The following is a 57,525-nucleotide window of genomic DNA, read 5'->3' as shown; positions in this document are numbered from 1 at the left end:
GCAATAGTGCTTTCGCTGTAGACCACGCGGTCCACATCCACCGGCTGCTGGCCCTTCCAGTTGGGTCCGGCGACCATGTAGTGCCCGCCATTGTTGCCGGTGCTGCGGGTGCCCAGGTAGGCGAAGTTCTGGGTATAGAGGTCGATCAACTGTACGGAGTAGTAACGGTTGTCCTCGATTTTCGGTAGGGTCAGCACCACCGGTTCACGGCGCAGGTCCAGCCAGACAAAGGAGTAGGGCGTGTCCGAATTGGGGGTGACGAAGGCCGTGTCCCTGGGCGTGAAGACCTTGGCGGTGTTGCCGATTTTATTGAAGGGTGCCTTGAAGTTGGCGCCGCCCTTGTCCACCGCCTGGGTGTAGAGGGTCTTGTACATTTCCACCACCGGGAAGCCATACAGGTACGCTTCCTTGGCAATGGCCCGAGCTTCGTTGGGGGAGGCGGTGAAGTCCGCCCAGGCGCCGCTACTCAGCAGTATCGAGAGGCTGGCCAGCAGCAGGCGCGTCGGTTTTCCAATCATGTTGGTGCGTCCTTCCTTCAAAACGTCAGGGAACAGGGGTGATGTCGTCGAGCTTCCAGCGCTTGTCGAAGTACGCCTCGGTAGGGCCGTACAAGCGGAAATAGCTGAACCAGTGTTTGCCCGGCAGAGTTTGCACCCAGTTGTTCTCGAAATCTTTTGGCGCGGTGGGGCCAAAGTACAAATCCACCGAGCCGTCGGGATTTTTCTTCAGGTCCTGGCGTGAGGACAGGTCGGCTTTGCGTTGCGGGTTGTCAATCAGGCAACGGCTGTCGATGTCGTACACGGTCATCGACCAGAACTGCTTGGCCGGTGGGTTGGCGTCCACATGCAGCTTGTAGTTTTTGGCACCGTCCAGCCATTGGCCCTTCTGGTCGGTGTAGGCACCCAGGTAGGTCTGGCCCAGGCCAGGGGTCTTCGAGACCATGCCCTTGGTGTTGGTCACGGCTTCATAGAACCAGGCCGTGCGTTCCCACAATTGGTCGTAAAAGGCCACGCGCTGGGATGGCTCGGCGATGTTCAGCACCATGTCCCATTGGCGATCAGGCCAGTACTGGGCCTGGGGGAAACGCTTGGCGAAGGTGTTGGCCTTGGCAATCAGCTCGCCCACCTGCGCACCTTGTTCCAAGGCCTGGCGCTGGTGTTCGTTGGGGTTGAACGGCTTGCCTTTCTCGATACCCAGGCTTGCGAGCATGGCCATATAGAAACGGTCGCGCTCGTTGACGGGCTCTTTCTGGATGATCCCGTGCAGACGCTCCCAGTACGCCATGCCGCGCGGTTGGGTGCCGGACCAGGGCTTGCCACCGGGTGAGAGCAGGCGGGTTTTGCCGGCGGCGGCGCGCTGGGCGTAGGGGTACATGTTGAACTGCTCGACCAGAGCCTTGCCTTTGGCTGGATCGGCGTCGAGGACGCGAAAACCCACCAACACGTTCATGGTTTCAGACCTGGCCAGGTAATACTTTCCCGCATCAGCCGGTGGTTCGTGACCCGGTGGCAGGACCAGGTACTTGCCGCCCCTGCCTTGGTCCGGGCCGGTCTGGCCCATGTCGATGATTGCCCGTTGCCAGAAGTCGCCAATGCCGCCGGCGGTGGGGCCCGGGGGTAACTCGATCACCAGCGGGCCAGTCTCGTTGAGGTCGACAAACCCCAGGATATACGGGGTGGTGGCATTGGCGGTGATCACCCCGAGCTTGTCTTCGTAGGTATTGAGCACCATCAGGTCGCCACTGCGCGCGCCGAGCTTGGTGCTGAACTCGTCCTGCCATTGGGCGTAGGACACCAGCGGCAGGGCCCAGAGAAAACTCTGGGTGGCCTGTTGGAAATCCAGCTCGCCATACAGCTTGGCGATTTCGCTGTGGGCGGGTAATTGCCCCTCCATGGTGATCGGGCCGATGCGGGTCTCGAGGGTTTGGGCATGTACGCCCACGCCGCAACTGGCGCTGAGCGCCAGTAGGGTGAAGCCTGCATTGCGAATCAAGACCTGCATAAATTTCCTTATTTCCCGAATGTCACATTGATCCCGGCGAACAGGGTGAATTGCGGCAAGCCGTCGCCTTTGCGCGCGACTGTCCACTGCGGCTCGACGTAGGCGTTGAGGATATTGCTGCCGGCTTTCCAGGCCTTGCCCCCACCAAAGCCGATGGGGATGTAGTGGGTGTCATTCTTCAGGTCGAAGGTCCAGGTGCCGGTGGAGCGCAGGTACCAGCCCTTGGGCAGGTTATGGATGATGAAGGGCTGGAAGGTCGCGCTTTCCACGTGGACCCGGTCGTGGTCGCCGGCGAACGAGCTTTGATACTGCACCAGCGCGCCCAGCAGGCCACGGGGCGAGGCGTCGATGGCCACGGCCGCCAGGCCCGCCTGCCATTTGCCGGTGCCCAGTTCGTCGTGTTCGGCGGTGGGGGCGGTGAGCTGTGGGCCGATGCCCAACTGCACGCCCTCGGTCTTGAGCAGGAAGATATCGAACAGGTTCAGGTCGCCGATACCGGTGCTGTAGCCGCTATGGGGATCGGGCCGGGTACTCAGGGGCAGGGTGGCGCGCAGCAACTGGGGGACGCCGATAAAGTCCGACGGGGCAATGGGCAGCGTGCCGCGCAGCAATACGTCATTGGTATGGGCGTTGGTGTCGTACAGCCTGGGCGTGTAGTAGTCCTGCAGGTTAGCGCCTGGTGCCAGGTTGAGCGGGTTATTGCTCTTGTTGGCGGTCTCGGCGTTATCGGCCTGGGCAGAAAACGGGGACAACAGTAAGGCGGCCAACATAAATGCTGGAAGTCGCGGTGGTGTGAACATGATGATTCCCCAGTTCCTTGGTCACTGACCCAATAGCGCTTCGTATGGGCTGCCGGTGGTCCTTATTCGGAAACTATGTAGGACATGTCGTTTGACGCTAGCAGCTAAATTCAGACTCGCTAGTCATTCGAATGAATTAGTGACTTTGTGTGTGGGCAATCACGGTTTTTTGCGGGGATATAGTTCTAGCAGAGCCAGTGCGCGGGGCAGGCTTGCCAGCGATGGCGCCCGACAGGGCGCTGAGTAGTGTCAGGTGGCCCAGGCCATTCTTAACGTCCATCGCTGGCACGCCAGTTCCTACAAAGGGGTAGCTAACATGCCTTTGACTTTATCGCGCAGTTGATCGATGGAGAACGGCTTGGCAATCATCTGCACGCCCGGGGGCAACTCGATGTTTTCGGCATAGCCGCTGGCAAGCAAGATGGGCAGGGCCGGGCGCAATGTGCGGGTCTGTTGCGCCAGTTCCTTGCCAGTTATGCCCGGCAAGCCAAAGTCGGTCATCATCAGGTCGATCACATTGGCGCCATCTTCTATAAGTCCCAGCGCCGTTTCGCCGTCTTCAGCCTCAAGCACCTTGAACTCCAGTTCTTCGAGTACATCGACGATCAGCATGCGCACGATGGCGTCGTCTTCGACTACAAGGATGGTAGAGGCAGCGGTCATAGTGAGGGTTCCCAGATGGTTGAGGTGCAGGTCTTGAACAGTTGAACGACCATCTTCTAATGAGTCGCGGCGATCCCGGCAAGTTCCCCAAACGGGGCGTGCATTGTGCCGATAATCAGGCTTGATGTCCTGGGTGTGTCGTTGAAATACGGCATAAACATAGCCGTCGTCGTCGAGTTTGGGGCAAACTTCCGGTTTTTCCGCACTTGGCCAAGGCACGCCCATGACTCCCGCTTCGTCAGTCGATGAAAACAGCTTCCGCAAACTCCTGAGCCGCAACGTGGCATTGCCACTGGGTGTGGGGGTTCTCAGTGCGGTGTTCTTTGTGTGCCTGATCACTTATCTGTTGTCGGTGATCCAGTGGGTTGAGCACACGGACCGGGTGATCAACAACCTCAATGAAACCGCCAAACTGACGGTCGACCAGGAAACCGGCATGCGCGGTTTCCTGATTACCGGCGACGAGCATTTCCTCGACCCCTACGAAGTGGCCAAGCCCCGGATCATTTCCGACCTGCGCAATCTGCAGGTCCTGGTCGCCGATAACCCCCAGCAAGTGGACCGACTCAAGCGCCTGGAGTCGCTGCAACTGGAGTGGAACAACTACGCCCAGACGATGATTGAGATGCAACGGCAAGAGGGCGATTACCGCGGCGCGGTGAAGGCCGGGCGTGGCAAGCGCCTGACCGACGAAATTCGCAAGGAGTACGAGGCCGCGATTGCCATGGAGCAGCAGTTCCGCCTTGATCGCAACGCAGAAGTGACCCGCACCACGGTGTTTAGCGTGGTGATCTACTTGCTGTTCGTGCTGGGCCTGAGCGGCTTTTTGGCGTATGTCGGGAGGAAGAATCTATTAGCCCTTTCAGACAGTTACAGCGCCAACCTGGCCTCGCAACTGAAGATTGCCAAACGCCTGGAACAGCAAGCGTGGCTGCGCAATGGCCAGACTGAACTGGCTGAACAGGTGCTGGGCCAACTGACGTTGAACCTGCTGGGGCGCAATATTCTGCAATTCTGCGCCCAATACATGGGCTCGGTGGTGGCTGCACTGTATGTGCGGGAGGAACACGGCGGCCTCAAGCGCGTGGCTGCGTATGGCTTCTCGCGGGAGCAGGAGCAGCAGGAGCAGGCGATTTACCGTGACGAGGGCATTGTCGGCCAGGCCGCCCAGCAACACCGTTTGATTCGCCTGGACGATGTGTCGGTGGACTACTTCAAGGTCAGCTCCGGCCTGGGTGATGGTGCACCGCGCAGCGTGCTGGTGGTGCCGACCAGCGATGATGATCGGGTCAACGGGGTCATCGAACTGGGCTTCCTGCGTCCTCTGGAAGAGCGCGATGTGGAGCTGCTGGAGCTGATCGCCGGCAATATCGGCACTTCTATCGAAGCGGCGCGCTACCGCCAGCGTTTGCAGGAAGTGCTGGCCGAGACCCAGCAGCTCAATGAAGAGCTGCAAGTGCAGCAGGAAGAACTCAAGACCGCCAACGAGGAGCTGGAAGAGCAGTCGCGCATCCTCAAGGAGTCCCAGGCCCACCTGGAGACCCAGCAGGCCGAGTTGGAGCAGACCAACGAGCAATTGGCCGAGCAGAGCCAGATCCTCGCCGACCAGCGCGATGCCATGGACCGCAAGAACATCGAGCTCAATCGCGTGCAGGTCGAGTTGGAGGATCGTGCCGATGAGTTGGAGCGCTCCAGCAAGTACAAGTCCGAGTTCCTCGCCAACATGTCCCACGAGTTGCGCACGCCCCTCAACAGCTCGCTGATCCTGGCCAAGCTGCTGGCAGAGAACTCCGATGAAAACCTCAGCGCCGAACAGGTCAAGTTTGCCGAGTCGATCTACTCGGCAGGCAACGATCTGCTCAACCTGATCAATGACATCCTGGACATTGCCAAGGTCGAGGCCGGCAAGCTCGATATGCGTCCCGAGAACACCAGTGTGGCGCGCCTGGCAGAGGGCATGCGCGGCATGTTCGAGCCGTTGGCCAGCGACCGCAAGCTGGGCTTCCAGATAGAGGTGCAGGCCGGTGCGCCGCTGATGTTGTTCACCGACCGCCAGCGTCTGGAGCAGATCCTCAAGAACCTGCTGTCCAATGCCGTCAAGTTCACCGAGAAAGGCCAGGTCAGCCTGACTATTTCCCGCCAGCCGGGGGAGGGCATTGCCTTTACCGTGCGTGACTCGGGGATCGGTATTGCCCCGGACCAGCAGCAAAGCATCTTCGAAGCCTTCCGCCAGGCCGATGGCACCACCAACCGCCGTTACGGCGGTACCGGTCTGGGGCTGTCCATTTCCCGCGACCTGGCCACCCTGCTGGGGGGCTATATCAATGTCACCAGTGAGCCGGGCCAGGGCAGTATCTTTACCCTGGTGCTGCCGGAACAGTACGTTGAACGCGATGAAGACGCGCCCGCCATCGAGCGCCCGCAGGCCGCGATGATTGCCCCGGCACCCGTAGCGCCCATCAAGGTGTCGCCGTTGCCCATGGCCGACGAAGCGTTGATACCGCGCTTTGCCGACGACCGCGAGCAAGCCCCGTTCACCACCCGCTGCATCCTGGTGGTGGAAGACGAGCCAAACTTTGCGCGGATCCTCTTCGATCTGGCCCACGAACTGGGCTATCACTGCCTGGTGGCCCATGGCGCGGACGAGGGCTACACCTTGGCCGAACAGTATCTGCCGGACGCGATCCTGCTGGATATGCGCCTGCCGGATCACTCCGGGCTCACCGTGCTGCAGCGCCTCAAGGAGCACGCCGAGACCCGGCATATCCCGGTGCATGTGATTTCTGTCGAAGACCGCGTCGAAGCCGCCATGCACATGGGCGCCATCGGTTATGCCGTCAAGCCCACCACCCGCGAAGAGCTCAAGGACGTGTTTGCGCGCCTGGAGGCCAAGCTGACGCAGAAGGTCAAGCGCATCCTGCTGGTGGAAGACGATGACTTGCAGCGCGACAGCATTGCCCGCCTGATCGGCGACGAAGACATCGAAATCACTGCCGTCGGTTTCGCCCAGGAGGCCCTGGACCTGCTGCGCAGCACGGTATACGACTGCATGATCATCGATCTCAAGCTGCCGGACATGCTCGGCAACGAGTTGCTCAAGCGCATGGCCACCGAGGATATCTGTTCGTTCCCGCCAGTGATTGTCTACACCGGGCGCAACCTCACCCGGGATGAAGAGGCGGAACTGCGTAAGTATTCGCGCTCGATCATCATCAAAGGTGCCCGCTCACCTGAACGGTTGCTGGACGAAGTGACACTCTTTTTGCACAAAGTCGAATCCCAGTTGTCCCAGGAACGGCAGAAGATGCTCAAGACCGCCCGCAGCCGCGACAAGGTCTTCGAAGGGCGTAAGGTGTTGCTGGTGGATGACGATGTACGCAACATCTTTGCCCTTACCAGTGCCCTGGAGCACAAGGGGGCGGTTGTGGTGATTGGCCGTAACGGCCGTGAAGCCATCGAGCGACTCAATGAAGTCGAGGACATCGACCTGGTACTGATGGACGTGATGATGCCGGAGATGGATGGCTACGAGGCCACTGCGTTGATCCGCCAGGATCCGCGCTGGCGCAAGCTGCCGATCATTGCGGTGACGGCCAAGGCCATGAAGGACGACCAGGAGCGCTGTCTTGCGGCCGGGTCCAACGATTATCTGGCCAAGCCCATTGACCTGGATCGGTTGTTTTCGCTGATCCGTGTTTGGCTGCCGAAGATGGAACGCATTTAAGTGGATCGAAGTACTGATATTGAACTGCGCTTGTTGATCGAGGCGATCTACCTCAAGTACAGCTATGACTTTCGTGATTACTCCGGGGCTTCGGTCAAGCGGCGTGTGGCGCATGCGTTGCGCCAGTTCGACTGCAAGACGATCTCGGCCTTGCAGGAGCGGGTGCTGCACGATCCCACGGCGTTCATGCAATTGCTGCAGTTCCTGACCATCCCGGTCAGCGAGATGTTTCGCGACCCCTCGCACTTTCTGGCGATACGCCAGGAAGTGGTGCCCCTGCTCAAGACCTACCCATCGATCAAGATCTGGATCGCCGGGTGCAGCACTGGGGAGGAGGTGTATTCCATGGCCATCCTCCTGCGCGAGGAGGGTTTGCTCGAACGCACGATCATCTATGCCACGGATATCAACCCCAACTCCCTGGAAAAGGCCAAGCAAGGGATCTTTTCCCTGGAGAGCGTGCGTGCCTACACCCACAATTACCAGCAGGCCGGTGGCACTCAATCGTTTGCCGACTACTACACGGCGGCCTACGATTACGCGATCTTTGACAAGACGCTGCGGGAAAACGTGACGTTTGCCGACCATAGCCTGGCGACCGACAGTGTGTTCTCCGAAACACAATTGATTTCATGTCGTAACGTTCTGATTTATTTCAATAAAAAGTTGCAGGACCGGGCGTTTGGATTGTTTCATGAGTCGCTGTGCCATCGCGGCTTCCTGGTGCTGGGCAGCAAGGAAACCCTGGATTTTTCCGCCTACAGCAAGCAGTTCGAACCCTTGGTCAAGCAAGAACGGATCTACCGCAAATCATGAATGAAGCTGCTGCCAGCCCGGCGTCTGTGTCGGGCGTCCAAGCCATTGTCGTCGGCGCATCCGCGGGTGGGGTCGAGGCGTTATTGAGCATTTTTGCTGTCTTGGCGCCAGGGTTCAGCCTGCCGATCATCGCTGTGCTGCACCTGCCGGATGAGCGCCGCAGCCAGTTGGCCGAAGTGTTTGACCGGCGCCTGCACATACCGGTGGTAGAGGCGCGGGACAAGGAAATGATCCAGCCCGGCACCCTGTATTTTGCCGGGCCTGGCTATCATTTGTCGGTGGAGCATGACCGCAGCCTGTCCTTGAGCCAGGAGGATCGCGTCCATCACTCGCGCCCGGCCATTGATTTTCTGTTTGAATCGGCTGCTGACGCCTATGGCCCGAATTTGCTGGCGATCCTGTTGACCGGCGCCAACCAGGATGGCGGGCGCGGCTTGGCCCAGGTCAAGCAGCTGGGCGGCATCACGGTTGTCCAGGACCCTTTGGAGGCGCGGGTGGACGTGATGCCCAAGGCGGCCCTGGCGCTGCATACACCTGACTATATTCTCACCTTGAGCCGCATTGGCGATTTGCTGGCTTCCCTGGAATCTTCCCCATGTTAACTACTGTCCAGGCCAAACTGCTGATCGTCGACGATCTGCCGGAAAACCTGCTGGCCCTTGAAGCGCTGATCAAGCGCGAGGACCGCCAGGTCTACAAGGCCTTGAGTGCCGACGAGGCCTTGTCGCTGCTGCTTGAGCACGAGTTCGCCATGGCTATTCTCGATGTGCAGATGCCCGGTATGAACGGCTTCGAGCTGGCCGAGATGATGCGCGGCACGGAAAAAACCAAGAACATTCCCATTGTGTTTGTCAGCGCCGCCGGGCGTGAGCTCAACTACGCCTTCAAGGGCTACGAGAGCGGCGCAGTGGATTTCCTGCACAAGCCGCTGGATATTCACGCGGTCAAGAGCAAGGTCAACGTGTTCGTCGAACTGTATCGCCAGAGCAAGGCCATGAAGCTGCAGGTCGAAGCCCTGGAGCACAGCCGCCGCGAACAGGAAGCCCTGCTGACGCGCTTGCAGGCCACCCAGGAGCAATTGGAGCAGGCGGTGCGGATGCGCGATGACTTCATGTCTATCGTGGCCCACGAAGTGCGTACGCCCCTCAATGGCCTGATTCTGGAAACCCAACTGCGCAAGATGCATCTGGCGCGCAACAACGCCAGTGCGTTCACCCTGGACAAGATGCATGCCATGGTCGACCGCGACGAACGGCAGATCCAGAGCCTGATCCGCCTGATCGAAGACATGCTCGATGTTTCGCGCATTCGCACCGGCAAGTTGTCGATTCGCCCGGCGCGGTTTGACCTGACGCAACTGGTGCGCAACCTCCTGGAAAACTTCGCCCCACAGGTGGCAGCGGCCGACTCTTCGATCCAACTGCACGCCGAGCAACCGGTGGAGGGCCACTGGGACGAGTTCAGGATCGAACAGGTGGTGTCCAACCTGCTGACCAACGCCTTGCGCTACGGGGCCAAGAGCCCGGTGGATGTGCGGGTGTACGCCGAGCATGGCGAGGCGCGGGTGGAGGTGCGCGATCGTGGAATCGGCATCAGTGAGGACAACCAGAAGCGCATTTTCCAGCAGTTCGAGCGCGTCACCGACAAACATGCCGTGGCCGGGCTGGGCCTGGGGCTGTTTATTTCCGAGCAGATTGTCGCCGCCCATGGCGGTACTATTGAGGTCGAAAGCCGGATAGGCGAGGGTGCCTTGTTCCGGGTGTGCCTGCCGATGGGGCTGGAGGCATGAAATCATTCAGCAATCCAACGCAACCTCTGCGTGACCCCATGGTCGTAACTGCAGCAACTGACCGAGCAAAGGCTTCCCATGAGTGAAGATGCACAAGATGTCGTACTGATCGTTGAAGACGACGAATCAATTATGTTTGTGCTGGGTGAATACCTGGCAGGCCTGGGGTATCGGGTTTTAAAGGCGATTGATGGCGAACAGGCCTTCGAAATCCTTGCCAGCAAACCCCACCTGGACCTGATGGTCACCGATTACCGGCTGCCTGGGGGCATTTCCGGGGTGCAAATCGCCGAGCCCGCGATCAAGTTGCGACCGGAACTCAAGGTGATCTTCATCAGTGGCTATCCCCAGGAAATTCTCGACTGCAACAGCCCGATCACGCGCAATGCGCCGATCCTGGCCAAGCCGTTCGATCTGGATACGTTGCACGAACATATCCAGCGTTTGTTGGCCTGAAAGGCGTTACAGAGTCGAAACCTGACACTTCGTTATGTGTGTACCGAGCCGGCGCAGTCAGGTGGCGCGAATCATCTCCCGCACCGTCTGCGTCAGTAATTCGAAGGTGAACGGCTTGGTAATCATCTGCATACCCGGGTCGAGAAACCCACCGCGTACCGCGGCATGTTCGGCATAGCCGGTGATAAACAGAACTTTGAGCCCTGGCCGCAGTTGGCGGCCAATTTCCGCTAATTGCCGACCGTTCATACCGGGCAGTCCAACGTCACTTATCAACAGATCAATCCGCTGCTCAGACTCGATGATCGGCAACGCGCTGTTGGCATCACCCGCTTCGACAAAGGCATAGCCCAATTCGCTCAATACCGCGCTGACCAGTACCCGCACGGCCGGATCGTCCTCGACAATCAATACGGTTTCACCGGCGTTGGCAAATGGCAGCTGCGGCGGGTTGAGGGGTTCCTCAGCGATTATTTCACCCGCAAAGCGTGGCAGGAACAGGCTGACCGTGGTGCCCTGGCCAACCACGCTGTGAATGGTCACATGGCCGTGGGATTGGCGGGCGAAGCCATAGATCATCGACAGGCCCAGCCCCGTACCCTGGCCGATGGGTTTGGTGGTGAAGAAAGGGTCGAAGGCGCGGCTGACAACCGTGTCGGGCATGCCACAACCGGTGTCGCTGACGCTCAACTCGACATAATCGCCGGGATTGAGGGTGCCGTAGGCTGCGGTGAATACGCTGTCGAGATGGCGGTTGCTGGTTTCCACCACCAACTGCCCGCCGTTGGGCATGGCGTCGCGTGCATTGAGCGCCAGGTTGAGCAGGGCACTTTCCAACTGATTGGGGTCGGCTTCGGCGATCCACAGCTTTTCCTCGACCCGAACATCCAGGGCGATGCTCTCGTTGAGACTGCGCCGTAGCAACTCGCTCATGGACGTCACCAGGTGGTTGATCTCCACAGGTTTGGAGTCCAGCGACTGGCGACGGGAAAACGCCAGCAGGCGGTGGGTCAGGCCGGCGGCGCGGTTGGCCGAGGTGACGCCCAGGTCGATCAGGCTGTCGAGGTCTTCGGTGCGGCCCCGGGCAACCCGCCTTCGCAGTAACTCCAGGCTGCCGATGATCCCGGTGAGCATGTTGTTGAAGTCGTGGGCGATACCTCCCGTCAACTGACCGACGGCTTCCATTTTCTGCGCCTGCCGCAGTGCTTCTTCGTTGGCGCGCAACTGCGCCGTACGTTCCTCGACCTGTTGCTCCAGGGTTTCCAGGGTGCTTTGCAGGCGCTGTTCACTCAGGCTGAGGTCGATCATTCGGTCGCGGGCCTCGTACTGGCGCCGGCGGCCGCGCAAGGCAGTGGTGACCAGGCTGATCAAGGTGACCGGGTGGAATGGGCGCTCCAGCAAGGTGATGTTGCCTAGCAGTGCGCTCAGGTGTGAGGACGCGTTCTGTTCGCTACCGCCGTGGTGGGTGAGCAGCACGATCGGCAAGTCGGACCAGGCGGGCTGCTGTTGCAGGTAAGTCAGCAACGGTTCGAGATCGGCGCCGCGCAAGGCTTCTGCAGCAATAATCAGCAGGCCGGCACCGTCCTCCAGGGACTCGCACAGCAAAGGCAGGCTGCTCGCAGTCACGGCGCCAAATCCCGCCTCGTTGAGCATCATTGTTGCCAGCGAGCTGTCGCGCCCCAGGGGCGCCAGAATAATTGCACGCTCGAATGTCTCGGCCCGCGCCGTCACGAACTCTCATCCTTGAGCAGCGGCTTGCCGGCACCCATGTACGTGGGCACGCCGCGCAACACGCCCTGGAACGCCTCGAGGGGTTCGCCGATGGTCATCCCGGTGCCGCTGATGCGGTACTCACGGATGGTCGACTCATGCCTGCCGGTGCGTTTCTTGATGATCGAAATGGCACGGCGCACCTTGCCCAAGGCTTCGAAGTAACGCAGCAGAATAACCGTGTCGGCCAGGTAGGTAATGTCCACTGGCGCCTGCATATCACCCACCAGGCCGTGTTGGGCTACCGTCATAAAAGTCGCCGCGCCGCGTCGGTTGAGGTACAGCAACAGTTCGTGCATGTGCAGCACCAGGGCGTTTTCTTCAGGCATCGCCGCCTGATAGCCGTTGATACTGTCGATGACCACGGTCTTGATCTGGCGTTCGTCGACGCAGCGCCGTACGCGATGGGAGAACTCTCCGGGTGACAGTTCGGCGGCGTCCACCTGTTCGATCAGCAGGTTGCCGGTGGCTTGCAGCGCCTCCAGGTCGATCCCCATGTTTTTCATGCGCTCAAACAACAGGCCCAGCTCTTCATCGAAGATAAACAGTGCGGCCTTTTCCCCGCGGGCCACCGCCGAGGCAGCAAAAATCATCGAAATCAACGATTTGCCCGTACCGGCAGGGCCAAGGATCAGCGTGCTGGAGCCGGTCTCGATACCGCCGCCGAGCAGGGCATCCATCTCGCTTATGCCGCTGGTCAAGGTCTGGCGGTTGTAGCCGCCGCGATGCTCGGCGGCCACCAGGCGGGGGAATACATGCACACCGTCGCCCATGATGGTGAAGTCGTGGAAGCCGCCCCGGTATTTCTGCCCGCGGTACTTCACCACGCGCACCCGGCGACGTTCGGCGCCGTAGTTGGGGGTCAGTTCTTCCAGGCGAATCACCCCGTGGGCCACGCTGTGTACGGTTTTGTCCAGGGCTTCGGTGGTCAGGTCATCGAGCAGCAAGACCGTGGCTTCATAGCGCACAAAGTAATGTTTGATGGCCAGGATCTGGCGGCGGTAACGCAACGAGCTTTGCGCCAGCAAGCGGATTTCCGAAAGGCTGTCGAGCACCACACGGGTCGGCTTGACGCGCTCCACGGCTTCGAAAATCTGCCGGGTGGCTTCGCCCAGCTCCAGATCCGAGGAGTACAGCAGGCTTTGCTGATGTTCGGCGTTCAGCAGGCTTTCGGGGGGTGTCAGTTCAAAAATATGGATGTTGTCGTCCAAGTCCCAGCCATGGGATGCCGCGCCCTGGCGTAATTCGCGCTCGGTTTCAGACAGGGTGATATACAGCGAGCGTTCGCCATTTTTTGCCCCCGCCTGAAGGAAATGCAGGGCCACCGTAGTCTTGCCCGTACCTGGCTCGCCTTCGAGCAGGAACAGGTGGCTGCGTGACAGGCCACCGTCAAGAATGTCATCAAGACCTTCGATACCGGTCGCCGCCTTTGCTGTGAACAGCTCTTTGGATGTAGACAAGAAGTGCCCTCGGATCACTTATCAAGTAGAGGGCGCGTGCCTGAGCAAACGCGCCATATTTACTTGACCGTGGTGCCGATTGGCGGTTCAACGTTTTGTTAAATATGTCGGGTGCCGGCAACGGGCACCGTCCTCACAGGCCCTGTTGCAGGGCTGGATCATCAGGGTTTTGCTGCTCCAGCTGCGCCAGCAGTACTTGAACGTTCTGCAGTTGGCCGCTTTCTTTCCAGTAGTTGACCAGCAATACCCGCGCCTTGCGGTTGGCCGGGTGGCGCTGGATGATTTCTTCCAGCTGGCGCTGCGCGGCCTCCAGTTCGTCCTGGTCGTGCAGGGTGGTTGCCAGGTCGTAGCGGTAATCCTGATTGTCTGGCTCAAGCTCCACCGCCTTGGACAGCCCGAGCAGGGCGTACGCGCGTTCGCCATGGTGCAGCAACCACATGCCCAGGGCGTGCTGCAGGTAGGCCGAATCGGGATGAGCCTGCAACTGCGTGGCCAGAACCTGGCGGGAATCATCGACCTTGCCCTGTTTATCCAGCAGTTCGATGCGTGCAACCACCGCCGGCAGGTTATCCGGGTCCAGGCGCAATGCCTGTTCCAGGGCATGTTGCGCTTCGGGCAGCAGGGCGCTGTGGATGTACAGGCGTGCCAGCTGAATCCAGCCTTCGGCGCTTTCGGGCTGGGCCTTGAGGTACTTTGCATACTCATCCAGCACTTGCTGCAAGGGGCCGAAATACAGGCCCAGGGTGTCGGGTGACAGGCCCAGCAAGGCGTTGGCAGCGGCAAACCGCACGCTTTGTTGTTCATCCTCGAGCAACGGCCCGAGCAACAGGGTGCGCTGCCCGCTGGGCACCAAGCCGACGATGCTGGCAATGGCTGCCTGGCGCACCAGGGGGGATTCGTGGCTCAGGTCCTTGTCCGCCAGTTTCAATGCCTGGGGGCTTGGATAGTTGTGCAATTCGTTGTGCAGGGCGGCGCGGCGCACGTCCGACAGATCTGGCCGGCCCAATTGCTGATACAGCACCCGTGCGGCGCCGGGTTCGCCGTTATGCGCCTGTTTCAGGGCCTTGGAGTATCCGTGGGCAATGGCCGGCGGTACGGACACGCTGGGCGTGCGGGTGAAATACCAGAACAGCAGTGCGACAAACAACAGGGCGCTCAGGCCGATGATCGAGTAACGGCGTGACTTTGACATGCAGGCGTCCGAAAGCTGGGCAGCTAGTGCAAAGTGGTCAGCTTCGGTCAGACACCGACGAGTGTCAAACCTGGCTCACGTCAGCACATAGTCCACGGGCTCCAAGGGCGGCGGTAGGGTGGTTTCGCCCAGGGCGGCGAGGATCTCGCGTTCCAGGGCGCGCACGATGGCATTGCACGGCAGGTCGTTCTCGTCGAAGCCGAAGGGGTCCTCCAGATCGTCACCGATTTCGTCCAGGCCAAAGAAGGTGTAGCTGACGATGGCGGTGAAAATCGGCGTCAGCCAGCCCAGGGGCTCGGCCATGGCAAATGGCAGCAGGATGCAGAACAGATAGATGGTGCGGTGCAGCAGCAGGGTGTAGGGGAAGGGCAGCGGCGTGCTTTTGATCCGTTCGCAAGCGGCCTGTACCTGGCTGAGCCCCACCAGGCGGGTTTCCAGTTGGGTGTAGCGCCAATCGCTGATCCGTCCCTGTTGCGCGGCGTCCGAGCATTGGGCGCCGAGGGTTTGCAGGATGCGATCAGGCAGGTTCGGGTGGTGGGACTCCACGCTGGTCCAAGGCTTTATGGCATGGGACTCGTCTTCCAGGCGCAGGCGCGCGACCAGGCCGTGGGCAAAGCCGCAAAGGCCGCGCAACAGGCTTTCGCGCTCGCCGGGCCGGGTAAAAACCTGGCTTTCGCGGATCAGCGAGCGAATCTCAATGACCATCTGCCCCAATTGCTTGCGGCCCTCCCACCAGCGGTCGTAGCAGGCGTTGTTGCGAAAGCTCATGAAGATCGACAGCGACAGCCCCAGCAGGGTGAACGGGGTCGCGTTGACCTTGGAAAAATAGGCTGGGTGCAGGGTTTCCACCAGGACGATCACCGAGGCCAGCAGCGTGACCAGCAGGCTGCGCAGGGCAATACGCTTGGCAATCGAACCCTTGAGGGAGAACAGGATGCCGAACAGGTTGGGTTTGGGGCGGACAATCATCGAGGGCTTCTTCGGTGGCGCAGGCCCTCAGATTAGAAGCTGGCGGGCAGGGCGTCCAATCGCTTGCGTTGACTGGCTGATTGTCGGGCTCTATGGGCATTGGCATCTAAACAACTGAACACCCCCTGTGGCGAGCGGGCAAGCCCGCTCGCCACAGGCAGCAGCTCAACACGTCGCATCATTGGCCAAACCAGTCAGCCACATTGAAAGCTTTGACCATTGTCCGTGCGCCGCTCTGGCGCCACTATTTGCGCAGCGTCACCCCGCAAAAGCACGCCCCCCAAAAACAACAAAAGACACAGGGATTTGCCACGATGCGCGATTATTTGACTGCGACTACCGAGTTCAACTACCAGCAAACCGTCGAGGCCGCACTGGCCGGCCACTTGCAAGGGCTCAATGCCTGCGTTGAATGCTGCGACCGGCATGCACTGCCGGGGCGGATTGCCTTGTTCTGGGAGGGCAAGGATGGCCGCAGCGCCACCTCGACCTTCATTGAGTTGCAGGATCAGGCGGCGCGTTTCGCCAATTTCCTCCTGGCCCAGGGCGTCAAGCGTGGCGACAAGGTCGCTGGCCTGCTGCCGCGCACCGCCGAACTGCTGGTGACGGTGCTGGCCACCTGGCGCATCGGGGCGGTCTATCAACCCTTGTTCACCGCGTTCGGCCCCAAGGCCATCGAACACCGCCTGAACAGCTCCGGCGCGGCGCTGGTGGTGACCGACGCGGTCAACCGCAGCAAACTGGCGGAAGTTGCCGATTGCCCGACCATCGTCACGGTGGCCGGCGCCAAGGGCGAAGGCATTGTGCGCGGTGATTTCAGCTTCTGGGCCGAGTTGCCCAACTATTCCAATGTCTGCGAACCGGTATTGCTGGGCGCCGATGATCCGTTCCTGCTGATGTTCACCTCTGGCACCACAGGCCCGTCAAAGGCCCTGGCCGTACCGCTCAAGGCCCTGGTCGCGTTCCAGAGCTACACCCGCGATGCCGTGGACCTGCGCCCTGAAGATGCGTTCTGGAACGTCGCCGATCCGGGCTGGGCCTACGGTATCTACTTTGGCGTGACCGGACCGTTGTCCATGGGCCATCCGATCACCTTCTACGATGGCCCGTTCACCCTGGAAAGCACCTGCCGGGTCATCAATAAGTACGGGATCACCAACCTCACGGGTTCGCCTACGGCCTACCGCCTGCTGATTGCCGGTGGCGAGCAGTTCGCGCGCTCGATCAAGGGCCGGCTGCGCATCGTCAGCAGCGCCGGCGAGCCGCTCAACCCGGAAGTGATCCGTTGGTTTGCCGACAACCTGGGTGTGACTATCCACGACCACTACGGCCAGACCGAGCTGGGCATGGTGCTGTGCAATCACCATGGCCTGGAGCACCCGGTGCATGTCGGGTCTGCTGGTTTTGCCTCGCCGGGGCACCGCATCGTGGTGCTGGATGACAACCACCAGGAATTGCCCGCCGGCCAGCCTGGGATCCTCGCCATCGACCGCGAGCAGTCGCCGATGTGCTGGTTCGCCGGCTACGACGGGGTCAAGACCAAGGCTTTCGTTGGCAAGTATTACTTGAGCGGCGACACCGTGGAGCTCAATCCCGATGGCAGCATCAGTTTTGTTGGGCGCAGTGATGATGTGATCACCACCTCCGGCTACCGCGTGGGTCCATTCGACGTGGAAAGCGCCTTGGTTGAGCACCCGGCGGTGATCGAAGCGGCCGTGGTCGGCAAACCGGACGCGGAGCGCACCGAGCTGGTCAAGGCCTTTGTGGTGATCAACAGCCAGTACCGCGCCGATGCCGCGCTGGCCGAGGAGCTGCGCCAGCACGTGCGCAAGCGCCTGGCGGCCCACGCCTACCCGCGGGAAATCGAATTTGTCAGCGACTTGCCCAAGACCCCGAGCGGCAAGCTGCAACGGTTTATTTTGCGTAACCAGGAAATCGCCAAGGTCCAGGCAGCGACCACGGCTTGATCCCTCTTCAAGGAAACAATGATGCAGATCGAGAACAAGGTATTTATGGTCAGCGGCGGCGCTTCGGGGCTCGGCGCGGCCACCGCCGAAATGTTGGTGGCGGCGGGTGCCAAGGTGATGCTGGTGGACCTGAATGCCGATGCCGTGGCGGCCCAGGCGGTTAAGTTGGGCGCACAGGCGCGCAGTGTGGTGGCGGATATCAGCCAGGAAGCGGCTGCCGAAGCGGCAGTACAGGCGACCGTCGCGGCATTTGGCGCCCTGCATGGGCTGGTCAACTGCGCAGGCGTGGTGCGTGGCGAGAAAATCCTCGGCAAGAACGGGCCCCATGCCTTGGCAAGCTTTGCCCAGGTGATCAACGTCAACCTGATCGGCAGCTTCAACCTGCTGCGCCTGGCGGCGGCCGCTATCGCTGAATCCGAGGCCGATGCCGACGGTGAGCGTGGCGTGATCATCAACACCGCGTCAGTGGCCGCTTTTGACGGCCAGGTCGGCCAGGCCGCCTACGCGGCATCCAAGGGCGCGATTGCCAGCCTGACCCTGCCGGCTGCGCGCGAACTGGCGCGCTTCGGTATCCGCGTGATGACCATCGCCCCAGGCATCTTTGAAACACCGATGATGGCCGGCATGACCCCGCAAGTACGCGACTCCCTGGCGGCCGGCGTGCCGTTCCCGCCACGCCTGGGCAAGCCGGTCGAGTACGCTGCGCTGGCGCGGCATATCATTGAAAACAGCATGCTCAATGGCGAGGTGATCCGTCTTGACGGCGCCTTGCGCATGGCGGCCAAGTAAGGAGGTTTTTGCATGACTCAGCTTCACGATCCGATTGTTATTGTCAGCGCCGTACGCACGCCCATGGGCGCGTTCCAGGGCGACCTCAAGGGTTTGACCGCGCCGCAATTGGGCGCCGCGGCGATTCGTGCCGCCGTCGAGCGAGCAGGTATCGCCCACGACGCAGTAGACGAAGTGTTGTTCGGTTGCGTACTGCCCGCAGGTCTCGGCCAGGCCCCGGCACGCCAGGCCGCCCTGGGCGCTGGCCTGGACAAGTCGACGCGTTGCACCACGCTCAACAAGATGTGTGGTTCGGGCATGGAAGCGGCCATTCTGGCCCATGACTCGCTGCTGGCCGGTAGCGTGCAGGTGGTGATCGCCGGGGGCATGGAGAGCATGTCCAACGCCCCCTACCTGCTGGATCGGGCGCGTAGCGGTTACCGCATGGGCCATGGCCGAGTGCTTGACCATATGTTCCTCGATGGCCTGGAAGACGCCTATGACAAGGGCCGCCTCATGGGCACTTTTGCCGAGGACTGCGCCGAAGCCAACGGTTTTACTCGTGAGGCCCAGGATGCCTTTGCCATCGCCTCGCTGACCCGTGCCCAGCAGGCAATCACTGCCGGTAGCTTCAGTGCCGAGATCGTCCCGGTGCAGGTCACCGTGGGCAAGGAACAAAAGACCATCACTGACGACGAGCAGCCGCCCAAGGCGCGCCTGGACAAGATCGCCACCTTGAAGCCGGCGTTTCGCGAAGGCGGCACGGTGACTGCGGCCAACTCCAGTTCAATTTCCGACGGTGCGGCGGCCTTGCTGATGATGCGTCAGAGCGAAGCGCAAAAACGCGGGCTCAAGCCCCTTGCAGTGATCCACGGCCATGCCGCGTTTGCCGATGAGCCGGGCCTGTTCCCGGTGGCGCCGGTGGGGGCGATCCGCAAGCTGCTGAGCAAGACCGGCTGGAGCCTGGGGGATGTGGATCTGTTCGAGATCAACGAAGCCTTTGCCGTGGTCAGCCTGGTGACCATGAGCAAGCTGGAAATTCCCCACGACAAGGTCAACGTCCACGGCGGCGCGTGCGCCCTGGGGCACCCGATTGGCGCATCTGGTGCGCGCATCCTTGTGACCCTGCTTTCGGCCCTGCGCCAGAAAGGGCTCAAGCGTGGTGTCGCGGCCATCTGCATCGGTGGCGGTGAAGCCACGGCCATGGCCGTCGAGTGCCTGGATTAAGGAATCTATATGTTGCCCAACGACGAACAATTGCAAATCAGCGAAGCAGCCCGGCAATTTGCCCAGGAGCGGCTCAAGCCGTTCGCTGCCGAGTGGGACCGCGAGCATCGCTTCCCCAAGGAAGCCATCCGCGAAATGGCCGAGCTGGGCTTTTTCGGCATGCTGGTGCCCGAGCAATGGGGCGGTTGCGACACCGGTTACCTGGCCTACGCCATGGCCCTGGAAGAAGTCGCGGCCGGGGATGGGGCCTGCTCGACCATCATGAGCGTGCACAACTCGGTGGGTTGCGTGCCCATCCTCAAGTTCGGCAATGATCAGCAGAAAGAACAGTTCCTCAAGCCCCTGGCCAGCGGCGCGATGCTCGGCGCGTTTGCCCTGACCGAACCCCAGGCCGGTTCCGATGCCAGCTGCCTGAAAACCCGTGCCCGCCTTGACGGCGATCACTATGTACTCAATGGCTGCAAGCAGTTCATCACCTCAGGGCAGAACGCCGGGGTGGTGATTGTCTTTGCGGTGACTGACCCGGCGGCCGGCAAGCGTGGGATCAGCGCGTTTATTGTGCCCACTGATTCGCCCGGCTATAAGGTGGCGCGGGTCGAGGACAAACTCGGCCAACATGCGTCCGATACCTGCCAGATTCTGTTTGAGGATGTGCGGGTACCGGTGGCTAACCGCCTGGGCGAGGAGGGTGAAGGTTATCGGATTGCCCTGGCCAACCTGGAAGGTGGCCGCGTGGGAATTGCCTCGCAATCGGTGGGGATGGCCCGGGCTGCGTTTGAAGCCGCGCGGGACTACGCACGCGAGCGCGAGAGTTTTGGCAAGGCCCTGATCGAACATCAGGCCGTGGCGTTTCGCCTGGCCGACATGGCCACCCAGATCGCCGTGGCCCGGCAGATGGTGCATTACGCCGCCGCCCTGCGCGACAGTGGCAAACCTGCGCTGGTGGAGGCGTCCATGGCCAAGCTGTTCGCTTCGGAAATGGCCGAGAAAGTCTGTTCTGCCGCCTTGCAAACCCTGGGTGGATACGGTTACCTGAGCGACTTCCCGCTGGAGCGGATCTACCGTGATGTGCGGGTCTGCCAGATTTATGAAGGCACCAGTGATATTCAGCGCATGGTCATTTCGCGCAATCTTTGAAGAGGAACGGATCGATGAGTTACCAAACCATTTTGCTTGAAGTCCAAGGCCGCGTCGGGCTGATTACCCTCAATCGCCCCGAGGCGCTGAACGCCTTGAACGCGCAACTGGTCAGCGAAGTGAATCAGGCCCTCGACAGCCTGGAAGCCAATCCCGAGATCGGCTGCATTGTGTTGACCGGCTCTAAAAAAGCCTTTGCCGCCGGTGCCGATATCAAGGAAATGGCCGAGCTGACCTACCCGCAGATCTACCTCGACGACCTGTTCAGCGACAGCGACCGTGTAGCCAACCGCCGTAAGCCGATCATTGCCGCGGTCAACGGTTTTGCCCTGGGCGGCGGTTGCGAGCTGGCGTTGATGTGCGACTTCATCCTGGCCGGCGACAACGCCAAGTTTGGCCAGCCGGAAGTCAACCTTGGCGTGCTGCCGGGCATGGGCGGCACCCAGCGCCTGACCCGTGCGGTAGGCAAGGCCAAGGCCATGGAAATGTGCCTGACCGGGCGTTTTATCGATGCGGTGGAAGCAGAACGTTGCGGCATCGTTGCGCGCATCGTGCCGTCGGACGAACTGCTGGCAGAGGCGCTCAAGGTGGCGGCGCTGATCGCCAGCAAATCGGTGCCCATCAGCATGATGGTCAAGGAAAGCGTCAACCGCGCCTTTGAAGTCAGCCTGTCGGAAGGCGTGCGCTTTGAACGCCGGGTATTCCACGCAGCCTTTGCCACTCAGGACCAGAAGGAAGGCATGGCGGCGTTCGTGGCCAAGCGCGCTCCCGAATTCAAGGACAAGTAAAGCAACAGGCCCGCTCACGGGCCTGGCCGACCAAAGCAATCCACTTCTCGCCACCGCGGGTGGCCTTGATGGTTTGTGCCGCGTAATAGTTCAATCGTGCCAGGCGCTCTTTTACCTCTGCCAAATCCAGCGTTTGGGCAGAGGTAACGGGTGCCTGCTGAATCGGGCAGAAGACAAGCCAAAGCGACTCATCGTCTGTAATATGAGGTCCCGTTTCAGCCGACCCATCGCAGTCAGCCCGGCTGGCGTTACAGCGCGGATACAATTTTTCAGGTTTCAGGAACCCGTCATGACCCAGAAGCAACGCTTGATTTACTCGATTCTGATTTCCCTGGTCGTCCTCGGCACGATGTTTGGCCTGTCCTATCTGCAGAACACCGGCGCCATCAGTGAGAAGACATTCCAGTACATCGCCATTGCTGTGGCGGTGATCGTGGTAGTGATCAACGGCATCATGCGCCGCAAGGTCAAGCCTAACCGTTGAGACCCGCGCCGGCGGCGAGGACTTTGGCAGCCTCTTCATGGAGGCTGTAGCTTTTATCGCTGTTGAGCGTGATCACACCTTCGCTGCACAGGCGCTTGAGCACCTCGCGCACACTCAGAAACGAGAGCGGGATGCCCAGTTCCAGCAAATGGCTGTGCACACCCCGAACCCCCAGCGTACGGCCGTTGTCGGCGGCGGTGAGCAGGGCGTCGATGACTTTCAGCCGGATCAGGCTGGTGCGTAGTCCAAAACATTTAAGCAGGTGCCGGATGCGTTGGTTGCCTTGTTGCTCGGGCGCCTTGGCGAAGGCCTGGTTGACCGAGCCAAAAGCGGCGTCGTGGGCCATAGAATGTCCGTCCGTGGGCAGTTGCGGGTTGTACATGCAAAAACTCCTTATCAGAGCCTGATCAGGAAAATGATGGTGCTCATAGTTAGTAAGACGTATGAGTCGCGTAAATCATGAAGTCCAACCTGTATAAATTTTGTCAGTAACACGTCTGTCACATTCCTGGCGCCGGTAAATAAGCCGCGCGCAGCCTAAATTTCTGCGCGTTTCTACGTCTTAATCCATGGGCTGGCGTTGGCGAGTCGGCCCCGCCTTGGGCGTTCAATTTGGCTTGACGATGGGGTCTGCGTGATTATTTCCAACGGGTTGTCCAGGGTTTGCGTGGCAGGTGTGTTGCTGGGGGTAAGCTTGTGTGCGACGGCCCGCCAGGTGAGTGAGGTGCAGGCAGGTGTGATGAGTGCCGATATCCGCCGCACCGGTTTTGGTATCCCGCATATCCGCGCTAGCGATGAGCGCGGCCTGGGCTATGGCATTGGCTATGCCTACGCGCAAGACAACCTGTGCCTGCTGGCCAACGAAGTGGTGACCGTCAACGGTCAGCGTGCCCGCTATTTCGGCGCCGAGCAGGCAACCCTCGAAGAACGCAACAACCTCACCAGTGATGTGTTTTTTACCTGGCTCAATACACCCCAGGACGTGGCGGCCTTCTGGAAGGCGCAGACCCCGCAGGTGCAGCAGCGTCTTGAAGGGTATGTGGCGGGGTACAACCGTTATCTGCAGGAGCGCGGCGCACAGGGCCGACCGATGCAGTGCCAGGGCGCGTGGGTGCGGCCGATCAACACCGCTGACCTGGTCAAGCTGACCCGGCGTCTGCTGGTGGAAGGTGGCGTGGGCCAATTTGCCGAAGCCTTGGTGGGTGCGACACCGCCCCAGCCAGGCGTGGCGGTGCGGCGCAGTGCGCGGGCGTTTGAACTCGCCACCTTGAATCAGCAGCGCTTTGCCCTGGATCGCGGCAGCAACGCCGTGGCGGTGGGCGGCGAGCGCTCGTTCAACGGGCGCGGCATGCTGTTGGCCAACCCTCATTTCCCGTGGGTTGGCGGCATGCGCTTTTATCAGATGCACCTGACCATCCCTGGGCAGTTGGATGTGATGGGCGCCGCCTTGCCGGGCCTGCCGGTGGTCAATATTGGCTTCAACCAGCATGTGGCGTGGACTCACACGGTCGATACGTCCAAGCACTTCACGCTGTATCGCTTGACGCTTGATCCGAAAGACGCGACCCGTTACCTGCTGGACGGCAAATCGATCCCAATGCAGAAAACCCAGGTGACGGTGCAGGTCAGGGGCGCCGACGGTAGCCTCAAGGATCAATCCCAAACGGTCTACAGTTCGCAGTTCGGGCCGGTGGTGCAATGGCCGGGCAAGCTCGACTGGAATGGGCAATACGCTTTCAGCCTGCGCGATGCCAACCTGGGCAACGACCGGGTGCTGCACCAGTGGTACGCAATGAACCAAGCCAGCAGCCTCAAGGATTTGCAGGCCTCGGTGCACACCCTGCAGGGCATTCCGTGGGTCAATACGCTGGTGGCCGATGACCAGGGGCAAAGCCTGTACATGAACCTGTCGGTGGTTCCTAACGTCAGTGCGAAAAAACTCGAGCAATGCAGCGATCCACGGGCTGGCCTGGAGTTGATTGTGCTCGACGGCGCCCATAGTGCCTGCGCCTGGGACATTGATCCGCGAGCGGCGCAGCCGGGGATTTTTGCGGCCGACCAACTGCCGCAACTGGCGCGCAAGGACTATGTGCAGCACTCCAACGACTCGGCCTGGATGGCCAACCCCAAGGCGCCGTTGAGCGGTTTTTCGCCGGTGGTCAGCCAGGACCACATTGCCTTGGGCGCACGTTCACGCTTTGCCTTGCAGCGCTTGCAGGACCTGGACAAGCAGCCCATCACCCGCGCCGACCTGCAGCATATGGTGCTGGACAACCGGGTGTACCTGGCCGGCCAGGTGATGCCGGATCTGCTCAAGTTCTGCGCGCAACAGCCCGATGCAACCCTGAAAACCCTGTGCGCCAGCCTCAAGGACTGGGACCAGAAAGCCAACCTCGATAGCGGCCTGGGCCTGGTGCATTTCATCCACGTAATGGAGCACATGCAGCAAATGCCGGATGTGTGGCGCGTGGCGTTTGACCCGAGCCACCCGCAAACCACACCGCGTGGGCTGGCCATCGAGCGGCCGCCAGTGGTCAAGGCGCTACGCGAGGCGATGCAGGCGTCAGTGGCGCAGGTAAGCGAGTTGGGCTTGAAGGAGGGCGCACGCTGGGGTGATATCCAGGTCTCGGGCACCACCCCGATGCATGGCGGGCCGCAGGCACTGGGTATCTACAACGCCATGCAGAGCGTGCCGAGGGCAGATGGCAAGCGTGAGGTGGTCAGCGGTAGCAGTTACTTGCAGATCGTGACCTTTGACGATCAGGGACCGAAGGCGGAAGGGGTGTTGGCGTTTTCGTTGTCCAGCGATCCGGCGTCACCTCACTTCAAGGACCAGACCCAGGCGTTTTCCGCGAAAAAGCTCAGCCCGTTGCCGTTTACCGAACAGCAGATCAAGGCGGATCCGCAATATCAGGTGCAGTTGATCAGCGAGAAGCGCTAACGCCCTGCAGGAGCCGGGTTGTAATAACGTCGAGCGCTATCGCCGGCAAGCCGGCTCCTACAGGGTTTAGTGGTTGCTGAGCAGTTGGGTAACGGCGGCAAACGCCTGGTCATGCCGCGCTTGCCAATCCCCGCCCAGCACCTGGTAAGGCTGGTGATGCTGCTCCAACCAGTCGCGGCTGGCCTGGAAGAAGGCTTGGCGGTCAGCCAGGTCTGGCTGGCAGCGCTGGCCATCGGCGGTCCAGCCAATGCCTTCGGGCGACAGCAGCAGGTGCAGGTCGTAATGGCGAGCCAGCAGCGCCTCGTCGAGCCAGGCCGGGGCATCGCCAAATAGGGTCAGGCTCCAGAGCTTGTTGGTCAGCAGGTGGGTATCGAGAATCAACAGTTCGGGCTGGCGGGCGCGGCCGGCATCTTCCCAGGCCAGTTGGCCGCGGGCGATATCCGGGATATCGGCCAGGGTCGTATCGCGCTGATAGTGGTCAATGAAATAGCGCACGTATTCCCCCACCAGCACTGCACCGAAATGCGCCTGCAACTGCTCGGCCAGCCAGCTTTTGCCGCTGGACTCGGGGCCTGCCATCACCAGCACCTTCATGTGCGCAACGCCGGGTCGGCGCGCCATTCCCGCCAGCCCTGCACGGCAATCACGGTGAACAGGGCGTAGAGCGCGGCTGTCAGGTAAAGCCCTTTGTAGATAAACAGGCCGACAAAAATCACATCGACCACGATCCACAGCGCCCAGCATTGCACGCGTTTTTGCGCCATCCACATCTGCGCCACCAGGCTGAAGCCGGTCAGCGCGGCATCCAGCCAGGGTTGTGCGGCATCGGTCCAGTGCGCCATGGCCGCGCCCAGCAGCAGGCTGCCCGTTGCGCCAATGGCCAGGCTCAGGAGGATGGACTGGGTGCCCAGGCTGGTGACTTGCCGACCTTGCTTGACCTCGCCAGCGCGGGTCCATTGCCACCAACCATAGACTTGCAGGCCGGCGTAGACCACTTGCAGCAGCATGTCGGAATACAGCTTCACCTCAAAGAACACCCAGGTGTACAGCAGCACCATGACCAGGCCGATTGGCCAGCACCACGGGTTCTGCTTGACCGTCAGCCAGACGGCAATCACCCCCAGCGCGGCGGCAAACAGTTCAAGCCCGGACATGGGATTCCTTGGGAGAGTCGAAGAGGAGGGCGATTGTACCCAACCGACGGGGCAAAATCTTGCCGGTTGCACTGCTTATGGTGGCAGCCTCACGACGCACACCGAGGTGGTCGGTTTGGGGCCGCTGCGCAGCCCAACGGGGGCGATACGGCGTTCCGGCAAGCCCCCTCGCCACAGGGGGATTGCCGCAGTCTACAGGCCGCTGACTCTTCCGTGGCGAGCGGGCTTGTCGGAACGCCGCATCGCCCGCGCTGGGTGGCGAAGCCGCCCCAACAGCCTCACCAGATTCCGGCAGGCACACCGAGGTGCCTGGTTTTAGGGCCGCTGCGCAGTCCAACGGGGGCCTTACCGCACCACAGGAACCCCACAGTCCCGCTGTCTAGACCTTGAACTGACGCAACAAGCCGTTGAGTTCTTCGCTCAAATCCTTCAGGTGTACGCTGGCTACGCTCGATTGCTGGGCCGCCAGTGCCGTGCTGTGGGACAGGCCGGCCGCCTGCGTCACGTTCTGGTTGATGTCTTCCACTACGTGGGCCTGTTGCAGGGTTGCGCTGGCAATCGAGGCGTTCAGGCCGTTGAGGTTGCGCAGGGCCTGGCCGATGGCGGTGAGGCTGGCGCCCGCCTGGCCGGCTTGTTCGATGGTCAGTTGTGAGGCCTGGTGGCTGTCGCTGATGACCTTTACCGCCGCTTCGGAATGCCCCTGCAGGCGTTCGATCATGCTCTGGATCTCGGCGGTGGATTTTTGCGTGCGCTGGGCCAGCAGGCGCACTTCGTCGGCCACCACGGCAAAGCCACGGCCCTGTTCGCCGGCGCGGGCTGCCTCGATGGCAGCATTGAGGGCCAGCAGGTTGGTCTGGTCGGCAATCGAACGGATGACCTCCAGCACCCCGCCAATCTGCGTGCTTTCCGAGGACAGGGTACGGATCACTTCCACCGCCTGGCTGATAGTCCCGGACAGCGCATCGATCTGCTGCAGACTGCCGTCGATGTTCACCTGGCCCTGCTCGGCCTGGGTTTGTGCGTCGCGCATTTCACTGGCGGCGTGTTCGGCATTCTTGGCCACGTCCTGCACGCCGTAGGTCACTTCATTGATGGCGGTGGCCACTAACTCCATTTGCTGGGACTGCTGCTGGCTGCGGTCATGGGCCTGGCTGGCATTGTTGCCCAGCTCGGCGGACGATTGGCCCAGGGCATTGGCGCAGACCTGCAACTGGCTGACCACCTGGCGCAGTTTGGCGGTGAATGTATTGAAGTGCCGGGACAGCTGCGTGACTTCGTCCTGGCCATGGGTGTCGAGGCTGCGGGTCAGGTCGCTTTCGCCGCTGGCGATATTGGCCATGGCGTGTACCGCTTCCTGCAGCGGGCGCACGATGCTGCGGGCGATGAGCACCACCAGCAGGGTCATGATCAGTGCAATGCCCAGGCCGACGAGGGACGCCTGCCACACCTGGCCACGGAACTGCGCCTGCACATCATCCACGTAGACGCCGGAGCCAATGATCCAGCCCCACGGTTCGAACAACTGGATATAGGAGGTCTTGGCCACCGGCGCATCCGCCCCGGGTTTGGGCCAGCGGTAATCGACCATGCCGGCGCCCTTGGCCTTGGCCAGGGTGACAAACTCATTGAAGATCGCAAAGCCGTCCGGGTCGCGGATGGCCGAGAGGTTCTGGCCGTCAAGCTTGGGGTTGGCCGGGTGCATGATCATCACCGGCGTCAGGTCATTGATCCAGAAATAGTCATCCTGGTCATAGCGCAGGCCGCGCACCACGCTCAGGGCTTGCTTCTGCGCGGCTTCGCGGGTCAGCACGCCGGTGGTTTCGAGGCCGTGATAAAAATTCAGAATCCCGCTGGCGGTCTGCACCACATGCTGGGTCTGCTGGCTCTTGGCCTGGTAGAGATCGTCATGGATCTGCTTGAGCATCAGCAAACCCAAGGTCAACAGCATCAACACGGCGACTATCAGGATCATCCAGAGGCGCCGGCTGATCGACATATTGCGCAAACTGTTCATAGTCTTGTCACTCCGCGTTCTTATAATTTTCGGTGCTGCGTTGATCGGCCAGTGATAACGCGAAGCGAAATTCGGGCTTGTCTGATAGGCTTTCGGCCCGGAATCAAAAAACCTGAGTCCTGCCTGATTTTTCACAGAATTTTTGCAGTTCAGCCTTGATCCTGCGCGCGGCCTTGCAGCGTGCTCATCGTTAGTGAACACCTAGAAAATATCAACGAGGCATGCAGTCGCATGACCTTTTGGGGGAATAATGGATCTTTGGACCGCCTTTCAGGCATTGATACTTGGCATTGTCGAAGGGCTGACGGAGTTCTTGCCGATCTCCAGTACCGGGCACCAGATCATCGTCGCCGATTTGCTCGACTTCGGTGGCGAGCGGGCCATGGCGTTCAACATCATCATTCAATTGGGCGCCATCCTGGCCGTAGTCTGGGAGTTCCGGCGCAAGATCCTCGACGTGGTCACCGGCCTGCCGACCCAGCGCAACGCCCAGCGCTTCACGATCAACCTGCTGATCGCTTTCCTGCCGGCGGTGGTGTTGGGGGTGATATTTGCCGACCTGATCCACGAATACCTGTTCAACCCGATCACTGTGGCCACCGCGCTGGTGATCGGCGGGGTGATCATGTTGTGGGCCGAGCGCCGCGAGCATGCGATCCATGCCGAAACCGTCGATGACATCACTTGGAAAGATGCCCTGAAAGTGGGCTTTGCCCAGTGCCTGGCAATGATCCCGGGCACCTCGCGTTCCGGCTCGACCATTATCGGTGGCCTGCTGTTCGGCCTGTCGCGCAAGACGGCGACCGAGTTTTCGTTCTTCCTGGCGATGCCAACCATGGTCGGTGCGGCGGTGTATTCGGGCTACAAGTACCGTGACCTGTTCCAGCCTGCGGACCTGCCGGTGTTTGCCGTCGGTTTTGTGGTCTCGTTCATCTTCGCGATGATTGCGGTGCGCGGCCTGCTCAAGTTCATCGCCAGCCACAGCTATGCAGTGTTTGCCTGGTACCGCATTGCATTCGGTTTGCTGATCCTGGCCACGTGGCAGTTCGGTTGGATTGACTGGGCGGCGGCCAAGGCGTGATGAGCATTCAGCATCTGCGCTTGAAGGCCCTGGTGTTTGTGCTGCTGTGTGCCGTGCCGCTGTTTGGCTCGGCACTGCTGGCGTACCGCGGGGTGTCGCTGATCCCTCTGGCGGCCTACGGGCTGGTCAGCATGGTGACGTTTTGCCTGTACTGGAGCGACAAGCGCAAGGCCCAGAACGACAGTTGGCGTACCCCGGAAAAGATCCTGCATGCCATGGAACTGGCCGGTGGCTGGCCGGGCGCCTTGGTCGCGCAGCAGGTGTTTCGCCACAAGACACGCAAGGTGTCGTACCAGGTGGTGTTCTGGCTGATCGTGTTGTTGCACCAGGTGTTCTGGATCGACCAGTTGTTTCTTGGCGGCACGCTGCTGTCAGTCTTCTAGATAGCCAACCTTGGAGCTGGCTTGCCTGCGATGGCATCCTGATACACCGAGGTGCCGCCATCGCAGCATAGGTGTCTACACAACTTTCAGAAACTGACGAACTCTCCTGTGGCGAGCGGGCTTGCCCCGCGCTGGGCTGCGAAGCAGCCCAAAAAGCCCTCCACGTTTCTTCAGATAAACCGCGATGGCCGGGTTTAGGGCTGCTTCGCAGCCCAGCGCGGGGCAAGCCCGCTCGCCACAACTGCGCTATCTGCCTGGATTTAGGCGTTGCGGCAAAGTTGTGTAGATACCTATGGCCATCGCAGGCAAGCCAGCTCCTACACCAGCCTGAGCCCGATTTGCGTGCGCTTGGGCAGTTTGCTCACCACCAACTGGTGGGAGCGCTGCAACAAGCCGCGCAGTTCCTCGCCGCCCAGGGGGTAGGGCACTTGCATGATGATCCACTGCGCCCGCGCCAGGTACGGCGCCGGGTGGATGCCCGGGCGGTCCACGTGGCCGAGGAACAGCTCCTTGTCGACCTTGAATGCCAGGGAGTCACCCCGCAGGTTCTGCAGGGCAAACATCTTGTTGCCGGCAATCGAAAACACCCGCACACCGCCCCATTTGTAATCCTCCCGTGCTCCGGGCAAGCCCAGGCAGAACTGGGCGACGTCGTTTTCGCTCATGATGCGGGTACTCATAGCAGGCGATCTCCACAATTGTTGAAAGCATGGGCCAGAAAGTCGATCCAGGCGCGCACCGCTGGGGATACACCGCGTCGATGCGGGTACACCGCTTGCAGCCAACCTCCGGGCAATGACCATTCGGGCAGCAATTGCACCAGTTGGCCGGTTTCCAGTTCTTGCTCGCAATACATCATCGGCAGCACGGTGAAACCCAGGCCGGCTAGGGCGCTGGCTTTGCGTACCAGAAAATCATCGATGCCCAGGCGTGCCTCCATGGCCAGGTCGGTGGCGTTGCCGGCCGGGTCGAGCATGCGCAGGTGCACCAGGCGATCGGCTTCCAGGGCGCCCAATACCGGCAGGTGCTTGAGGTCGGCCGGGGTGTTGATCTGGTGGCCACGCACAAACTCGGGGCTGGCAACCATGGCGGTTTGTGCCTGGCGCAGACGGCGGGTCACCAGCAGTGGGTCTTCATCCCCCAGTTCACGCACGCGCAAGGCCACGTCTACGCCTTCGGCCACCAGGTCGACGCGGCGATTGATCAACATCATTTCCAACTGCACCAATGGGTGTGCCGCGAGAAATTGCGCCACCACCGTCGGCAGAATTTCGTGGGCCAGGCCCACCGGGCAACTGACCCGCAGGCGCCCCCGGGGCTCGCTGGACATGTTGGCCACCGCTTCGTCGGCCATTTCGGCTTCCAGCAACATCGCCTGGCAATGCCCCAGGTAGCGCTCACCCACGGCCGTCAGGGTCAGTTGCCGGGTGGTGCGCTGCAACAAGCGGGCGCCGAGGCGTTCTTCGAGTTCGGCAATGCGCCGCGACAGCCGCGATTTGGGGATCCCCAGCAGCCGGCCAGCCGCCGCGAAGCCACCGGCTTCCACCACCTTGGCGAAATAGTAGAGGTCATTGAGGTCTTGCATGTTGGGCCTATTGTCCTGTCAGTGGGACGAACTATCGCATTTTAACCGGCTAATCGGCTATTGGATTGATCTGTAGGATTCTCTCCATCAGATCGCCCAGTGGCGGTCCTCACTTGGAGATCCCACATGAAACTCTTGCATATTGATTCCAGCATCCTTGGTGACAACTCGGTATCCCGTCAGTTGAGCCGCGAAGTGGTCAAGGCCTGGCAAGCGGCCGAGCCGGGTGTGGAAGTCACCTACCGCGACCTGGCCAGTGAAGGCATCAACCACTTTTCCGGGATTACCCTGGGCGCCCTGGGCACTGCCGCCGAACTGCGTGATGCGGTGCAAAAGCACGAAGCCGACCTGAGCGCCTCGACCCTGGCCGAGTTCCTGGCCGCTGACGCGGTGGTCATCGCCGCGCCGATGTATAACTTCACCATCCCCACCCAGCTCAAGGCCTGGATCGACCGCATTGCCGTCGCCGGCCAGACTTTCCGTTACACCGAAGCCGGCCCGGAAGGCCTGTGCGGCAACAAGAAAGTCATCGTGGTTTCTACCGCCGGTGGTTTGCATGTGGGTCAGCCTACCGGCGTGGGGCACGAGGACTACTTGAAAGTACTGTTGGGCTTCTTCGGCATCACCGACATCGAGTTCGTCCGTGCCCATGGCCTGGCCTACGGTGACGAAGCGCGCAGCAAGGCGCTGAACGACGCCAATGCACTGATCAGCGAGCAGTTATTCGTCGCTGCGTAAGGCCTGTGTAAATTTCACCGCGGCTCGCTATCAATCTGATTCGAGGCGCCTAAACTCTGTATTCTGTTGGCCTGAAAACCAGCGGGATACGGAGTTTTTTGTTTTGGACGGGCGAATCTGGCGCAGCTTATGCAGTACAGGGTCAAACCGCCCAAGCCTGAACCGACTCGCAGGCGTCACACAGCACAGGTGGACATCCCCATGATGCGTCTTTGTGCAGTCTTGCTGGTTTCCCTGCTCGGCGGCCTCGTTTCGGTGCAGGCCGCGGTGGCCCCGCACCCCCATTGGAGCGTGGGCTATCACCGGATGAGCTTTCCCGACCCGCTGGATGCGCAGCCGATGAAAGCCATCGCGTTCTATCCGTCCACGGGCCGCGAACATATCAGCCAGGTGGGCGCGTATCGCGTCGCCGCCACCGAAGATGCCAAGGTCGCCATTGGTCGCTTCCCGCTGCTGATGCTGTCCCATGGCAACACCGGCACACCCCTGGCCTTGCACGACCTGGCGACGTCGCTGGCGCGCAAAGGGTTTGTGGTGGTGGCGGTGCTGCATCCCGGTGATAACTACAAGGACCACAGCCGCTTGGGCACCTTGAGCAACCTGTATGGCCGGCCGATTCAGATTTCTGCAGCGATTACCGCGACCCTTGGCGACCCGATGCTGTCGCCGTTCGTTAATGTGCGGCAAGTGGGCGTAATCGGCTATTCGGCGGGCGGCGAGACGGCGCTGATCCTGGCCGGGGCCAAGCCGGATTTCGAGCGTTTGCGCCGTTATTGCCAGGAACGCCCCGAAGACCGTGATGCCTGCACGACAAAGGGTGAGTTGGTGGTCGACCGCGATGACCTGCAACCCCAGGCGGACTCGCGGATCCACGCATTGATGCTGATGGCGCCGCTGAGCCTGATGTTTGGCCGGCACACCCTGGGTGACGTGCATGTGCCGGTGCTGCTGTATAGCGGCGATGGCGACAAGCTAGTGGCCGTGGATAAAAACGCAGCCGCCCTGGCGCGCAAACTGCCGCAGCCACCGGACTTCAAATTGTTGGCCGGGGCTGGGCACTTTATCTTCATGGCCCCGTGCGATGACGAGCAGCTGGCGCTGATGCCGGCGCTGTGTACGGACGCCGATGGCGTGGACCGGGAGGGCATTCACCGTGACCTGATTTCCGAGGCCGGGCGCTTTTTCGGGCGCACCCTCGGCCAGCATTCGCGGGCCGGCATGCAGACCGCCGATCAGTAGGCCCGGCGCATCAGCAGCAAGGTCAGGCCCAGGCCTGTGACCGACAGTAGCGCTGCACAGAAGAATATCCACGAATACCCCAGGTTCAACGCCACTGCGCCCATCAAAGGCCCGGCAATCGCCAGCGCCAAGTCAAAAAATACTGCATAGGCACTCAACCCGGCCCCTCGGCTGCTGTTGGGCACTTGTTTGATGGCCTCGACGCCCAATGCCGGGTACACCAGGGACAGGCCAAAACCAGTGAGGCCGGCGCCGATCAGGGCAATGGCGGGAGAGGGCGCGAGCCACAGCAGGGCCAGGCCGACGGTTTCCAGGGTCATGCAGGCAATTGCCGCGCGGAATCCGCCAAAGCGGGTGATGCTGGAGATAAACAGCAGGCGCGAGAGGATAAAGCAGATGCCGAATACCGTCAGGCACCAGGCGGCGCCGATCCAGCCGCGGCTCAGATAAAACAGGGTAATGAAGGTGGTCAGGGTGCCGTAGCCGATGGAGGCCAGGCACAGGCTGGCGCCAAACGGCGCGATGCGCCCGAACACTGCCCAGAACGGCAGGCGTTCGCCGCGTACCACGGGTACCGAGGGCTTTTTGCGGATCAGTACCAGGCCAAGCCCGGCCAACACCGCCAGCGCGATGCCCAGGCTGTTGTAGCCGTATTGCGCAACCATCACCACGCCCAGTGGTGCGCCAATGGCGATGGCACCGTAGGAGGCGATGCCGTTCCAGGAGATCGAGCGTGCGGTGTGTTCGGCGCCCACCTGGCCCATGCACCAACTGATGGTACCGACGCCGATCAGGCCTTGAGCCACGCCCAGCAACACGCGACCGACAATCAGAATTCCCAGGCTCAAGTTGGGCAGGCTCTGCAGTAGGGTAGCGATAAACGTCAGCACCCCGCTAAGCAGGATGCCGCTCAAACCGAGCACGATCGCGCGCTTGGTGCCGACGTTGTCCGACATGCGCCCGGCCATGGGACGGCTGAGGAGGGTGGCCAGGTATTGCGAACCGATGGTCACGCCAGCAACCACCGCGCTGAAGCCCAGTTGTTCGTGGACGTAGCCGGGAATCACCGCAATCGGCAGGCCGATGCAGATGAACGCGATAAAGGTATAGAACACGATGGAGACGATCTGCAGGGTGATCGACAGGGAACTGGGAGCGGTAGGCATGGAGGCTCATTCGCGGCGGGGCGGTGAACGCATCATGGCAAGGGCTTGGAGAAAAAGGAAGCAGGCTAACGATTGTCGCCGGCGCCTGGTGGTGATGAGTATGGCTGTGGCTGTGGCTGTGGTTGTGGCGAGCGGGCTTGCCCCGCGCTGGGCTGCGTAGCAGCCCTAAAACCTGCACCCGCGTTTTATCTGGTGAAATGCGGGAGGATTAGTGATGGGGGCTGCTACGCAGCCCAGCGCGGGGCAAGCCCGCTCGCCACAACAAGCCTGCTAGCCATAACAAATCTGCTTGTCACAACAAGCCCGCTCGCCACTTTTTGCTGTGTTGCTGGGCTTAGAACACCACGCCCTGGCTACGCAGGTAGTCGTCATAGGTGCCGCTGAAATCGATCACGCCGCTTGGGCTCAACTCGATGATGCGGGTGGCCAGGGACGATACGAACTCACGGTCGTGGCTGACGAAGATCAGCGTGCCCGGATAGTTCTCCAGCGCCAGGTTCAGCGCTTCGATGGATTCCATGTCCAAGTGGTTGGTCGGTTCGTCCATGACCAGGACGTTGGGCTTTTGCAGGATCAGCTTGCCGAACAGCATGCGACCTTGCTCACCACCGGAGATGACCTTGACCGACTTGAGGATCTCGTCGTTGGAGAACAGCATGCGGCCGAGGGTGCCGCGGATCACTTGTTCGCCCTGGGCCCACTGGCCCATCCAGTCGAACAGCGTGACGTCGTCTTCGAAGTCATGGGCGTGGTCCTGGGCGTAGTAGCCCAGCTCAGCCGCGTCGGTCCATTTCACGCTGCCGGCGTCCGGGGTCAGTTCGTTGACCAGGGTGCGCAGCAGGGTGGTCTTGCCGATACCGTTCGGGCCGATGATTGCCACGCGCTCGCCCGCTTCAACCTGGAAGCTGAAATCCTTGAACAGGGTCTTGCCGTCGAAGCCCTTGGCCATACGCTCGACGATGACCGCCTGGCGGTGCAGCTTCTTGGTCTGTTCGAAGCGGATGAACGGGCTCACACGGCTCGAAGGCTTGACCTCGGCCAGTTGGATCTTGTCGATCGCCTTGGCACGGGATGTGGCCTGCTTGGCTTTCGAGGCGTTGGCCGAGAAGCGACTGACGAACGATTGCAGTTCGGAAATCTGCGCCTTCTTCTTGGCGTTGTCCGACAGCAACTGCTCGCGGGACTGGGTCGCCACGGTCATGTATTCATCGTAGTTGCCCGGGAACAGGCGCAGCTCGCCGTAGTCCAGGTCAGCCATGTGGGTGCACACGCTGTTCAGGAAGTGACGGTCGTGAGAGATGATGATCATCAGGCTGTTACGCTGGGTCAGGATGTTTTCCAGCCAGCGAATGGTGTTGATATCCAGGTGGTTGGTTGGCTCGTCGAGCAGCAACACTTCCGGATCCGAGAACAGCGCCTGGGCCAGCAATACGCGCAGCTTCCAACCTGGGGACACTTCGCTCATCGGACCGAAGTGCTGCTCGATGCCGATACCCAGGCCCAGCAGCAATTCACCGGCGCGGGATTCGGCGGTGTAGCCGTCCATTTCAGCGAACTCGGTTTCCAGCTCGGCCACGGCCATGCCGTCTTCTTCGCTCATTTCCGGCAGCGAGTAGATGCGATCGCGCTCGGCCTTGACCTTCCACAGCTCTTCGTGACCCATGATCACGGTGTCGATCACGTTGAATTCTTCGTAGGCGAACTGATCCTGGCGCAACTTACCCAGGCGCACGTTCGGCTCCAGCATCACCTGGCCGCCGGACGGATCGAGGTCGCCACCGAGGATTTTCATGAAGGTCGACTTGCCGCAACCGTTGGCACCGATCAAACCATAACGGTTGCCGGCGCCGAACTTGACCGAGACGTTCTCAAACAGCGGCTTGGCGCCGAACTGCATGGTGATGTTAGCTGTGGAGATCAATTACTTTACCTATCAATAGCTTGGAGTGCGCTTATTTGGGCCGGGACCCATTCGGAGCCCGGGCCAACGGGCATGCGTCAACAGCGACATGAAGGCGTGAAGCCCAGTCGCCGAGCAGAAATATGGGGTGCATGTTGGAATTTGGCGCGCATTGTCGCATATGTCAGGCGCGAGTTATATGACAGTACGGCGTGTGAGGCGCCGAGAAGTGCCGGGATTGCCTGCTTTGAGTAAAAACTCCACAAAAAACATCGATTTGTATCGAAGTTGTATCCATTGTCGGTTCTGTAATTGATAACAGTTGAACATCCAATGGCCGTGGATTAAGTTCCCTCCGTTCGCCCTGCAGTGATGGCTCTTTACCGGTTCAAGGATGGCGAGGCTATCGGTGCGGGGCGAACCCCTTCTTTATTTTTGACGGCGCTCATTGCCATCCTGTTGCGCACGCTCAATGGTTTGGAGACGCAATGGACACGCTGTCTGCTCAACAGGCTATCGCCAGCAATAAGGCCGCCTGGAACGAATCCGCCGCGCACCATAAAGCTGGCGCCCCCTGGCAAAAGCTGCTCGCCGCCGTGGCCGAGCGCGGTTTCAACTGCCTGGATCCCACGCTGACCGCCTTGTTGCAGCAGGTCGGAATCTCGGGCCGGGATGCCGTGCAACTGGGCTGCAATAACGGCCGTGAGAGCCTTTCGCTGTATGGCCTTGGTGCCAATCGCGTGGTGGGGGTCGACCAATCCGACGCGTTTCTTGCGCAGGCGGCGGAGCTGGCCAGTCGTTCACCTCACAACCCTGAGTTTATCGAAACCGATATTCATCATCTGCCCGAGCATCTGCTGGGTCGTTTTGACGTGGCCCTGATCACCATCGGCGTGCTCAATTGGATGCCGGATATCGCGCTGTTCATGGGGCATGTCGCTAGCACCCTCAAGGAGGGGGGAACGTTGGTGATCTACGAGACCCATCCGTTCCTGGAGGTGTTCGATCCGGAAGCGGCCAACCCGATGCTGCCGGTCACCTCATACTTTCGCCGCGAACCTTTTGTACAGCACGAGGCGATTGTCTATGAAGGCACGAGCGACGACGCAACCGCTGCGTCGTACTGGTTCGTACACGCCTTTGGGGAGGTTGTCAGCGCGGCCATTGCCGCAGGACTACAGATCAGCCACTTGCAGGAGTACCCGCACTCCAACCGTGAAGAACTCTACGACCGCTATGAGAACCAGTCGGCGCAATTGCCGATGTGCTACACACTGACCGCCGTCAAACGCTCTGCCTGAAGGCAAAAAAAAGGCCCGCTGGGGCGGCGGGCCAAGGGATTCATCTGAGGAGTTGGGTTTAACCTAGCGCGTCAAACGTGAAGGGTTTGTGAAAAAACTGTCGTAAAAACGAATACCTCTCATCTGCTCAAGACTTGCGCATGAACGTGCGCATTGTCTGCCCCCGTGTCGTACTGAAGCGGGTTGGCCGGGGCATGCCTTCATCCGCGGCGATAAAAACGAAGCGCTCGCCATCCAGGGTGTAGCTGGCGGGTAGGCGCTTTCCTGCGTCAGCCCCGATGGCGTCGATCCAAGTGATGCTCTTGGGTGTGGTGCTGGCATCCAGGGTAAAACAGCCTTGCAGTAATACCTCGCCCTCCTGGGTCGTGACCCGGAACTGATTCCCCTCAATCGTAGTCAGCGCGCCAGGCGCACTGTGTTCATCCGGCGGGTTGGCGATGCCGCTGTCTTCCAGGGCGATTTGCTCCCAAGTGCCTTGCAGGGCTTGCCTGTCCAGTTCGCTCGGGCATGGGGTCGCGTGGGCTGAGGGTGATGACATGCACAACTCCTTTTTGACCAGGCCTAAATGAAGCTCTGCCTACATCAAGAAATGTTTCCTATCAAGTTTCATTAAAAGGTTTGCAGGAAATTTCCCAAAGTTGTGCTTTGGTCGGGTTTTTTCCTTTACCAGCAGATATTTAAAACTATTTTGACATACCGTGAGAGCGGTGTTTCTCGATATGTCGTCTACGCTGAGCAATGTCTATATGACATTACTGTTTCTGAAGGAAAACAATCTCAATGCTGTAGGGATTTTTTCCGTAGCTCAAAGGTCGGATAAGCGTTGCCTTATGTCGTATTAGCCATATCCAGGGCGTTGTCCCTGCTTTTTCAGTTGGTTATTCAGATCTATCGTGTAGTGGACAGCCAGCGTCCACTTTTTGAAGGGTGTCCCCATTTTGAATAGAACTCCCCAGGTTCAAGCCCCCGTGGCGTCTGATGAAATTGATTTATTTGAGCTGTTTCACTCGATTTGGCGGCAGAAGAAACTGGTAATCGGCTGTACTCTTTTTGCGGGCCTGATTGGAGTGGGGTACGCGCTGCTGGCTCCCCGTGAGTATCAGGTCAGCAGTGTGTTGCGCCCGGCAGCGATCAATGAGCTGGATGCACTCAATCGCTCGGAGGTCTACAAGTTGCCGCCGGCGGATGCCCTGGCCAAAGTCGGCGCGCAACTGGACTCGTACGATGCGCGGCTGAACTTCTTCAAGGCCAACCCGGCCTTGTTCGAAGCGTTCCAGAAACCGGGGCGCAGCCTGGAGCAGAGTTTCGAGGCGTTCAACCGCAACTCGATCAACCTGATTCTGCCCGACCCGAAGAAAGCGGACTCGTTGAGCAGCTATATCCGCCTTGAGCTGCAATACCCCACCGATATCGATGGCGTCGCGATTCTCAATGGCTTTGTCGACTACGCCATCGCCGCCGAGCGTGAGCAGGTGGGCGCCGATCTCAAGGTGATCGTCAACAACCGCCTCACCGAGCTCAAAGGCAAGATTGATGCGGCGCGCTCCAATTACGAAACCGACAAAGAATCGAAAATCGCCAAGCTGCTCGAAGGCGACAAGCTCAAGCGCGCACAGTTGGAAGATGAACTCAGTGCCCTGCGCCTGCAGATGAAAATGCAGCGCTCCAACCGCCTGGCAGAGTTGAGTGAAGCCATCTCGATTGCCAAGTCCATGGGCATCAAGAATCCGACCACTCCGTCGTCGATGGCCGACGCGGGGCGCAGCGGCTCCAGCCAGGTAATGCGCACCGAGGTCAACAACCAGCAGATCCCCCTGTACTTCCTTGGCACCGATGCCCTGGAAGCCGAGCGTACGGCCCTGCAACAGCGAACCAACGATGACTTCACCAACAGCCGCGTCGCGGAAATTGGCAAGGAGTTGCAGTTGCTGGAGGTCAATCGCCAGGTCGAGGTCATGAAGCGGCGGGGCAATGAAGACATTTTCTTGCAGGATGTCGAACCGTTGCGTGCTGAAGTGGCGCGTCTGCGTGGCCTGAATATCGACATGAGCGCCTTGAAACTGGTGACAATTGACCGGCGTGCCCAAGAGCCGCTGAGCCCGATCAAACCGAAGAAAGTCCTGGTGGTTGCGTTGAGCCTGGCGGTCGGCTTGCTGTTGGGTATGCTCATCGCGCTGGTCCGCCATCTGGTCCTCACACGTGGCAAGCCAGTGGCCTATTCGCCCTTGGACGACGACCGTTTTACCCGGCGCGAACGCAAGGATGACCAGCCGCTGGGCTGAGTCAGCGCGCACCTTTCCCGGGCTGCATCGCAGCCCGGCACACCCGCCATCGTGTTTTTGAGGTGGCGCGGCTATACAGTTGGAAGACACCTTTTCACAATTCTTAGTTAACCTTTGGTTACAATCTAGGGCTAAAATAACTGCCATTGGCCACTATCCGAACTGTCTCCAAGACACTTCTGGGCCTGTTAATGAATTGTGATTTCAGGTGCTGCATTTTTCCTCTCGGGCCCGGCCTGAAGGAGCAGCCTGTACTCTTCTGACATGTGACGAATTCCCGTGAAACTCATCATTGTTGCTCTCTACGTTGTCTCCATCGCGTATGTCCACCTGCGTGGCAGGGTTCGACATAAGCTGGGCCGTCAATTAAGCGACCACTCGACCTTCCTTGCGCCGATCAATTGTTTCCTCTACCTGTTCTCCAGGCTGCCTGGCCGCCCGTACCTTTCGCCCAGCGACTTCCCTGACCTGAGCCCACTCCAGGAACATTGGCAGGAGATTCGCGAGGAAGGCCAGAACCTCATGCGCGCTGGCGAGATCAAGCGCTCGGACCAATACAACGACGTGGGTTTCAACTCGTTTTTCAAGTCGGGCTGGAAGCGCTTCTACCTCAAGTGGTACGGCGACAGTCATCCTTCGGCCATGAAGCTTTGCCCGCGCACCACCGAGCTGGTGCAAAGCATCGGTTCGATCAAGGCCGCGATGTTTGCCGAACTGCCACCTGGTTCGAAGTTGGTGCGCCATCGTGATCCTTATGCCGGCTCCTACCGCTATCACCTGGGGTTGGATACACCCAACGATCCAGGCTGCTACATCAATGTGGACGGTGAGAACTACTACTGGCGTGACGGCGAGGCGGTGATGTTCGATGAGACTTACATCCACTACGCCGAAAACACCACGGCGCAGAACCGCATCATTTTGTTCTGTGACATAGAGCGCCCGATGAAATATCGCTGGGCGGCGGCGTTCAATCGCTGGTTCAGCCGCAACGTCATGGCCGCCGCCGGCTCGCCCAACGATGCCGGGGACAAGACTGGTGGGTTGAACCGCGCGTTTACCCGCCTGTACAAGATCCGCCTGCGGGGCAAGGAGCTGAAAAAGCGCAACCGCACCCGTTACTACCTGGAAAAGTGGGCGATCTTTGCCGGCCTGGCGGCGATTTTCATACTGATCTGATCGTCATCCCCTCGCGGCAAACAGACCTCCCAGCCGCCTGAAACCGACTATCAGCCGCTGGCTTTCTGTGGCGAGCGGGCTTGCCCCGCGCTGGGTGGCGAAGCCGCCCCAAGAGCCTCACTACGTTGTGCCAGGCACACCGAGGTGGCCGGTTTTAGGGCCGCTTCGCAGCCCAACGGGACAAGCCCCCTCGCCACAGGGGGCCGTTGCGGCAGCTTGGAACTTACTGTGGATCGCAGGTTTTCTGTGGCGAGCGGGCTTGCCCCGCGCTGGGTGGCGAAGCCGCCCCAATAGCCTCACCACGTCGCACCAGACACTCCGATGTAGCCGGTTTTGGGGCTGCCCACAGGGGGCGTTGCGGCAGCTTGGAACTTACTGTGGATCACAAGTTTTCTGTGGCGAGCGGGCTTGCCCCGCGCTGGGTGGCGAAGCCGCCCCAAGAGCCTCACTACGTTGTGCCAGGTACGCCGAGGTGGCCGGTTTTGGGGCTGCTGCGCAGCCCAACGGGACAAGCCCCCTCGCCACAGTGGGCGTTGCGGCAGCTTGGAACTTACTGTGGATCGCAGGTTTTCTGTGGCGAGCGGGCTTGCCCCGCGCTGGGTGGCGAAGCCGCCCCAAGAGCCTCACCACGTTGTGCCAGGCACACCGAGGTGGCCGGTTTTGGGGCTGCTGCCGCAGCCCAGCGGGGGACGAGCCCCCTCGCCACAGGAGTCTGTAGGCTTGCTTAGGGCGAGGGCGGCTGCGCTCCGAGTTTCTGCCACATCTTCTTGCTGATTCGCTGGCGGTTGGCATAACCCGCCCAGGGATCGGCTTTCGGGCCATGCAAGCGTTCCTCTAGATTAGCCACGTTCCACTGCTGGGCGCTGCGCAGGCTGGCGAGTTCCTGTCTGCTGATCGGCACCGAAACCGGCAACCCCGGGCGGGCGCGTACCGAATAGGCGGCGACGGTGCTGGCGCCACGACCATTGCGCAGGTAATCGATAAAGATCTTGCCGATGCGGTTCCCGGGGCCGCTGGTGGCAGTAAAACGCTCGGGCAATTGCTGGGTCATGAACACCGCGATGGCCTTGGCGAAGGCTTTCACTGTCTCCCAGCCATCCCGGCGCGCCAATGGCACGATCAGGTGTAGCCCTTTGCCTCCGCTGGTCTTGATATAGGCGGCCAGGCCCAACTCATCCAGCACCGACAGCACCAGTTGTGCGGCTTCGAGCATGCTTTTCCAGGGCAACGCCGGGTCGGGGTCCAGGTCGAGTACAAACAGGTCCGGAGTCTGGATCTTGTCAACCGTTGCCCCCCAGGTGTGCAGCTCAATGGTGCCCATCTGTACGGCGCCGACCAGTGCCGCCACGGTGTGGATTTCCATCAAGCGCGCATGGCCGGGGTCCAGGTTCGGGTCCAATTGAGTGATATGGGGGATGGCCAGGCGCTCGCTGTGTTTTTGGAAAAACTGCTCGCCTTCGATCCCTTCGGGCGCCCGCAGTAACGCGACGGGGCGGTGCCGCAGGTGGGGCAGGATCCAATTGCTGATGCTCTGGTAGAACTGCGCCAGTTGCGCTTTTTGTGTGCCGCTGGCCGGATCAATGATTCTCTCGGGGTGGCTAATGCTGATCTTCGACGCACGGTTTTGGGGGAGTACTTGCTCGCGCACGATCTGCTCCGGGGGTTTATCGCTGCGCAGGCCCACGAAGGCCGCCTGGCGCACCAGGCCTTCGCGGGTCCACTCGGCAAATTGCACTTCGGCCACCAGTTGCGGCCTTATCCACCGCACGCCGCGCGCCTGGCTACCGCTTAAGGGGGTGGCCAACGGTGAGGATTGCCGCGCAAGGGGCTGCATTTTTTTATACAGCGCTTGCAGGGTGGCCTGGTCGAAGCCAGTTCCCACGCGCCCGGCATACAGCAGGGCGTTGTCAGCATGGACGGCCAGCAACAACGCCCCTAAGCCGCCGCGCGACCCCTGGGGCTGGGTGTAGCCGACGATCACGAACTCCTGGCGCTGGCGGCATTTGAGTTTTATCCAGTCGGCGCTGCGCACGCCGCTGTAGGGGCTGCCGGCGCGCTTGCCGATCACGCCTTCGAGCCCCAGGCTACAGGCGCTTTGGAGGATATCGCGATGATCTGCCGCGAAAGCCTCGGAAAAGCGCAGCAACGGGCTCTTGTTGCCATCCAGTACCGCCTTGAGCGCTGCCCGCCGATCCTGCAGCGCTGTGCCGCGTTGGTCATGGCCGTGCAAAAACGGTGCGTCGAACAGGTAGTAGACGAGGTCCTGGCTGTGACCGCTGTCAAAGGCCTGCTGCAACCTCTGGAAATCCGGCAGTCCATCGTGACCGAGGCTCACCACTTCGCCATCGAGCCAGCAGTCCTTGAGTTTCAGCGCCTCGATTGCCTTGACCTGGCGGGGCAGGCGATCGCTCCAGTCGTGGCCGTTGCGGGTGAACAGGTGCACGCGGCCTGCGCGTACCCGCGCCAACATCCGGTAGCCGTCGAATTTGATTTCGTAGTGCCAGTCGCCCGCCGGCGCACGGTCCGCCAGAGTCGCCAGTTGCGGCGTCAGTTGGTCGGGCAGGGCGGTTTTTGCCTGGCCTAGCGCCGCACCGCCCAAAACGCTCTTGGGCTGGGCCTGGACAATGTCGTAATCGCTGCTCGAACGTGCCTGTTGATCATTCTCCTTGATCAGCAGCCATTGCTCCTTGTCGCCGCTGCCCTTGAGCCGGGTACGCACCAAGGTCCAATCCCCAGCGAGCTTCTCGCCGACCAAGGTGAACTTCAGTTTGCCGGCGGTGTAGGCCTTGTGCGGGTCCTCATGGGGTTGCCAGATGCCACGGTCCCAGACAATCACATCGCCTGCGCCATACTGCCCGGCGGGGATACTGCCTTCAAAGCCTGCGTAGCTCAACGGATGATCTTCCACATGCACCGCCAGGCGCTTTTGGCTGGGATCCAGGCTCGGCCCTTTGGGTACGGCCCAGCTTTTAAGGACACCATCAAGTTCGAGGCGAAAGTCATAGTGCAGGTTGCGGGCAGCGTGTTTCTGCACCACAAACGCCAATGCGGACGGCGCGCGCCGGCCAGGGCTCGACGATGATGGCTCCGAAGTGACCGCGAAGTCGCGCTTGCGTTGGTATTCACTCAGTGGCTTGGCCATGGCACGTTCCTCTGGGCTGCCGGCTCAGGAGGCCTTGGTGGTTTTTTTGCGCGCAGCGGGTTTACCGGCCAGGCTGCGCTTGAGCAGTTCCGTGAGGTCGAGCACGTCTGCCGATTTGCGCTCGTCTGCGCCGTCTTGTGCCTCAACGGTTTCAATCTTGCCGGCCTTGGCCTTCTTCTTGACCAGGGCCATGATCTTGTCCTGGAAACTGTCGCGGTAGTTCTCCGGTTGCCAGTCGGCACTCATGTCTTCTACCAGGCGCCTGGCCATGTCCCGTTCGCCCTTGGCCAGGGTTGGCTTGGTCACGTCCTCGCCCAACTCCAGTTCGTCGAGGTCGCGTACTTCGGCGGGCCAGCGCAGCATCACGAGCACCAGCGCCGATTCCAGGGGCATCAGGGCGGCCAGGTGTTGCTTGGTATGCAGCACCACGTTGGCCAGGGCAACCTTGGCGGTCTTGTGCAGGGTTTCCCGCAGGAGGGCGTAGACCTTGCCGCCGCGTTTGTCGGGGGCCAGGTAGTAGGGCGTGTCGATGTTCTGCAGGGGGATCTGGTCGCTGTCGATAAACGCGATGATCTCTATGGTTTGCGTGGCCTTGGGGTGGGCGGCGCGAATTTCATCTTCGCTGAGCACCACGTAGCGGCCTTTCTCATAGGCCACGCCCTTGACGATATTGTCTTTGGTGACCTCCTTGCCGGTGGTCTTGTTGATGCGCTTGTAGCCCACCGGGTCCATGCTGCGCTTGTCCAGCCAGTCGAAATCCACGCCCTGGGCAGACGTGGCCGACACCAGCGACACGGGGATGTGAACCAAGCCGAAGCTGATTGCGCCTTTCCAGATTGCCCGTGGCATAGGAGTGCTTCCTGATGGGGAATGGTCTTCAGGTGACCCGCAGCGGCTGGCAAAAGTTTCGGTGGTCGGCTGGCTGGAAGCGCGGCGTTGGAAAAGCCGTGTTACACCTGCCCGGAAAGTATTTAGTTACCAAACCCGAACCCTGCGCGTAGCGTGCTATCGAATGCAGGTATTCCTCGCCCCAGAGAGGCTTTGTCATGAACAGCCGTACGCGCAGCCTTGTGGTGTTGGCCCTGGGCCTTGCCTTGAGTGGCGGGGTGCAGGCCCAGAACCTGCCCGGCAACAACAACCCGTATAACAGCCCGATCAAGCGGGCTAACCCCAACAGCATGCAGGGCACCCAGCCCAATACACCGGCGACGCGTGGCACCTATACCGCGCCGGTGCCTCGCCTGCCGACCCTGGAAAACGGCGGCATCGGCAATCGTTATCCGCAGCGTGATGCCGCTCCCGCACGTCCTGCCACCCAGCCCTCAGCCCCGACGCAAGATGCCAATGGCAATCGTCGGCCCTGAATAAAAGGAACCCCACGGTATGTTTCTACGCACAACCCTTTTAGCGACCTGTTGCGCCAGCGCCCTGGCCTCTGCGCTTCCGGCGCTTGCCGGCGATACCCGGCAGTTTCCCAGTGAGCAAGGCAGTGTCACCGCGACGGCTATCGTCAAAGGCCTGGACCACCCATGGGCAGTGGCGTTTTTGCCAGACCAGCAAGGCTTCCTGGTCACCGAACGGCCGGGTGCGCTGCGCTTTGTCAGCCGTGACGGCAAATTGTCTGCGCCGCTCAGCGGCGTGCCGCAAGTGTGGGCCAAGGGGCAGGGCGGTTTGCTGGATGTGGTGCTGTCACCGGATTTCAAGGAGGACCGGTTGGTCTACCTGTCCTACGCCGAAGGTGGCGGCCAGGGCGGCACGGCCGGTACGGCGGTCGGGCGTGGCCGTTTGAGCGATGACCTGAGCAGTTTGAAGGACTTCCAGGTAATCCTGCGTCAGGCACCCAAGCTTTCGACGGGCAATCACTTTGGCTCGCGCCTGGTGTTTGACCGCGATGGCTACCTGTTTGTGACCCTGGGCGAGAACAATGATCGCCCTACGGCCCAGGACCTGGACAAGCTACAAGGCAAGGTCGTGCGGATCTACCCGGACGGTCGTGTGCCGGATGACAACCCGTTTGTCGGCCAACCCGGGGCCAGGCCGGAGATCTGGTCCTATGGCCAGCGCAACCCCCAGGGCGCGGCGCTGAATCCCTGGACCGGCACCCTCTGGGAAAACGAACACGGCCCGCGCGGCGGTGATGAAATCAATATCATCGAGCGTGGCAAGAACTACGGCTGGCCCCTGGCGACCCATGGCATCAACTATTCGTTGTTGCCGATTCCCGAAGCCAAGGGCAAGACTGCCGAAGGCACGGTCGCCCCCCACCATGTGTGGGAAAAGTCACCGGCCATCAGTGGCATGGCGTTCTACGATGCCGACCGTTTCAAGGCTTGGCAGCACAATCTGTTTGTAGGCGCCTTGGCCAGCCAAGAGCTGATCCGCCTGCAGTTCGATGGCGACAGGGTGGTCCACGAAGAACGCCTGCTGGGTGAGTTGAAGGCGCGCATCCGCGATGTACGCCAGGGCCCGGATGGTTTCCTGTACGTACTCACGGATGAGGCTGATGGCGTGTTGTACCAGGTGGGGTTGAAGCAGGATTGACTGGCACTGTAGGGGCCGGCAAGCCGGCCCCTACAGCCCCAGCTCGGACAGCCCCGGATGATCGTCCGGGCGTCGCCCCAGGGGCCAGTGGAACTTGCGTTCGTTCTCCTTGATGGGCATGTCATTGATGCACGCATGTCGGTTGGACATCAGGCCGTCCTGGTCGAACTCCCAGTTCTCGTTGCCATAGGAGCGGAACCAGTTGCCGGAATCGTCGTGCCATTCATAGGCATAACGCACGGCGATACGGTTACCGGTAAAGGCCCACAACTCCTTGATCAAGCGATAGTCCAGTTCCCTGGCCCATTTGCGTGTGAGGAAATCCTTGGCTTGCTCACGGTTATGGGCGAATTCGGCGCGGTTACGCCATTTCGTGTCCAGGGTGTAGGCCAGCGATACGCGCTGCGGGTCACGGGAGTTCCAGCCGTCTTCGGCGAGACGGATCTTTTCAATGGCCGATTGTTCGGTAAAGGGCGGCAAGGGCGGACGCACTTGTGCATTGGCGGTCATTTGATTACTCCTTTGGATTGTCAGTCGTTAATTCAAAGTGCCAATAACAATTGCGCCATGCATTGCGCATTATCAGCGGCAGTTTCATCGCCCATTATCAGGGCCATGGTGATGGCGCCATCGACCAGGATCAGCAGTTGCGCGGCCTGTTGCTCCGGGGCCGGGGTGCCATGGGCGTTGCACAGTTCAAGCAGGTACTCGAACAGTTTCTGTTTGTGCGCCTTGGCCAACAAACGGACCGGGTCTTGCGGGTTGCCGGTCTCGCCGCTGGTGTTGATAAAGGCGCAGCCGCGAAAGTCCGCAGAGGCGAACCAGGCCTTGAGCGCGCTGAACACGCCAAGCAGGCGCGCACCGCTGTCTGGCGCTTGTTCGACCTCGCTGCGCAGCCACTGCAGCCAACGCTCGTCGCGCCGCTGCAGGGCGGCGATTACCAGTTCATCCTTGTTGGCGAAGTAGCGGTAGATGCTTTTCCTGGAGACACCGGCGGTTTTCACCAGTCGTTCCATGCCGGTGGCCGCAATGCCGTGCCGGTAGATTAACTTTTCGGTGACATCCAGAATAATGTCGCGGGTTTCAGTAGTGGTCATGTCGTTCATGCCGCCAACAGTAGAACGATCGTTCTTCATGGTCAATTAATTATTTTCCATGGTTCGTGGGCAGACCTGGGCACCCCCATGGTGTAAGCTCTCGGGCTCTTCGGATTCGATCATTGCGAGCCCTATGCCGTCGTTATTCAAACGTTCCCTGTTGCCCAAGTTGCGCGGTTTCCCCCTGGCTACCGATGCGATCGAGGTGCTGTCCGGCGCTGCCGAGTTTCGCCGCTGCCTGCTGGAGAAAATTGCCCAGGCCCAACACCGTATCTATATCGTCGCCTTGTACCTGCAACAGGACGAAGCGGGCCAGGAGGTGTTTGACGCGCTGCATGCCGCCAAGGCGGCACGGCCTGAACTGGATATCGTGGTGATGGTCGACTGGCTGCGCGCCCAACGCGGGCTGATCGGCGCGGGCAAGCAGCCTGGCAACAGCGCCTGGTACCAGGCGATGACCCAGTCACACTCGACGCAAGTGCCGGTGTATGGGGTGCCGGTACAGACCCGCGAGCTGTTTGGCGTGCTGCATCTTAAGGGCTTTGTGATTGACGATAGCGTGCTGTACAGCGGCGCCAGCCTGAACAATGTGTACCTGCACAAGTTCGACAAATACCGCTTCGACCGTTATCACCTGATCCATAACAAGCCACTGGCCGACTCCATGCAGCACCTGGTGGAACACGGCCTGGTCGCCTCCAAGGCGGTCCACCGCCTGGACCTGCCCAACCTGCCCACCACTCGCAGCCTGCGCAATGACATTGGCGACTTGCGCAGCCGGCTCAAGCACGCGACCTATGACACCACGGCCGGTCAGGCCGGCATTGGTGGGTTGTCGGTCAGCCCGTTGCTGGGGGTGGGCAAGAACAACCCGCTGAGCCGGGTGATCTGCGAGCTGATCGCCAGTGCCCAGCAGCAATTGACCATCTGCACCCCGTATTTCAACCTGCCGCTGCCGGTGACCCGGGAAATCAACCGTGCGTTGGCCCGTGGGGTGAAGATCGACATCATTGTCGGCGACAAGACCGCCAACGACTTCTACATCCCGCCCAGCGAACCGTTCAGGATCATCGCCGCACTGCCGTATCTCTACGAAATCAGCCTGCGCCGCTTTGCCAAGCGTCACCAGCGCATGATCGACAGCGGCCAGCTCAACCTGCACCTGTGGCGCGATGGGGATAACACCTATCACCTCAAGGGCATGTGGATCGACGAGCGCTATACCTTGCTCACCGGCAATAACCTCAACCCCAGGGCTTTCCGCCTGGACCTGGAAAACGCCTTGCTGATCGATGATCCCCAGGGCCAGTGGCTGGCGCCACGGCGTAGCGAGCTTGAGGAGATTTTCCGGCACGCCACACGGATCCAGGGCTACCAGCAGTTGGAAACACTGGTGGATTACCCCGAAGCCGTCGGCAAGTTCCTGCGCCGGGTCAGCCGGGTACGGGTCGAGCGCTTGTTGTATCGGATCCTGTAACTGACCTGCCATTTTCTCGGCACACTTGAAACACTTAGCACAGTCTTTGGTGTATTCGGACTCTTCCTATAACCCCTCTAGGTTGGGTCTTGTAGCGTTGCATTGACAGTTCTTACGGAAAAGAACTCTCGCCCTCCATTAGGTGAAGAGAACTGGAAATGTCGACACACAGTGTAAAGAGTGCAGGCACGCCGTTTAACGTTGTGACAGGTGCAGGGCAGGGCTATCGACAGCCTGAGCCGACAGCCTCGATGCCGTCTTCCGAAGCGCCGTCTGCGCCCGAAGGCCAGGGCTGGCCAGCATCCGAGCAAACCCCACACAACCCCTCGATGCCTGGCAGGCTGACGCAAGCAAGGATCGAGTTGGCGGCGCAGCGCAAAAAACGCGACGCGACGCCATTGCCTGCTTTTCCATCGTCCGTCGATGCGGCGAAAGGCGATGAAAAGCTGCAGGACACCCTCACTCATTGGGTGACCACCGGCAAGCTGAAACGCAAACCCATCCCCGACAATGCTTCGATCAAACCTTACGTGGACCTTTATCGCGACGCGGTGAACGAGCCGGCGGTGCAGGACTGGCTTGCGAGCAAAGGCTTCAAATGGTCGACCGTGCGCATCGACCGCGACGGCGTAGAGGGCATAGTGATTCGCGATGGCGTCGAGACCAAGCAGCGATTTACCACCAGCGATGGGTCTGGTTGGTGGGAAGTGAGTGGCAAGGTAAGGGCGGCTGTGCGCTACCTGTCTCCCAGCGATCTGGGGATTCTGCTACCAGACCCGAAAACGGGCGACTTTAATCACGTTGACGTCATTCTTGATTTTTACGGCGTCAAGACACCTAACGAAAGCGGCGGTGCCGCGCAGCTTGGCAGGCAGCTTACAGAGGACGGCTGGCCCGGGATTTCCGAGCAAAAGCGCACCGATTGGCGTGAGCAGTTCGACCAACTCGTGCAGCAGAGCCGCGACCAGGATGTTCGTACGCGCCTGGCTCCCCAGCTGCAGGCGCTGGTCGATGCAAAGGCTGAGGGCGCCGATCTTGACCTGACTGCGCAGACTGTGGATATCGACCCCCAGTCGAGCCTGGCACAGAAAAGCCATCAGCCACGGGCGAGTTTTGCTCAGTTCCTGGCATCCCCGGCCTTCAGAACGTTCGTCGACAAAATCGGTTTTGGCCAGGGCGATCACGTTTACCGCATTCGCGACGGGCAGTTGGAACTACGCGACCGCGCCAATCATTGGACTAATCTGCAAGCCTTTCTCGATGACGAGATCAGCAAGACCCTGGTTGCAGGCAGTGCAGAAGAAAAGGCGCGCATTCTCGAACTGAATGCCAACTTCAACCAGTTGGTGGGCATGAGCAAGGAAACCGGCGACGCCCTGTATTCCATCCCCCAATATGACCTGCGCCAGGTCCTGGAGTATTGCGGGTTGGGGTCTCCTGGCTCCGTCGCGCAAGCACGCGTCGCGCTTGGCTGGCTGAACAATCAATTGCCTCCGGCGCCGCTGGCGGCGGACTACGCGAGTCTGACGCCCTATAGCTGGGGACCAGGGGCGTTGTCACCCAACGACCTGACGGTGCTCAGAACCCAAGCCGCCGGGCCGGGTTCGGTCACTGAACTGTTGCGCGATTTTGCGGACGGGGCGGACCTGCCCGCCGACCCGGATTTGCGGCTTCGGGCGTTCTTCGACTCGCCCCAGGCCATTGCCAAGGCGCAGCAATTGGCGGGCGTGCTGAATATGGCGGAGGTCGCCGGTGGCGCGCCCCTGTCCAGGGCTTCTCGCCACCAACTGCTGGCTGCCGCGATCAAGGCCAGTGTGGCCGTCGATGTGCCCGGCGCGCCCGGCGTAGTTGCCGGCTACGAGATCTATCATCCCAGCAACCTGGGGCGCACGATAAATCAGGTGCGCGAGGAGATAGAAACGCATTTGATTGACCACAAGGCGGTCAGCGCCAGCGCTGCGCCGTTGGTTGCCCACCTGATGCTGGCACAGGCTGCCCCTGAGTTTCTGATCAAGCCGACGCCCAGTGTGTCGACACTCGCACCTCAAGCACTGATGTTGCAGCCTGGGCAGGTGACCATCGGCTCGACCGCCTGGCTGAACCTGCGCCTGGGCACTGCCATGGCTGAAAAACTCGGTGGGGCGGGCAGTTCGCGGGCGCTGACTATCACCCAAGCCCTGGACCTGAGCCGACTCGATGCGATAGGGCCTGCGCAGGCAGAGTTAATCAAAAGCCTTGGCGCCCAGCCCTTGCTGGACTGGGCGGTGATGGCCGGAATTTTTCCCAAGTCATCCGATGGGCGCTACTCGCCAGGGGATTATCTGGCTGCCACACAGGCATTCACCGACCGGGAAAACCGCACTCGCGAGGCATTCAATACGCTGACGAGCGAGCCACCCACTCAAACAAGTCTTTTAGTGCAACAGTTGGCGAAGCTGTTTCCTGAGTTGACCGAGGACGAGATCCGCAATTTCAAGCTTGAGCTGGATACCGACGTGCCTTTTGACCCAAGGCAACACGGGCATCTTCAGACCCGTCAGCCCTACTTGACCGAAGTGATCCTGACTCAACAAGCTGAAAAGGATCCGCTGGTTGCCTTTGGCGATTGGGTGAGCCGTCTTTTTGGTGACGAAAAAAAGTACAAATTTATTCACCCTAAAATTTCCCAGGAAACCTTTAACGAAAGAATCAAAAAACTGCCGCCAATCACCCCGTTGGTCGCACCGGCCGTGGACCAATACATTGCCGATACCCGTAGCGCCCAGGCCACGGTGATCCGCCTGATGATCGCCAATGCGCCGCTGGAGGTACGCCGGGCGTTTGAGGTCGGCAAGCTGGAGTTCTTTACCTTGCGCGAGGAGACCGGGCAACCCGTGGAGGACGATCAGGGCGAGCACTCCAAGGTGCAGGAGAAAAAGGGCAGGCATGGCCTGTTGATGCGTTACGAAACCGGGGCGACGACCCCGAGATTCGGCTACTACGAAGTGTTTCCAGGCTCAATGAAAATGATCCGGCGTGACGATCTGAGCTACAGCCTTGGGCTAAATGGCGTGACCCAAAAAGGCAGTGTGCCCTACGGGCCTTTTGCCTTTGTCCAACGGGATTTTCGTCATGCAAAGCTGGAGAAGTTCGACTTCCAGGCCTATTCCCAGGGCACCGAGCCGCGTCCGGGAGTAGATTCCAGGGTCATTATCGAGAAGGCTCGCGAGCCGTTGCCCGGTCAGGTCTTGTCGCAGTGGCCCGGCCCCGCGCCGGTCTATGTCCCCAACAGTTGGGCTTCGACAAGAACACGCGATATCACCAGGACCGTGCTCGACAACACGTTCGAGGACAAGCGCGAGTTGCTGCTGGAGTACGCCAATCAACCCACACGGCTGCAGAAGCGCCGCAGCTACCCTTTCGATTCCGGCAAGATCCTGACCCAGGAGAACCTTAGAGCGGTCCTCAGTCTTATCCCATTTGTAGGTGCGGTTGCGGACATTGCCGATGGCAATATCAAGGACGGTCTCAAAGGGCTGTTGATCGACTTTGCGTCATTTGCAGCGACAGGCGGCTTGGCTGCAGCCAGGTCATTCTTCAAGGGGATCAAGGCGGTTGTGCCCTATAGCGGTCGCGCATTTGGTCAGGGCCTGAAGGAGAGCGGACTGCTGGTGCGCAGCATATTCAACCCTCTGGACGGCAGCGTCGATGTACTCAAGTCCGCGCTTAAAATCACAGAACGCAGCAAAAGGGTGTTGTCAGGGGAGTTGATGGGGGTCGGCTCAGGCATTTATCTGCCTACCACCGCCTTTGAAAAGTGCCGCTGGGGGCTGGGTGCCTATGAGACGCTGCGTGGCAAGCCGCCTGCTGACCCACAACGGGTAGGTCAGTTGGGCGTGAGCCAACAGTGCGCGGTCTACGCCGTGAACATGTACAGCAAGTGGTATGCGATCAACCCGGCGACCCTTAAACCTACTGGCGCTCCCCTTGAGGACTTCACGCCAGAGAGTCAGACGTGATAACCGCTCAGGGGAGGGCTGCCAGTCGTTCAACGCGGTGCCGGCCAGAGCGCAATGAGCAGCAGCAGGGCGGCGGCTACCAGGTAGGGTAGTCGCGGTTCGACGGCATAGATCAGCGTCCCGGCCAGAGGCCCGACTACCACCCCCAAGCCTTGTGCTGCACCGACCGAGCCTGCGGTGGCGCCTTGTTCCGAGGCCTCCACCGCGTTGGCCGCCAGTGCGGCGAACGACGGGAAGATCCAGCCCATGCCGGCCGCCGAGACGAAGAAACACAGCCAGAGGATCCACGCCGTATCCGCGAACATGCTGCCGGCAAACCCCAAGGCAGAGACGATAGCGCCGACGCGGATCATCCGCAGGGGCGGCCATTCCAGTTTGCGCACCAGTAACTGCGAGCAGATCAACGCCAGGCCCACCATCGTCAGGGCAATCCCGGCGGTTTGCGCGGCGTCGGCGGGGTTCATCTGCAGGCGGTCCAGGGCGAAAAAGCCCACGGTGATCTGGGCGATGGACACACACAGCATGGCGGCAAAGGCCACTACCAGTGGGCGCCGCAAGCGTGGGTCCGAGAGGTTGACGGCCTTGGGCGGTTGCTTGAGGTGCAGCTCCTGGCGCGGCAGTTTCAGCAGCAACACCACAAAGCCCAGCATCGGCAACAACGCCATCGCATAAAACGGCAGGCTCAGGCTGTAGCGGGCCAGCAGCGCGGCAATTGCCGGCCCCAGCACCAGGCCGCAGGCGTTGGCCGCGCCCAGCGAGGCCATGGCCTTGGCGCGGTGGGCCGGCTCGATATTGTCGGCGATCAGCGCATAACCGCCCACCGGGATCGCCGCGTAGAACACCCCGATCAACCCGCGCCCTAGCACCAACCCGATAAAGGCCAGCATGGCCGAGGGCAGCAGTTGCAGGGACGCGTCGATAAACACGCACAGCGCCCAGTACGCCAGAGTGAATCCACCGGTGCCCAACAGCAGCACCCGGCGCCGCCCCAGCCGGTCACTGGCCTGGCCCCAGGGCCGCGCCAACAGCATCCAGATCACCCCGGACACGGTAACGGCCGCACCCGCTTGCCAGGTCGCCAGCCCCAGCACCCGGGCGATGGGGCCGATCAGCGAGACAAACGCCATCATCGCCATGGTGCAGGCCATATTGGCGATCAGCAGGGGGCGCAGGTTGAATGACACTGAGGTGGGCAAGGCAGCATCAACGCTGGCGGCCGAATCGGGCATGGGAAATCTTCCGTGAGTGGGATCGATTGAACGTTATAGGTAAGACGGTTAAACGCATAGCGCGATTAGCCGCAATGATGAAGATCTACAGCTGCTCTGCGCCCTAATGCCGATCAGTAAGCGAACGCAATGCTCAAAGCAGCGAAGATCAAATGTGGGAGCGGGCTTGCTCGCGAAAGCAGTGGGTCAGTCAACATCAATGTTTGCTGGGCCGACGCCTTCGCGAGCAAGCCCGCTCCCACAGGGGGGTGTGAATGCCGAAGGCTTTCTCAGTTCAGGCCCAGTTTGCCACGCAGGGTCGACAGGTCTTCGGCCAAGGTGTTGACCGGGCCGACCAAGGCCTTGCGGTCGTTTTCCTTGACCTTGTCATAGGTCTCAAAGCCACCATCAGCCGTTTTGTATTTGGCCAGGATGCTGTCCACCGTGGCGAAGTTCTTGTCGACCTTGGCCAAAAACGCCTTGTCCTGTTGCTCGATCTGCCCACGGAACAGGTCGACGATTTTCTTCGCCCCATCGATATTGCCCTGGAAGTCATACAGGTCGGTGTGGCTGTAGCGGTCTTCTTCGCCGGAGATCTTGGTGGCGGCTACTTCTTCGAGCAATGCGGCCGCGCCGCCGACGACTTTTTCTGGCGGGAAGGTCAGGCCGGCGACGCGGGTTTGCAGGTCCTTGACGTCCTTGTTCAAACCATCGGCCAAGGCGTCCAGGCCCTGGGTGCTGTTCTCGGCAAACAGGCTGTATTCGAGGCGGTGGAAACCGGTGAAGTCCTCGGCCTTCACGCCTTTTTCGTGATCGTCGACCCGTGAGTCGATTGAGGCGTCCAGGTCGCTGAACAACTCGGCGATGGGCTCGATGGACTCATAGTGCACGCGGGTAGGGGCATAGAGTTTTTTTGCGGTGGCCAGGTCGCCTTTTTTCACCGCGTCGGTAAAGGCCTGGGTCTGGGTGACCAGTTCATCGATCTTGTCGGTGACATAGATCTTGTAGTCCGACACCGGCCCCACCAGGTCCAGGGGCGCCGTCGCGGCAAAGGCTGCGAGCGGAGAAAGGGTCAACAACAATGCAAGAGACGACTTCTTCATGGGACGGTTTCCGCTGGGATGGGGTTTAGGTGTTGGCAGTGCTGTGCAGCAAGGTGCGGCCGATGAAATCCTGCGGCCCGGTGACGCCTGGTAGCGTGAAGAAGTACCCACCGCCCACCGGCTTGAGGTACTCCTCCAGCGGCTCGCCATTGAGCCGGGTTTGCACAGTAATGAAGCCTTTTTCCAGGTCGGCCTGGTAGCAGATAAACAGCAGGCCCATGTCCAACTGGCCGTTCTTGTTGACGCCGTTGGAGTAGTTGAACGGCCGGCGCAGGATCAGGTTGGCCTGGGTTGCAGCGGTGCGCGGGTTGGCCAGGCGGATATGGGCGTCGAGCTTGGTCAGCTTGCCTTCTGGGTCTGTGCTGTAGTCGGGCACCTGGGCTTCGTTGTGACCGCCCATGGGCGCGCCGCTGGTCTTGATCCGGCCAATGATGCTTTCCTGTTCCTGCAAGGGCGTGCGGTCCCAGCGCTCGACGAAGTTGCGGATGATCCGCACCGCCTGGTAGCTGCCATTGGCGGCCCAGGCGGGTTCGTCACTGCCGGGCTGGACCCACACCAGTTGATCCATGGCCTTGGCATCGTTGGAGTCTGGGTTGGCGGAACCATCGCGAAAGCCCAGGAAATTACGCGCACTCTGTGCCGGTTGCCCCGCCCGGGCAGGCGCCTGGGGCGGCACGCTGCCTTCCTGTTTCCAGCGCACCAGCAGCAGGTCCGGCAGGTTTTTCACGATATCGCGCAGGGCGTGGATGTTGGTGTCAGGGGTGTTGGAGCTGAACTGCAGGCTCAAGTCGCCATGGCACTGCGCAGGTTCCAGGGCGTCATTGGGGAAGCCGACCATGCGGCTCAGGCGCTTGGGCTTGGCGCCGGCCAGGCCGAAACGTTCGTCGAACAGCGACTCACCCACCGACACGGTAATCGTCAGGTTATCCGGGGTGACCACCGGGCCAAGGATCCCGGAGTCAGTGGGCGGTAGTTTCGGATCGACTTGTGGCACCGTACCGCCGGTCATCAGGAAACCGATACGCTCGTTGAGGGTGCGAAACAGCCGCTCCAGGTCTTCGCGGTCGCTGGCCAGCACATCGAACGCCACCAGCATGCCGCAGGCCGGGCGCGGGGTGACAATGCCGCTCTGGTGCTTGCCGTGGAAGGCGTGGTGGTCCTGGGTTTTTTCGCTGCTGGGGGCGGCGGTGACCTGGGCCGCGCCGGCCGCCATGGCCGGGCAACTGAGGCTACTGCCGGCAATCGCCGCACCGGTGGCGGCCATGCCCAGCAATACGCGGCGGCGCTGGGCGTTGAACTGTTCTGAATCACTCATTTATTCGGTCGTCTTCACTTAAGGCCTGTGAGGCCAAGGGCTGGGTCGATTCCATCGAGTGCGGCGGCCAGAGCCTTGGCCTTGTCGGCGATCTGCTGGCGCTGATCGGCGGTAACGCTGTCATAGGTGCGGTAGTTGCCATCGACCTGCAGGCCGTCGAGTTGCCCGGCGAAGGCGCTGATCGCGCTATCGATACCTGGCAACAGGTCGGCAGCGGACTTGGTCAAAAGCGGACGCATCAGCTCAACCACCTTGCGCGTGACCGCCAGGTTTGCGGCAAAGCCATTGAGGTCGAGGTGGCTGTAGCGTTCCTCTTCGCCACTGGCGGCGCGCACGTCGGCCAGGCTATTGAGGTTGCGCACCAGGATGCTGACCAGTTGCTCGGGCGGCAGTGACTGCGCGAGCAACTGCTGCTTGAGGGCGGTGACATCACTTAGCAAACGCTGGGCAATCGGTGCCAGGCTGTCGAGGCTGTGCTGCGCGAAGAGGCCGTATTCCAGGCGATGAAAGCCGCTGAAGGCCGGGTCCTGTTCGCGTTTTTCGAAGTAATCGGCGCGGGCATTGATCGCGTTGTCCAGCTCGGCCAGGCGCTGGGCTGCCGGGGCCAGGCGCTGGTAAGCCTCGCGTGCTGGCAGGTACAGGGCCTGGGCTTGGTTCAGGTCGCCCGCAG

Annotated in this window: 48 protein-coding genes (2 of these 48 cut by a window edge); 23 read left to right on the top strand and 25 right to left on the bottom strand. The window is 60.8% G+C overall.

Features of this window, described 5'->3' with window-relative positions; translation table 11 throughout:
* The 4 genes from HKK57_RS24140 to HKK57_RS24125 all read right to left on the bottom strand — a co-directional run.
* Window positions 1–518: the beginning of a DUF1254 domain-containing protein gene (locus tag HKK57_RS24140; protein ID WP_169390935.1), read on the bottom strand. The gene continues 883 nt to the left of window position 1, outside the view; only the first 518 of its 1,401 coding nucleotides appear in the window; its start codon is at window positions 516–518; the stop codon falls past the left edge of the window.
* Window positions 519–543: 25 nt separating this feature from the next.
* Window positions 544–2,001 (bottom strand): DUF1254 domain-containing protein, encoded by a 1,458-nt coding sequence (locus HKK57_RS24135; protein WP_169390934.1) that lies wholly within the window; start codon window positions 1,999–2,001, stop codon window positions 544–546.
* Between the two features lie 8 nt (window positions 2,002–2,009).
* The gene (locus HKK57_RS24130) at window positions 2,010–2,771 is read right to left on the bottom strand and encodes a hypothetical protein (RefSeq protein WP_169876269.1); all 762 of its coding nucleotides are present in this window, start codon (window positions 2,769–2,771) and stop codon (window positions 2,010–2,012) included.
* Between the two features lie 327 nt (window positions 2,772–3,098).
* The gene (locus HKK57_RS24125) at window positions 3,099–3,464 is read right to left on the bottom strand and encodes a response regulator (protein ID WP_070996270.1); all 366 of its coding nucleotides are present in this window, start codon (window positions 3,462–3,464) and stop codon (window positions 3,099–3,101) included.
* A gap of 223 nt (window positions 3,465–3,687) precedes the next feature.
* Here HKK57_RS24125 and HKK57_RS24120 point away from each other — a divergent pair, with 223 nt between their 5' ends.
* The 5 genes from HKK57_RS24120 (at window position 3,688) to HKK57_RS24100 (ending at window position 10,249) form a co-directional block, all read left to right on the top strand.
* Entirely contained in the window at window positions 3,688–7,188 is a 3,501-nt protein-coding gene (locus HKK57_RS24120; RefSeq protein WP_169390932.1) for a response regulator, read from the top strand.
* Window positions 7,189–8,004 carry a CheR family methyltransferase gene (locus tag HKK57_RS24115; RefSeq protein ID WP_029290490.1) on the top strand — a complete coding sequence of 272 codons (816 nt, stop codon included), beginning with the start codon at window positions 7,189–7,191 and terminating at the stop codon, window positions 8,002–8,004.
* Window positions 8,001–8,606 carry a chemotaxis protein CheB gene (locus tag HKK57_RS24110; protein WP_169390931.1) on the top strand — a complete coding sequence of 202 codons (606 nt, stop codon included), beginning with the start codon at window positions 8,001–8,003 and terminating at the stop codon, window positions 8,604–8,606. Before HKK57_RS24115 ends, HKK57_RS24110 begins: the two co-directional genes overlap by 4 nt.
* Window positions 8,600–9,793, top strand: coding sequence for a hybrid sensor histidine kinase/response regulator (locus HKK57_RS24105; protein ID WP_029290494.1), 1,194 nt, complete (start codon window positions 8,600–8,602; stop codon window positions 9,791–9,793). The genes HKK57_RS24110 and HKK57_RS24105 overlap by 7 nt, the downstream gene beginning before the upstream one ends.
* A 78-nt stretch (window positions 9,794–9,871) precedes the next feature.
* Window positions 9,872–10,249, top strand: coding sequence for a response regulator (locus tag HKK57_RS24100; RefSeq protein WP_029290496.1), 378 nt, complete (start codon window positions 9,872–9,874; stop codon window positions 10,247–10,249).
* A gap of 57 nt (window positions 10,250–10,306) precedes the next feature.
* Here HKK57_RS24100 and HKK57_RS24095 read toward each other — a convergent pair whose 3' ends face one another.
* The 4 genes from HKK57_RS24095 to HKK57_RS24080 form a co-directional block, all read right to left on the bottom strand.
* A complete protein-coding gene (locus HKK57_RS24095; RefSeq protein WP_169390930.1) occupies window positions 10,307–11,980 on the bottom strand; it encodes a response regulator in 1,674 nt (557 codons plus the stop codon).
* Entirely contained in the window at window positions 11,977–13,479 is a 1,503-nt protein-coding gene (locus HKK57_RS24090; protein WP_104912256.1) for an ATPase domain-containing protein, read from the bottom strand. The genes HKK57_RS24095 and HKK57_RS24090 overlap by 4 nt, the downstream gene beginning before the upstream one ends.
* Window positions 13,480–13,612: 133 nt before the next feature.
* Window positions 13,613–14,671 (bottom strand): tetratricopeptide repeat protein, encoded by a 1,059-nt coding sequence (locus HKK57_RS24085; RefSeq protein WP_029290502.1) that lies wholly within the window; start codon window positions 14,669–14,671, stop codon window positions 13,613–13,615.
* Window positions 14,672–14,746: 75 nt separating this feature from the next.
* Window positions 14,747–15,640, bottom strand: a complete 894-nt coding sequence (locus HKK57_RS24080) for a bestrophin family protein (protein WP_169390929.1) — start codon at window positions 15,638–15,640, stop codon at window positions 14,747–14,749.
* A 314-nt stretch (window positions 15,641–15,954) separates the two neighbouring features.
* Here HKK57_RS24080 and HKK57_RS24075 point away from each other — a divergent pair, with 314 nt between their 5' ends.
* The 6 genes from HKK57_RS24075 (at window position 15,955) to HKK57_RS24050 (ending at window position 22,011) form a co-directional block, all read left to right on the top strand.
* Window positions 15,955–17,607: an AMP-binding protein gene (locus HKK57_RS24075; RefSeq protein WP_169390928.1), complete on the top strand. Its 1,653-nt coding sequence runs from the start codon at window positions 15,955–15,957 to the stop codon at window positions 17,605–17,607.
* Between the two features lie 21 nt (window positions 17,608–17,628).
* Entirely contained in the window at window positions 17,629–18,396 is a 768-nt protein-coding gene (locus HKK57_RS24070; RefSeq protein ID WP_029290508.1) for an SDR family NAD(P)-dependent oxidoreductase, read from the top strand.
* Window positions 18,397–18,408: 12 nt separating this feature from the next.
* Window positions 18,409–19,602 carry an acetyl-CoA C-acyltransferase gene (locus tag HKK57_RS24065; RefSeq protein WP_070996263.1) on the top strand — a complete coding sequence of 398 codons (1,194 nt, stop codon included), beginning with the start codon at window positions 18,409–18,411 and terminating at the stop codon, window positions 19,600–19,602.
* Window positions 19,603–19,611: 9 nt separating this feature from the next.
* Window positions 19,612–20,739, top strand: a complete 1,128-nt coding sequence (locus tag HKK57_RS24060) for an acyl-CoA dehydrogenase (RefSeq protein ID WP_169390927.1) — start codon at window positions 19,612–19,614, stop codon at window positions 20,737–20,739.
* Between the two features lie 14 nt (window positions 20,740–20,753).
* Entirely contained in the window at window positions 20,754–21,527 is a 774-nt protein-coding gene (locus HKK57_RS24055; protein WP_029290513.1) for an enoyl-CoA hydratase, read from the top strand.
* A gap of 289 nt (window positions 21,528–21,816) precedes the next feature.
* Window positions 21,817–22,011: a hypothetical protein gene (locus HKK57_RS24050; RefSeq protein ID WP_029290515.1), complete on the top strand. Its 195-nt coding sequence runs from the start codon at window positions 21,817–21,819 to the stop codon at window positions 22,009–22,011.
* Here the strand turns inward: HKK57_RS24050 and HKK57_RS24045 are convergent.
* The gene (locus HKK57_RS24045) at window positions 22,001–22,393 is read right to left on the bottom strand and encodes a fe2+ zn2+ uptake regulation protein (RefSeq protein WP_029290517.1); all 393 of its coding nucleotides are present in this window, start codon (window positions 22,391–22,393) and stop codon (window positions 22,001–22,003) included. The two genes, HKK57_RS24050 and HKK57_RS24045, sit on opposite strands and share 11 nt — an antisense overlap.
* Before the next feature lie 252 nt (window positions 22,394–22,645).
* Between HKK57_RS24045 and pvdQ the strand changes: the two genes are divergently transcribed.
* The gene (gene pvdQ, locus HKK57_RS24040) at window positions 22,646–24,952 is read left to right on the top strand and encodes a bifunctional acylase PvdQ (protein WP_169390926.1); all 2,307 of its coding nucleotides are present in this window, start codon (window positions 22,646–22,648) and stop codon (window positions 24,950–24,952) included.
* A 66-nt stretch (window positions 24,953–25,018) separates the two neighbouring features.
* Here pvdQ and HKK57_RS24035 read toward each other — a convergent pair whose 3' ends face one another.
* From HKK57_RS24035 to HKK57_RS24025, 3 genes are all read right to left on the bottom strand, one after another.
* Complete coding sequence (locus HKK57_RS24035) at window positions 25,019–25,546, bottom strand: AAA family ATPase (RefSeq protein ID WP_070996260.1); 528 nt, start codon at window positions 25,544–25,546, stop codon at window positions 25,019–25,021.
* Window positions 25,543–26,106: a nicotinamide riboside transporter PnuC gene (pnuC, locus tag HKK57_RS24030; protein ID WP_104912261.1), complete on the bottom strand. Its 564-nt coding sequence runs from the start codon at window positions 26,104–26,106 to the stop codon at window positions 25,543–25,545. The genes HKK57_RS24035 and pnuC overlap by 4 nt, the downstream gene beginning before the upstream one ends.
* A 379-nt stretch (window positions 26,107–26,485) precedes the next feature.
* Window positions 26,486–28,120, bottom strand: a complete 1,635-nt coding sequence (locus tag HKK57_RS24025) for a methyl-accepting chemotaxis protein (RefSeq protein WP_029290525.1) — start codon at window positions 28,118–28,120, stop codon at window positions 26,486–26,488.
* Between the two features lie 250 nt (window positions 28,121–28,370).
* On the opposite strand from HKK57_RS24025, the gene HKK57_RS24020 reads away from it, so the two are divergent.
* Entirely contained in the window at window positions 28,371–29,201 is an 831-nt protein-coding gene (locus HKK57_RS24020; protein WP_029290527.1) for an undecaprenyl-diphosphate phosphatase, read from the top strand.
* Entirely contained in the window at window positions 29,201–29,584 is a 384-nt protein-coding gene (locus HKK57_RS24015) for a DUF1294 domain-containing protein (RefSeq protein WP_169390925.1), read from the top strand. The genes HKK57_RS24020 and HKK57_RS24015 overlap by 1 nt, the downstream gene beginning before the upstream one ends.
* Window positions 29,585–29,901: 317 nt before the next feature.
* Here HKK57_RS24015 and HKK57_RS24010 read toward each other — a convergent pair whose 3' ends face one another.
* Complete coding sequence (locus tag HKK57_RS24010) at window positions 29,902–30,249, bottom strand: MmcQ/YjbR family DNA-binding protein (protein WP_032866318.1); 348 nt, start codon at window positions 30,247–30,249, stop codon at window positions 29,902–29,904.
* 11 nt (window positions 30,250–30,260) lie between these two features.
* Complete coding sequence (locus HKK57_RS24005) at window positions 30,261–31,169, bottom strand: LysR substrate-binding domain-containing protein (RefSeq protein WP_029290534.1); 909 nt, start codon at window positions 31,167–31,169, stop codon at window positions 30,261–30,263.
* Between the two features lie 126 nt (window positions 31,170–31,295).
* Between HKK57_RS24005 and HKK57_RS24000 the strand changes: the two genes are divergently transcribed.
* Both HKK57_RS24000 and HKK57_RS23995 read left to right on the top strand, forming a co-directional pair.
* Window positions 31,296–31,907: an FMN-dependent NADH-azoreductase gene (locus HKK57_RS24000; protein WP_092236453.1), complete on the top strand. Its 612-nt coding sequence runs from the start codon at window positions 31,296–31,298 to the stop codon at window positions 31,905–31,907.
* 201 nt (window positions 31,908–32,108) lie between these two features.
* Window positions 32,109–33,146, top strand: coding sequence for an alpha/beta hydrolase family protein (locus tag HKK57_RS23995; protein ID WP_029290537.1), 1,038 nt, complete (start codon window positions 32,109–32,111; stop codon window positions 33,144–33,146).
* Here the strand turns inward: HKK57_RS23995 and HKK57_RS23990 are convergent.
* Window positions 33,140–34,312 (bottom strand): MFS transporter, encoded by a 1,173-nt coding sequence (locus HKK57_RS23990; RefSeq protein ID WP_029290538.1) that lies wholly within the window; start codon window positions 34,310–34,312, stop codon window positions 33,140–33,142. The genes HKK57_RS23995 and HKK57_RS23990 overlap by 7 nt on opposite strands.
* Before the next feature lie 334 nt (window positions 34,313–34,646).
* On the bottom strand, window positions 34,647–36,233 hold the full coding sequence (locus tag HKK57_RS23985) for an ABC-F family ATPase (protein WP_071610063.1): 1,587 nt from the start codon (window positions 36,231–36,233) through the stop codon (window positions 34,647–34,649).
* A gap of 467 nt (window positions 36,234–36,700) precedes the next feature.
* Here HKK57_RS23985 and HKK57_RS23980 point away from each other — a divergent pair, with 467 nt between their 5' ends.
* Window positions 36,701–37,513, top strand: a complete 813-nt coding sequence (locus HKK57_RS23980; RefSeq protein ID WP_169390924.1) for a class I SAM-dependent methyltransferase — start codon at window positions 36,701–36,703, stop codon at window positions 37,511–37,513.
* 127 nt (window positions 37,514–37,640) lie between these two features.
* Here the strand turns inward: HKK57_RS23980 and HKK57_RS23975 are convergent, their stop codons facing one another.
* Complete coding sequence (locus tag HKK57_RS23975) at window positions 37,641–38,051, bottom strand: TIGR03067 domain-containing protein (RefSeq protein ID WP_169390923.1); 411 nt, start codon at window positions 38,049–38,051, stop codon at window positions 37,641–37,643.
* Window positions 38,052–38,451: 400 nt separating this feature from the next.
* Between HKK57_RS23975 and HKK57_RS23970 the strand changes: the two genes are divergently transcribed.
* Both HKK57_RS23970 and lpxO read left to right on the top strand, forming a co-directional pair.
* Window positions 38,452–39,795 carry a Wzz/FepE/Etk N-terminal domain-containing protein gene (locus HKK57_RS23970; RefSeq protein ID WP_169390922.1) on the top strand — a complete coding sequence of 448 codons (1,344 nt, stop codon included), beginning with the start codon at window positions 38,452–38,454 and terminating at the stop codon, window positions 39,793–39,795.
* A 279-nt stretch (window positions 39,796–40,074) separates the two neighbouring features.
* On the top strand, window positions 40,075–40,974 hold the full coding sequence (lpxO, locus tag HKK57_RS23965) for a lipid A hydroxylase LpxO (RefSeq protein ID WP_029290547.1): 900 nt from the start codon (window positions 40,075–40,077) through the stop codon (window positions 40,972–40,974).
* 724 nt (window positions 40,975–41,698) lie between these two features.
* Here the strand turns inward: lpxO and ligD are convergent.
* Together ligD and ku are read right to left on the bottom strand one after the other, a co-directional pair.
* Complete coding sequence (ligD, locus tag HKK57_RS23960; protein ID WP_169390921.1) at window positions 41,699–44,116, bottom strand: DNA ligase D; 2,418 nt, start codon at window positions 44,114–44,116, stop codon at window positions 41,699–41,701.
* A gap of 24 nt (window positions 44,117–44,140) precedes the next feature.
* Window positions 44,141–44,965 (bottom strand): non-homologous end joining protein Ku, encoded by an 825-nt coding sequence (gene ku / locus HKK57_RS23955; protein WP_029290551.1) that lies wholly within the window; start codon window positions 44,963–44,965, stop codon window positions 44,141–44,143.
* Between the two features lie 197 nt (window positions 44,966–45,162).
* Here ku and HKK57_RS23950 point away from each other — a divergent pair, with 197 nt between their 5' ends.
* A complete protein-coding gene (locus tag HKK57_RS23950) occupies window positions 45,163–45,480 on the top strand; it encodes a hypothetical protein (RefSeq protein WP_169390920.1) in 318 nt (105 codons plus the stop codon).
* Between the two features lie 19 nt (window positions 45,481–45,499).
* Window positions 45,500–46,657 carry a PQQ-dependent sugar dehydrogenase gene (locus HKK57_RS23945; RefSeq protein ID WP_169390919.1) on the top strand — a complete coding sequence of 386 codons (1,158 nt, stop codon included), beginning with the start codon at window positions 45,500–45,502 and terminating at the stop codon, window positions 46,655–46,657.
* A 30-nt stretch (window positions 46,658–46,687) separates the two neighbouring features.
* Here the strand turns inward: HKK57_RS23945 and HKK57_RS23940 are convergent, their stop codons facing one another.
* Both HKK57_RS23940 and HKK57_RS23935 read right to left on the bottom strand, forming a co-directional pair.
* Window positions 46,688–47,167, bottom strand: coding sequence for a nuclear transport factor 2 family protein (locus HKK57_RS23940; RefSeq protein ID WP_169390918.1), 480 nt, complete (start codon window positions 47,165–47,167; stop codon window positions 46,688–46,690).
* Window positions 47,168–47,199: 32 nt separating this feature from the next.
* Complete coding sequence (locus HKK57_RS23935) at window positions 47,200–47,763, bottom strand: TetR/AcrR family transcriptional regulator (protein ID WP_029290561.1); 564 nt, start codon at window positions 47,761–47,763, stop codon at window positions 47,200–47,202.
* A gap of 124 nt (window positions 47,764–47,887) precedes the next feature.
* Between HKK57_RS23935 and pssA the strand changes: the two genes are divergently transcribed.
* Window positions 47,888–49,231 (top strand): CDP-diacylglycerol--serine O-phosphatidyltransferase, encoded by a 1,344-nt coding sequence (pssA, locus tag HKK57_RS23930; protein ID WP_029290564.1) that lies wholly within the window; start codon window positions 47,888–47,890, stop codon window positions 49,229–49,231.
* 158 nt (window positions 49,232–49,389) lie between these two features.
* On the top strand, window positions 49,390–53,229 hold the full coding sequence (locus HKK57_RS23925) for a hypothetical protein (RefSeq protein WP_237150432.1): 3,840 nt from the start codon (window positions 49,390–49,392) through the stop codon (window positions 53,227–53,229).
* Window positions 53,230–53,258: 29 nt separating this feature from the next.
* Here HKK57_RS23925 and HKK57_RS23920 read toward each other — a convergent pair whose 3' ends face one another.
* The 4 genes from HKK57_RS23920 to efeO (HKK57_RS23905) all read right to left on the bottom strand — a co-directional run.
* Window positions 53,259–54,458 carry an MFS transporter gene (locus tag HKK57_RS23920; RefSeq protein ID WP_029290568.1) on the bottom strand — a complete coding sequence of 400 codons (1,200 nt, stop codon included), beginning with the start codon at window positions 54,456–54,458 and terminating at the stop codon, window positions 53,259–53,261.
* A gap of 269 nt (window positions 54,459–54,727) precedes the next feature.
* Window positions 54,728–55,540, bottom strand: coding sequence for an iron uptake system protein EfeO (efeO, locus tag HKK57_RS23915; RefSeq protein ID WP_029290570.1), 813 nt, complete (start codon window positions 55,538–55,540; stop codon window positions 54,728–54,730).
* A 25-nt stretch (window positions 55,541–55,565) separates the two neighbouring features.
* Window positions 55,566–56,855, bottom strand: coding sequence for an iron uptake transporter deferrochelatase/peroxidase subunit (gene efeB / locus HKK57_RS23910; protein ID WP_029290573.1), 1,290 nt, complete (start codon window positions 56,853–56,855; stop codon window positions 55,566–55,568).
* 14 nt (window positions 56,856–56,869) lie between these two features.
* Window positions 56,870–57,525, bottom strand: the 3' portion of a protein-coding gene (gene efeO / locus HKK57_RS23905) for an iron uptake system protein EfeO (RefSeq protein ID WP_169390917.1). 547 nt of this gene lie beyond the right edge of the window; only the last 656 of its 1,203 coding nucleotides appear in the window; the start codon falls outside the window, past its right edge; the stop codon is at window positions 56,870–56,872.

The sequence above is a fragment of the Pseudomonas sp. ADAK21 genome (assembly GCF_012935735.1).
In the GTDB taxonomy this organism is placed as follows: domain Bacteria; phylum Pseudomonadota; class Gammaproteobacteria; order Pseudomonadales; family Pseudomonadaceae; genus Aquipseudomonas; species Aquipseudomonas proteolytica.
Note: the sequence above shows the minus strand (reverse complement) of the source record. Positions and strands in the feature narration are given on the sequence as shown.

What these genes read in the sequence shown, in the direction of transcription:
- HKK57_RS24135 (WP_169390934.1), bottom strand. Translation starts at nt 2,001, where the DNA reads ATGCAGGTCTTGATTCGCAATGCAGGCTTCACCCTACTGGCGCTCAGC.
- HKK57_RS24130 (WP_169876269.1), bottom strand. Translation starts at nt 2,771, where the DNA reads ATGTTGGCCGCCTTACTGTTGTCCCCGTTTTCTGCCCAGGCCGATAAC.
- HKK57_RS24125 (WP_070996270.1), bottom strand. Translation starts at nt 3,464, where the DNA reads ATGACCGCTGCCTCTACCATCCTTGTAGTCGAAGACGACGCCATCGTG.
- HKK57_RS24120 (WP_169390932.1), top strand. Translation starts at nt 3,688, where the DNA reads ATGACTCCCGCTTCGTCAGTCGATGAAAACAGCTTCCGCAAACTCCTG.
- HKK57_RS24110 (WP_169390931.1), top strand. Translation starts at nt 8,001, where the DNA reads ATGAATGAAGCTGCTGCCAGCCCGGCGTCTGTGTCGGGCGTCCAAGCC.
- HKK57_RS24105 (WP_029290494.1), top strand. Translation starts at nt 8,600, where the DNA reads ATGTTAACTACTGTCCAGGCCAAACTGCTGATCGTCGACGATCTGCCG.
- HKK57_RS24100 (WP_029290496.1), top strand. Translation starts at nt 9,872, where the DNA reads ATGAGTGAAGATGCACAAGATGTCGTACTGATCGTTGAAGACGACGAA.
- HKK57_RS24085 (WP_029290502.1), bottom strand. Translation starts at nt 14,671, where the DNA reads ATGTCAAAGTCACGCCGTTACTCGATCATCGGCCTGAGCGCCCTGTTG.
- HKK57_RS24080 (WP_169390929.1), bottom strand. Translation starts at nt 15,640, where the DNA reads ATGATTGTCCGCCCCAAACCCAACCTGTTCGGCATCCTGTTCTCCCTC.
- HKK57_RS24075 (WP_169390928.1), top strand. Translation starts at nt 15,955, where the DNA reads ATGCGCGATTATTTGACTGCGACTACCGAGTTCAACTACCAGCAAACC.
- HKK57_RS24070 (WP_029290508.1), top strand. Translation starts at nt 17,629, where the DNA reads ATGCAGATCGAGAACAAGGTATTTATGGTCAGCGGCGGCGCTTCGGGG.
- HKK57_RS24065 (WP_070996263.1), top strand. Translation starts at nt 18,409, where the DNA reads ATGACTCAGCTTCACGATCCGATTGTTATTGTCAGCGCCGTACGCACG.
- HKK57_RS24060 (WP_169390927.1), top strand. Translation starts at nt 19,612, where the DNA reads ATGTTGCCCAACGACGAACAATTGCAAATCAGCGAAGCAGCCCGGCAA.
- HKK57_RS24055 (WP_029290513.1), top strand. Translation starts at nt 20,754, where the DNA reads ATGAGTTACCAAACCATTTTGCTTGAAGTCCAAGGCCGCGTCGGGCTG.
- HKK57_RS24050 (WP_029290515.1), top strand. Translation starts at nt 21,817, where the DNA reads ATGACCCAGAAGCAACGCTTGATTTACTCGATTCTGATTTCCCTGGTC.
- HKK57_RS24045 (WP_029290517.1), bottom strand. Translation starts at nt 22,393, where the DNA reads ATGTACAACCCGCAACTGCCCACGGACGGACATTCTATGGCCCACGAC.
- HKK57_RS24035 (WP_070996260.1), bottom strand. Translation starts at nt 25,546, where the DNA reads ATGAAGGTGCTGGTGATGGCAGGCCCCGAGTCCAGCGGCAAAAGCTGG.
- pnuC (WP_104912261.1), bottom strand. Translation starts at nt 26,106, where the DNA reads ATGTCCGGGCTTGAACTGTTTGCCGCCGCGCTGGGGGTGATTGCCGTC.
- HKK57_RS24025 (WP_029290525.1), bottom strand. Translation starts at nt 28,120, where the DNA reads ATGAACAGTTTGCGCAATATGTCGATCAGCCGGCGCCTCTGGATGATC.
- HKK57_RS24020 (WP_029290527.1), top strand. Translation starts at nt 28,371, where the DNA reads ATGGATCTTTGGACCGCCTTTCAGGCATTGATACTTGGCATTGTCGAA.
- HKK57_RS24015 (WP_169390925.1), top strand. Translation starts at nt 29,201, where the DNA reads ATGAGCATTCAGCATCTGCGCTTGAAGGCCCTGGTGTTTGTGCTGCTG.
- HKK57_RS24010 (WP_032866318.1), bottom strand. Translation starts at nt 30,249, where the DNA reads ATGAGCGAAAACGACGTCGCCCAGTTCTGCCTGGGCTTGCCCGGAGCA.
- HKK57_RS24005 (WP_029290534.1), bottom strand. Translation starts at nt 31,169, where the DNA reads ATGCAAGACCTCAATGACCTCTACTATTTCGCCAAGGTGGTGGAAGCC.
- HKK57_RS24000 (WP_092236453.1), top strand. Translation starts at nt 31,296, where the DNA reads ATGAAACTCTTGCATATTGATTCCAGCATCCTTGGTGACAACTCGGTA.
- HKK57_RS23995 (WP_029290537.1), top strand. Translation starts at nt 32,109, where the DNA reads ATGATGCGTCTTTGTGCAGTCTTGCTGGTTTCCCTGCTCGGCGGCCTC.
- HKK57_RS23990 (WP_029290538.1), bottom strand. Translation starts at nt 34,312, where the DNA reads ATGCCTACCGCTCCCAGTTCCCTGTCGATCACCCTGCAGATCGTCTCC.
- HKK57_RS23980 (WP_169390924.1), top strand. Translation starts at nt 36,701, where the DNA reads ATGGACACGCTGTCTGCTCAACAGGCTATCGCCAGCAATAAGGCCGCC.
- HKK57_RS23975 (WP_169390923.1), bottom strand. Translation starts at nt 38,051, where the DNA reads ATGTCATCACCCTCAGCCCACGCGACCCCATGCCCGAGCGAACTGGAC.
- ligD (WP_169390921.1), bottom strand. Translation starts at nt 44,116, where the DNA reads ATGGCCAAGCCACTGAGTGAATACCAACGCAAGCGCGACTTCGCGGTC.
- ku (WP_029290551.1), bottom strand. Translation starts at nt 44,965, where the DNA reads ATGCCACGGGCAATCTGGAAAGGCGCAATCAGCTTCGGCTTGGTTCAC.
- HKK57_RS23950 (WP_169390920.1), top strand. Translation starts at nt 45,163, where the DNA reads ATGAACAGCCGTACGCGCAGCCTTGTGGTGTTGGCCCTGGGCCTTGCC.
- HKK57_RS23945 (WP_169390919.1), top strand. Translation starts at nt 45,500, where the DNA reads ATGTTTCTACGCACAACCCTTTTAGCGACCTGTTGCGCCAGCGCCCTG.
- HKK57_RS23940 (WP_169390918.1), bottom strand. Translation starts at nt 47,167, where the DNA reads ATGACCGCCAATGCACAAGTGCGTCCGCCCTTGCCGCCCTTTACCGAA.
- HKK57_RS23935 (WP_029290561.1), bottom strand. Translation starts at nt 47,763, where the DNA reads ATGAACGACATGACCACTACTGAAACCCGCGACATTATTCTGGATGTC.
- pssA (WP_029290564.1), top strand. Translation starts at nt 47,888, where the DNA reads ATGCCGTCGTTATTCAAACGTTCCCTGTTGCCCAAGTTGCGCGGTTTC.
- HKK57_RS23925 (WP_237150432.1), top strand. Translation starts at nt 49,390, where the DNA reads ATGTCGACACACAGTGTAAAGAGTGCAGGCACGCCGTTTAACGTTGTG.
- HKK57_RS23920 (WP_029290568.1), bottom strand. Translation starts at nt 54,458, where the DNA reads ATGCCCGATTCGGCCGCCAGCGTTGATGCTGCCTTGCCCACCTCAGTG.
- efeO (WP_029290570.1), bottom strand. Translation starts at nt 55,540, where the DNA reads ATGAAGAAGTCGTCTCTTGCATTGTTGTTGACCCTTTCTCCGCTCGCA.
- efeB (WP_029290573.1), bottom strand. Translation starts at nt 56,855, where the DNA reads ATGAGTGATTCAGAACAGTTCAACGCCCAGCGCCGCCGCGTATTGCTG.